The 57,671-nt window shown below is 71.3% G+C and carries 45 protein-coding genes, 1 other RNA gene and 5 pseudogenes (1 of these 51 running past the window's edge); 14 read left to right on the top strand and 37 right to left on the bottom strand.

Annotated features, from left to right (window positions below; all coding sequences use genetic code 11):
- Window positions 1-417 precede the first annotated feature (417 nt).
- Window positions 418-2,544 carry a DNA gyrase/topoisomerase IV subunit B gene (locus tag ACZZ0J_RS02005; RefSeq protein ID WP_123340520.1) on the bottom strand — a complete coding sequence of 709 codons (2,127 nt, stop codon included), beginning with the start codon at window positions 2,542-2,544 and terminating at the stop codon, window positions 418-420.
- A gap of 168 nt (window positions 2,545-2,712) precedes the next feature.
- On the opposite strand from ACZZ0J_RS02005, the gene ACZZ0J_RS02000 reads away from it, so the two are divergent.
- The gene (locus ACZZ0J_RS02000) at window positions 2,713-2,937 is read left to right on the top strand and encodes a DUF7455 domain-containing protein (RefSeq protein ID WP_071255055.1); all 225 of its coding nucleotides are present in this window, start codon (window positions 2,713-2,715) and stop codon (window positions 2,935-2,937) included.
- A 79-nt stretch (window positions 2,938-3,016) separates the two neighbouring features.
- Here the strand turns inward: ACZZ0J_RS02000 and ACZZ0J_RS01995 are convergent, their stop codons facing one another.
- From ACZZ0J_RS01995 to ACZZ0J_RS01970, 6 genes are all read right to left on the bottom strand, one after another.
- Window positions 3,017-3,466, bottom strand: a complete 450-nt coding sequence (locus ACZZ0J_RS01995; RefSeq protein ID WP_463434485.1) for a hypothetical protein — start codon at window positions 3,464-3,466, stop codon at window positions 3,017-3,019.
- A 126-nt stretch (window positions 3,467-3,592) separates the two neighbouring features.
- Entirely contained in the window at window positions 3,593-4,366 is a 774-nt protein-coding gene (locus ACZZ0J_RS01990) for a type 1 glutamine amidotransferase (RefSeq protein WP_463434483.1), read from the bottom strand.
- A complete protein-coding gene (locus tag ACZZ0J_RS01985; RefSeq protein ID WP_463434481.1) occupies window positions 4,363-5,622 on the bottom strand; it encodes a MurT ligase domain-containing protein in 1,260 nt (419 codons plus the stop codon). The genes ACZZ0J_RS01990 and ACZZ0J_RS01985 overlap by 4 nt, the downstream gene beginning before the upstream one ends.
- Window positions 5,598-6,878, bottom strand: coding sequence for an RNA polymerase sigma factor (locus tag ACZZ0J_RS01980; protein WP_463434479.1), 1,281 nt, complete (start codon window positions 6,876-6,878; stop codon window positions 5,598-5,600). The genes ACZZ0J_RS01985 and ACZZ0J_RS01980 overlap by 25 nt, the downstream gene beginning before the upstream one ends.
- 193 nt (window positions 6,879-7,071) lie before the next feature.
- Window positions 7,072-8,391, bottom strand: coding sequence for an MFS transporter (locus ACZZ0J_RS01975; RefSeq protein WP_123938178.1), 1,320 nt, complete (start codon window positions 8,389-8,391; stop codon window positions 7,072-7,074).
- Window positions 8,392-8,547: 156 nt separating this feature from the next.
- A complete protein-coding gene (locus ACZZ0J_RS01970) occupies window positions 8,548-9,477 on the bottom strand; it encodes a proteasome assembly chaperone family protein (RefSeq protein ID WP_194647982.1) in 930 nt (309 codons plus the stop codon).
- Window positions 9,478-9,552: 75 nt separating this feature from the next.
- Here ACZZ0J_RS01970 and ACZZ0J_RS01965 point away from each other — a divergent pair, with 75 nt between their 5' ends.
- The 3 genes from ACZZ0J_RS01965 (at window position 9,553) to sucB (ending at window position 14,131) form a co-directional block, all read left to right on the top strand.
- The gene (locus ACZZ0J_RS01965; RefSeq protein ID WP_463434474.1) at window positions 9,553-11,031 is read left to right on the top strand and encodes a leucyl aminopeptidase; all 1,479 of its coding nucleotides are present in this window, start codon (window positions 9,553-9,555) and stop codon (window positions 11,029-11,031) included.
- Window positions 11,032-11,185: 154 nt separating this feature from the next.
- Window positions 11,186-12,559, top strand: coding sequence for a dihydrolipoyl dehydrogenase (gene lpdA / locus ACZZ0J_RS01960; RefSeq protein WP_463434472.1), 1,374 nt, complete (start codon window positions 11,186-11,188; stop codon window positions 12,557-12,559).
- A 72-nt stretch (window positions 12,560-12,631) separates the two neighbouring features.
- Window positions 12,632-14,131, top strand: a complete 1,500-nt coding sequence (sucB, locus tag ACZZ0J_RS01955; RefSeq protein ID WP_463434470.1) for a 2-oxoglutarate dehydrogenase, E2 component, dihydrolipoamide succinyltransferase — start codon at window positions 12,632-12,634, stop codon at window positions 14,129-14,131.
- Between the two features lie 96 nt (window positions 14,132-14,227).
- On the opposite strand, the gene ACZZ0J_RS01950 is transcribed toward sucB, so the two are convergent.
- The gene (locus ACZZ0J_RS01950; RefSeq protein WP_463434468.1) at window positions 14,228-15,058 is read right to left on the bottom strand and encodes a hypothetical protein; all 831 of its coding nucleotides are present in this window, start codon (window positions 15,056-15,058) and stop codon (window positions 14,228-14,230) included.
- 127 nt (window positions 15,059-15,185) lie between these two features.
- Between ACZZ0J_RS01950 and ACZZ0J_RS01945 the strand changes: the two genes are divergently transcribed.
- A complete protein-coding gene (locus tag ACZZ0J_RS01945; RefSeq protein ID WP_111087017.1) occupies window positions 15,186-15,899 on the top strand; it encodes a DUF4191 domain-containing protein in 714 nt (237 codons plus the stop codon).
- Window positions 15,900-16,093: 194 nt separating this feature from the next.
- Here ACZZ0J_RS01945 and ACZZ0J_RS01940 read toward each other — a convergent pair whose 3' ends face one another.
- Window positions 16,094-16,549: an RDD family protein gene (locus tag ACZZ0J_RS01940; protein WP_123292673.1), complete on the bottom strand. Its 456-nt coding sequence runs from the start codon at window positions 16,547-16,549 to the stop codon at window positions 16,094-16,096.
- A 142-nt stretch (window positions 16,550-16,691) separates the two neighbouring features.
- On the opposite strand from ACZZ0J_RS01940, the gene glnA (ACZZ0J_RS01935) reads away from it, so the two are divergent.
- Window positions 16,692-18,116: a type I glutamate--ammonia ligase gene (glnA, locus tag ACZZ0J_RS01935; protein WP_463434464.1), complete on the top strand. Its 1,425-nt coding sequence runs from the start codon at window positions 16,692-16,694 to the stop codon at window positions 18,114-18,116.
- Between the two features lie 358 nt (window positions 18,117-18,474).
- On the opposite strand, the gene ACZZ0J_RS01930 is transcribed toward glnA (ACZZ0J_RS01935), so the two are convergent.
- From ACZZ0J_RS01930 to ACZZ0J_RS01900, 7 genes and pseudogenes are all read right to left on the bottom strand, one after another.
- On the bottom strand, window positions 18,475-19,902 hold the full coding sequence (locus ACZZ0J_RS01930) for a UDP-glucose dehydrogenase family protein (protein ID WP_463434462.1): 1,428 nt from the start codon (window positions 19,900-19,902) through the stop codon (window positions 18,475-18,477).
- Window positions 19,899-20,936, bottom strand: a complete 1,038-nt coding sequence (locus tag ACZZ0J_RS01925; protein WP_463434460.1) for a glycoside hydrolase family 26 protein — start codon at window positions 20,934-20,936, stop codon at window positions 19,899-19,901. The genes ACZZ0J_RS01930 and ACZZ0J_RS01925 overlap by 4 nt, the downstream gene beginning before the upstream one ends.
- Before the next feature lie 516 nt (window positions 20,937-21,452).
- Complete coding sequence (locus ACZZ0J_RS01920; RefSeq protein ID WP_463434458.1) at window positions 21,453-22,637, bottom strand: glycosyltransferase; 1,185 nt, start codon at window positions 22,635-22,637, stop codon at window positions 21,453-21,455.
- Between the two features lie 47 nt (window positions 22,638-22,684).
- Window positions 22,685-22,834: pseudogene (locus ACZZ0J_RS01915) on the bottom strand (glycosyl transferase family 2); the annotation flags it as partial.
- Window positions 22,835-23,556: 722 nt separating this feature from the next.
- Window positions 23,557-26,507: pseudogene (locus ACZZ0J_RS01910) on the bottom strand (bifunctional [glutamine synthetase] adenylyltransferase/[glutamine synthetase]-adenylyl-L-tyrosine phosphorylase).
- 13 nt (window positions 26,508-26,520) lie between these two features.
- Complete coding sequence (gene glnA, locus ACZZ0J_RS01905; protein ID WP_111087010.1) at window positions 26,521-27,858, bottom strand: type I glutamate--ammonia ligase; 1,338 nt, start codon at window positions 27,856-27,858, stop codon at window positions 26,521-26,523.
- 109 nt (window positions 27,859-27,967) lie between these two features.
- The gene (locus tag ACZZ0J_RS01900) at window positions 27,968-28,147 is read right to left on the bottom strand and encodes an SPOR domain-containing protein (protein WP_111087009.1); all 180 of its coding nucleotides are present in this window, start codon (window positions 28,145-28,147) and stop codon (window positions 27,968-27,970) included.
- Window positions 28,148-28,202: 55 nt separating this feature from the next.
- Between ACZZ0J_RS01900 and map the strand changes: the two are divergent.
- The 3 genes and pseudogenes from map to rnpB all read left to right on the top strand — a co-directional run bounded on the left by map (window position 28,203) and on the right by rnpB (window position 30,495).
- Window positions 28,203-29,128: pseudogene (gene map / locus ACZZ0J_RS01895) on the top strand (type I methionyl aminopeptidase).
- Window positions 29,125-29,874 (top strand): polyphosphate--glucose phosphotransferase, encoded by a 750-nt coding sequence (ppgK, locus tag ACZZ0J_RS01890; protein WP_111087008.1) that lies wholly within the window; start codon window positions 29,125-29,127, stop codon window positions 29,872-29,874. The pseudogene map and the gene ppgK overlap by 4 nt, the downstream one beginning before the upstream one ends.
- Before the next feature lie 260 nt (window positions 29,875-30,134).
- Window positions 30,135-30,495: RNase P RNA component class A (rnpB, locus tag ACZZ0J_RS01885), an RNA gene on the top strand.
- A 213-nt stretch (window positions 30,496-30,708) separates the two neighbouring features.
- Here rnpB and ACZZ0J_RS01880 read toward each other — a convergent pair.
- From ACZZ0J_RS01880 to ACZZ0J_RS01830, 11 genes are all read right to left on the bottom strand, one after another.
- The gene (locus ACZZ0J_RS01880; RefSeq protein ID WP_123340505.1) at window positions 30,709-31,443 is read right to left on the bottom strand and encodes a zinc ribbon domain-containing protein; all 735 of its coding nucleotides are present in this window, start codon (window positions 31,441-31,443) and stop codon (window positions 30,709-30,711) included.
- 2 nt (window positions 31,444-31,445) lie between these two features.
- The gene (locus tag ACZZ0J_RS01875; RefSeq protein WP_463434452.1) at window positions 31,446-32,291 is read right to left on the bottom strand and encodes a Nif3-like dinuclear metal center hexameric protein; all 846 of its coding nucleotides are present in this window, start codon (window positions 32,289-32,291) and stop codon (window positions 31,446-31,448) included.
- Between the two features lie 71 nt (window positions 32,292-32,362).
- Complete coding sequence (locus tag ACZZ0J_RS01870) at window positions 32,363-33,322, bottom strand: hypothetical protein (protein WP_463434450.1); 960 nt, start codon at window positions 33,320-33,322, stop codon at window positions 32,363-32,365.
- 216 nt (window positions 33,323-33,538) lie between these two features.
- Window positions 33,539-34,156 (bottom strand): RBBP9/YdeN family alpha/beta hydrolase, encoded by a 618-nt coding sequence (locus ACZZ0J_RS01865; RefSeq protein WP_463434448.1) that lies wholly within the window; start codon window positions 34,154-34,156, stop codon window positions 33,539-33,541.
- Between the two features lie 29 nt (window positions 34,157-34,185).
- On the bottom strand, window positions 34,186-35,145 hold the full coding sequence (locus ACZZ0J_RS01860; RefSeq protein ID WP_123340501.1) for a helix-turn-helix transcriptional regulator: 960 nt from the start codon (window positions 35,143-35,145) through the stop codon (window positions 34,186-34,188).
- A 113-nt stretch (window positions 35,146-35,258) separates the two neighbouring features.
- Complete coding sequence (locus ACZZ0J_RS01855) at window positions 35,259-35,672, bottom strand: ATP-binding protein (RefSeq protein WP_111085614.1); 414 nt, start codon at window positions 35,670-35,672, stop codon at window positions 35,259-35,261.
- On the bottom strand, window positions 35,672-36,007 hold the full coding sequence (locus ACZZ0J_RS01850; RefSeq protein ID WP_123340500.1) for an STAS domain-containing protein: 336 nt from the start codon (window positions 36,005-36,007) through the stop codon (window positions 35,672-35,674). The genes ACZZ0J_RS01855 and ACZZ0J_RS01850 overlap by 1 nt, the downstream gene beginning before the upstream one ends.
- Window positions 36,008-36,067: 60 nt before the next feature.
- Window positions 36,068-37,276 carry a multidrug effflux MFS transporter gene (locus tag ACZZ0J_RS01845; RefSeq protein WP_463434444.1) on the bottom strand — a complete coding sequence of 403 codons (1,209 nt, stop codon included), beginning with the start codon at window positions 37,274-37,276 and terminating at the stop codon, window positions 36,068-36,070.
- Window positions 37,277-37,389: 113 nt separating this feature from the next.
- Window positions 37,390-40,047, bottom strand: a complete 2,658-nt coding sequence (locus ACZZ0J_RS01840; protein WP_463434442.1) for a phosphoenolpyruvate carboxylase — start codon at window positions 40,045-40,047, stop codon at window positions 37,390-37,392.
- 260 nt (window positions 40,048-40,307) lie between these two features.
- Entirely contained in the window at window positions 40,308-40,601 is a 294-nt protein-coding gene (locus ACZZ0J_RS01835) for a DUF2470 domain-containing protein (RefSeq protein WP_214547084.1), read from the bottom strand.
- A complete protein-coding gene (locus ACZZ0J_RS01830) occupies window positions 40,598-41,281 on the bottom strand; it encodes a biliverdin-producing heme oxygenase (protein WP_463434439.1) in 684 nt (227 codons plus the stop codon). Before ACZZ0J_RS01830 ends, ACZZ0J_RS01835 begins: the two co-directional genes overlap by 4 nt.
- Before the next feature lie 58 nt (window positions 41,282-41,339).
- Between ACZZ0J_RS01830 and ACZZ0J_RS01825 the strand changes: the two genes are divergently transcribed.
- Together ACZZ0J_RS01825 and ACZZ0J_RS01820 are read left to right on the top strand one after the other, a co-directional pair.
- A complete protein-coding gene (locus ACZZ0J_RS01825) occupies window positions 41,340-42,185 on the top strand; it encodes a siderophore-interacting protein (protein WP_463434437.1) in 846 nt (281 codons plus the stop codon).
- 539 nt (window positions 42,186-42,724) lie between these two features.
- On the top strand, window positions 42,725-43,072 hold the full coding sequence (locus ACZZ0J_RS01820) for a GIY-YIG nuclease family protein (RefSeq protein ID WP_463434435.1): 348 nt from the start codon (window positions 42,725-42,727) through the stop codon (window positions 43,070-43,072).
- A gap of 63 nt (window positions 43,073-43,135) precedes the next feature.
- On the opposite strand, the gene ACZZ0J_RS01815 is transcribed toward ACZZ0J_RS01820, so the two are convergent.
- From ACZZ0J_RS01815 to ACZZ0J_RS01800, 4 genes and pseudogenes are all read right to left on the bottom strand, one after another.
- Complete coding sequence (locus tag ACZZ0J_RS01815; protein WP_463434433.1) at window positions 43,136-44,686, bottom strand: GMC family oxidoreductase; 1,551 nt, start codon at window positions 44,684-44,686, stop codon at window positions 43,136-43,138.
- Between the two features lie 781 nt (window positions 44,687-45,467).
- A pseudogene (locus tag ACZZ0J_RS01810) lies at window positions 45,468-46,136 on the bottom strand (alpha/beta fold hydrolase); the annotation flags it as partial.
- A 76-nt stretch (window positions 46,137-46,212) separates the two neighbouring features.
- Window positions 46,213-47,181: a hypothetical protein gene (locus ACZZ0J_RS01805; protein WP_463434431.1), complete on the bottom strand. Its 969-nt coding sequence runs from the start codon at window positions 47,179-47,181 to the stop codon at window positions 46,213-46,215.
- A 49-nt stretch (window positions 47,182-47,230) separates the two neighbouring features.
- A complete protein-coding gene (locus ACZZ0J_RS01800) occupies window positions 47,231-47,482 on the bottom strand; it encodes a DUF4287 domain-containing protein (protein ID WP_463434429.1) in 252 nt (83 codons plus the stop codon).
- 131 nt (window positions 47,483-47,613) lie between these two features.
- Between ACZZ0J_RS01800 and ACZZ0J_RS01795 the strand changes: the two genes are divergently transcribed.
- The 3 genes and pseudogenes from ACZZ0J_RS01795 to ACZZ0J_RS01785 all read left to right on the top strand — a co-directional run bounded on the left by ACZZ0J_RS01795 (window position 47,614) and on the right by ACZZ0J_RS01785 (window position 50,655).
- The gene (locus ACZZ0J_RS01795; protein WP_463434427.1) at window positions 47,614-48,798 is read left to right on the top strand and encodes an amino acid ABC transporter permease; all 1,185 of its coding nucleotides are present in this window, start codon (window positions 47,614-47,616) and stop codon (window positions 48,796-48,798) included.
- Window positions 48,798-49,373 (top strand): annotated as a pseudogene (locus tag ACZZ0J_RS01790) (amino acid ABC transporter ATP-binding protein); the annotation flags it as partial. The gene ACZZ0J_RS01795 and the pseudogene ACZZ0J_RS01790, both read left to right, overlap by 1 nt.
- A gap of 250 nt (window positions 49,374-49,623) precedes the next feature.
- On the top strand, window positions 49,624-50,655 hold the full coding sequence (locus ACZZ0J_RS01785) for a transporter substrate-binding domain-containing protein (protein WP_194648283.1): 1,032 nt from the start codon (window positions 49,624-49,626) through the stop codon (window positions 50,653-50,655).
- A 367-nt stretch (window positions 50,656-51,022) separates the two neighbouring features.
- Here ACZZ0J_RS01785 and ACZZ0J_RS01780 read toward each other — a convergent pair whose 3' ends face one another.
- The 6 genes in view from ACZZ0J_RS01780 to ACZZ0J_RS01755 are tightly spaced (each overlapping or abutting the next) and all read right to left on the bottom strand, a layout consistent with a single transcriptional unit that may run on beyond the window.
- On the bottom strand, window positions 51,023-52,195 hold the full coding sequence (locus ACZZ0J_RS01780) for an LLM class flavin-dependent oxidoreductase (RefSeq protein WP_463434424.1): 1,173 nt from the start codon (window positions 52,193-52,195) through the stop codon (window positions 51,023-51,025).
- Complete coding sequence (locus ACZZ0J_RS01775) at window positions 52,192-53,820, bottom strand: ABC transporter substrate-binding protein (protein ID WP_463434422.1); 1,629 nt, start codon at window positions 53,818-53,820, stop codon at window positions 52,192-52,194. The genes ACZZ0J_RS01780 and ACZZ0J_RS01775 overlap by 4 nt, the downstream gene beginning before the upstream one ends.
- Window positions 53,817-55,454, bottom strand: coding sequence for a dipeptide ABC transporter ATP-binding protein (locus ACZZ0J_RS01770; protein WP_463434420.1), 1,638 nt, complete (start codon window positions 55,452-55,454; stop codon window positions 53,817-53,819). The genes ACZZ0J_RS01775 and ACZZ0J_RS01770 overlap by 4 nt, the downstream gene beginning before the upstream one ends.
- Window positions 55,451-56,344, bottom strand: coding sequence for an ABC transporter permease (locus tag ACZZ0J_RS01765; RefSeq protein ID WP_463434419.1), 894 nt, complete (start codon window positions 56,342-56,344; stop codon window positions 55,451-55,453). Before ACZZ0J_RS01765 ends, ACZZ0J_RS01770 begins: the two co-directional genes overlap by 4 nt.
- Window positions 56,341-57,315, bottom strand: coding sequence for an ABC transporter permease (locus ACZZ0J_RS01760; protein WP_463434417.1), 975 nt, complete (start codon window positions 57,313-57,315; stop codon window positions 56,341-56,343). The genes ACZZ0J_RS01765 and ACZZ0J_RS01760 overlap by 4 nt, the downstream gene beginning before the upstream one ends.
- A protein-coding gene (locus ACZZ0J_RS01755) for an LLM class flavin-dependent oxidoreductase (protein ID WP_463434415.1) crosses the window boundary here: on the bottom strand, window positions 57,312-57,671 show its 3' end. Its footprint extends 690 nt past the window's final position; only the last 360 of its 1,050 coding nucleotides appear in the window; its start codon lies off the right edge, out of view — the gene reads right to left on this strand; the stop codon is at window positions 57,312-57,314. The genes ACZZ0J_RS01760 and ACZZ0J_RS01755 overlap by 4 nt, the downstream gene beginning before the upstream one ends.

The following is a 57,671-nucleotide window of genomic DNA, read 5'->3' as shown; positions in this document are numbered from 1 at the left end:
TCTCTCCGCGAAAGCGACAGTGTCCCGCGAACAGTTCGCGGGACACTGTCGCGTTGGCGGTACGGACCGCGCACGGTGGCGCCACATTGTCGCTCTGGCGGCACCGAGACTCGGTCTGCGCGACATCGTTCGCGGTCCGGCACCCGAGTCCGGTCGCCCACCGCGAGACTCGCTGGCCGGGAGGCGCGGGCCAGCCCCGTCCAGACCGCTCGCTCCGCCGACGCGGAAGCGACAGAAGTCCGCCAACAGTTCGCGGGACACTGTCGCGTTGGCGGTACGGACCGCGCACGGTGGCGGCGCTGGCGGCACCGAGACTCGGGCTGAGCGACCGAACTCGGAGCCCGCAGCCCGAGACGAGTCGCTGAGGCCGAGACTCGGGCCAGCGCCGCCGAGACTCGGGCGGCCGCCGCCGCGCGGCTACGCGTCGATGCGGTCGCGGTCCAGACCCTCGCCGGCCAGGATGAACTCCTTGCGCGGGGCCACGTCGTTGCCCATGAGCAGCTCGAACACCTTCGCCGCGCTCTCGGCATGCGTGATGTTCACCCGCCGCAGGGTCCGGTGCGCGCGGTCCATCGTGGTCTCGGCGAGCTGATCGGCGTCCATCTCACCCAGGCCCTTGTACCGCTGGATCGGCTCCTGGTACTTCTTGCCGGTCTTCTCGAGCTTCTTCAGCACGGTCTGCAGCTCCTGCTCGGAGTACGTGTAGAGCGTGTCGTTGGGCTTGCCGCGGTTCACCACGACCACCCGGTGCAGCGGCGGCACGGCGGCGAACACCCGGCCCTGCTCGATCATCGGTCGCATGTAGCGGAAGAACAGGGTGAGCAGCAGCGTGCGGATGTGGGCACCGTCGACGTCGGCGTCCGACATGATGATGACCTTGCCGTAGCGCGCCTGGTCGATCTCGAACGTCCGGCCGGAGCCGGCGCCGATGACCTGGATGATCGACGCGCACTCGACGTTCGACAGCATGTCCGACACGGACGCCTTCTGCACGTTGAGGATCTTGCCGCGGATCGGCAGCAGCGCCTGGTACTCGCTGTTGCGTGCGAGCTTCGCGGTCCCCAGGGCCGAGTCGCCCTCGACGATGAAGAGCTCGGTGCCCTCGGTCTCCTGCGACCGGCAGTCCGCGAGCTTCGTCGGCAACGAGGAGTTCTCGAGCGCGTTCTTCCGGCGCTGCGTCTCCTTGTGGGCGCGGGCCGAGATGCGGGTCTTCATCTCCGCGACGACCTTCTCGAGCAGGGTCGCCGCCTGGGCCTTCTCGGTGCGCTGCGTCGACGTCAGGATCTCGGTGATGCGCTTCGACACGACCTGGTCGACGATCTTGCGGACCGCCGGCGTGCCGAGGATCTCCTTCGTCTGCCCCTCGAACTGCGGCTCGGGCAGTCGGACGGTCAGCACGGCGGTCATGCCGGCGAGCACGTCGTCCTTGTCGAGCTTGTCCTGCCCGACCTTGAGCTTGCGGGCGTTCGCCTCGACCTGCGCGCGGACGGCCTTGACCAGACCGGACTCGAAGCCGGCCTGGTGCGTGCCGCCCTTCGGCGTGGCGATGATGTTGACGAAGCTGCGGAACACCGTCTCGTAGCCGTCGCCCCACCGCAGCGCGAGGTCCACCTCGCAGGAGCGCTCGACCGAGGTGGAGACCATGTGGCCCTTGTCATCGAGCATCGGGACGGTCTCGGTGAAGGTCCCGGTGCCCTGCACGCGCCAGACGTCGGTGACGGCGGTGTCGGCCGCGAGGTGCTCGACGAACTCGCCGATGCCGCCCTCGTAGCGGAAGCGCTCGACGACCGGGCCGGCCTCGACGGCGGTCCCCGTCGCCTCGGCACGCGCAGCGGCGGCCTCGATCGAGGACACGCGCTCGTCGGTGATCGTGATGCCGAGCCCGGGCACCAGGAACGCCGTCTGCCGTGCCCGGGTGACCAGGTCGTCGGTGCTGAACCGCGCATCGGCGGTGAAGATCTGTCGGTCCGCCCAGTACCGGATCCGGGAACCCGTGACGCCCTTCTTCACCTTGCCGACCACCCGCAGCTCACTGCCCGAGGTGAACGGGCTGAACGGGGCGTCCGGACCGATGCCCTCGGCGTCGTCGAACGTGCCGGGCTCGCCGCGGTGGAACGACATGGCGTAGGTCTTGCCGCCGCGGTCGACCTCGACGTCGAGGCGCTCGGACAGGGCGTTGACCACCGAGGCGCCGACGCCGTGCAGACCGCCGGAGGCAGCGTAGGAGCCGGAGCCGAACTTGCCGCCGGCGTGCAGCTTGGTGAACACGACCTCGACCCCGGTCAGACCGGTCTTCGGTTCGACGTCCACCGGGATGCCCCGGGCGGTGTCGCGGACCTCGACCGAACCGTCGGCGTGCAGCACGACACCGATCTCGTCGCCGTGCCCCGCCAGGGCTTCGTCGACGGAGTTGTCGATGATCTCCCACAGGCAGTGCATGAGCCCGCGGGAGTCGGTCGAGCCGATGTACATCCCCGGACGCTTCCGGACCGCCTCGAGCCCTTCGAGGACGGAGAGATGGCGTGCGGAGTAGTCGGAGCTCACCGTCCGATGCTACCGAGCGGTACCGACACCCTCGGCGCGGACACTCGCACTGGGGACAACCGATCCGCGCTCAGCGAAACAGCGCTGCACAATGCATCGTTCTCAGGCATCACGTGTTGAAATGGTGCAACCACCCGGCACCACCTGCGATCCGTGAGGAGCACAGCAATGACCCAGACCGTGCAGGACCCCTCCATCGACGAAGTCAGCAACCACCAGCTGACCGCCGCCGACCGTTGCGACAGCTGCGGAGCGCAGGCCTACATCCGAGCCACCATGTCGAGCGGCGAGCTCTTCTTCTGCGCGCACCACGGCGCAGAGTTCAAGGACAAGCTCGCGGCGACCGCGATCGAGTGGCACGACGAGAGCAGCCGACTCTACGAGTCGAAGTAGCACGCGAAGGCGCGACCACAGCAAGACGGGAGGCCCGGTGCCAGCTGGCACCGGGCCTCCCGTCTGTCTGTTGCCCGTTCTAGAACTCGCGGTTCAGCGCCCAGGCGGCGCCGCGGTAGCTGTTCGGTCCCCAGACACCGTCGATGGGGCCGCCGTAGCGGCCATGGGCGGCCGCCCATCGCTGCAGTGCTGCGACGATCTCCGGGCTCTCCCAACCATGGGTGGTGGCGGCTCGGAAGTACCCGCCCTTGGCGAGTTGACCTGAGACCCCAGTCCATGAGTTCCATCCCATCACGCCGTCGATCGGACCGGTGTAGCTCGCCATGCTCGCCAGACACTGCAGGCGCTTGTAGAAGACCGGCCCGGGGACACCGTCAGCCTCCGTCGTGGTCTGCGGCACTGCACTGCAGGCCGGGTCGATCCGCGTCATCGCAGCCTCTGCGGGAGCTGTCTGGACGACGGTACCCGCAGTGGTCAGCGTCACGACGAGCGCCCCGACCAGGGTGAGGACGAGTTTGCTGTGGTGCATGGAAACCTCCTTGTTCGGCTTCCAACATGTCACATCCGGAACGCGCCGTGTCATGGTTGGCAACTGTTGCCACGGAGGTGCACACGAAGAAGGCCGGGCCCCATCGGGACCCGGCCTTCGTGAGCGTCACGCGATGCGCTTGAACGCCTTGTCGACGTAGCGGTCGACCGTCGCGCGTGCCTCGCGTGCGTAGCGGTCGATGGTCGCCGTCTGCTCCGGGTCCGGCGCGTACTCGCGGCCCAGCCGTGCGGTTGCTGCGGCGAGGACACCGTCGGTCAGCTGCGGGTTGAGCGGCAGGATCGGACCCTGCGTGTGCGTGCCGAACGACGTGCTGACGATCGCACCCTCGACCGGGGCTCCCGCCTGGTTGCCACCACCGGACACGACGTCGGCGAACGGGGTGACCCCGGCCGCGAGCTCGATGGTGGTGGCGTGGTCCTCGAAGCCGGCGAGGCGCTTCGGCGCGGCGGGGAGCAGCGGGTACCGGGTCTCGAGGACGAAGTAGTTCACCCGACGTTCGGCGCCGCGGACGGCTCGGGCGTCGAACACGCCGAACCCGACGAGCGGAGCGCCCTCGGTGGGGACGACCTCGTTCGTCGCCAGGTCGAACCCGCCGCCGACCGCGATGACCGGCACGCCGTCGCTCGCGAACGAACGGAGCGGAGCACCGATGCGGGCGACGTCGGCACCGAGCGACCGCATCGCGCTGAGCGGGCCGTTGCCGATGACCACGACGTCGGCCGCCGCGGGCAGGTCGTCGCCGGGCGCGTACTCGACCACTTCGGTGTCGAGGCCGGCGGCAGCAGCGCGGCGCACGAGGGCCGCGACGTTGCCGCGGTCCCCCGAGACACCCATCTGCCGGGGGTAGACGTGCAGGATGGTCAGCCGGTCGGCCGTCATGCGGTCTTCTCCATGTCCGGGTGGCCGAGGGCCTTGCGGGCGATCATCATGATCTCGTAGTTGACGATGAAGTTCTTCGTCCCGCTGGTCGTCGACCCGAGGTGCTCCATGAGCTTGATAGCGGCCTCAACGTCGGGTTCGACCCGGCCGATGCGGACACCGGCGTGCTCGAGAGCGATCGCGATCTGCCAGGCCTTGTCACCGGAGACGACGTCCACGTGGTCGAGCTTCGAGAAGTCGATGTCGTAGATCCAGGAGATGTCCGGCGTGCCCTCGTCGATCGCCATGAGGACCTGCTCGGGGCGGTCCGGCAGCGCGTCGAGGTTGAGCTGGAGACTCGCGGCGTTCTTGAACATCGTGAACTCGGCGGACTCGCCGGCGATCGGCAGTCGCTCCCCGCGGCCGTACGCCGGCTTCATCGTGCCGAAGGCCTTCGTTACGGCGTCGGCGCGGAACTGCGTGCCGAGTGCCGCGCTGGCCGTGGCGGTGGCAGCAGCAGCGTCGACCGCGTAGTGCAGGCCGCGTGCGGGCAGGCGCACCGCGATGTCGGCACCGTCGAAGCGGATCGTCGCACCGTCACCCGTGTTCACGACGACCTCTGATTCGGCGGCGTTCGGCTGGGCGTCCTGCCGGTCGAAGTCGTCGGCGTTCTGCAGGCCGTTCGGCGCCGCGGCGACGACCTCGGCACTCGCACCGAAGCGCAGCACCCGCTGGTCGGCCCGCGCGGCGTAGGCATCGAGGAACTGGTCGTCGCGGTTCGTGATGACGTTCGCCGTGGACAGTGCCGCGGTGTCGAGCATCATGTCGGCAACGCGTTCGGTCTCGAAGAACCGGTACAGCTGGTCGACCTGCACGTTGAGCATCGTCACCGTGGACGGCGACAGGATGCCGGCGAGCTCGACCGCGAAGGCCTCGTCCACCTCGAGGATGCCGATGTCCGCCTTCAGGCGACCGGTCAGCGACACCTCGGACAGCAGCGCCGACGCGATGCCCTGCGGCAGGTTCGCCCCGGACGGGTTCGTGAAGACGCGGAGCCCGTGCGCACGGACGATGTCCGAGATCATGTGCGTGGTCGTCGACTTGCCGTTCGACCCGAGCACGAAGACGACGCCGTTCGGGAACTGCTTCGTCACGTGCTGGAGGAAGTCCGGCACCAGCTTGAGCACGATGTACCCGGGGTAGGCGGATCCCCCGCCCCGCGCTCGGGCGAGGGCGCGGAGGATCCGCCCGATCAGGATCGGGATGAAGAACCGCATCGGCCTACTTCGAGGTAGTCGCGCAGCGACTGCGACCGCGACGGGTGGCGGAGCTTCGCCATCGTCTTGGACTCGATCTGACGGATGCGCTCACGCGTCACGCCGAACGTGTCACCGATCTGGTCGAGGGTCTTCGGCTGGCCGTCACCGAGGCCGAAGCGCATGCGGATGACGCCCGCTTCGCGCTCGGACAGGGAGTCGAGCAGGCTCTCGAGCTGCTTCTGCAGCATGGTGAAGCCCACCGCGTCGGCCGGCACGACCGCCTCGGTGTCCTCGATGAGGTCACCGAACTCGGAGTCGCCGTCCTCGCCCAGGGGCGTGTGCAGGGAGATCGGCTCGCGACCGTACTTCTGCACCTCGACGACCTTCTCCGGGGTCATGTCGAGCTCGCGGGCGAGCTCTTCCGGAGTGGGTTCGCGACCGAGGTCCTGCAGCATCTGCCGCTGGACACGCGCGAGCTTGTTGATGACCTCGACCATGTGCACCGGGATGCGGATGGTGCGGGCCTGGTCGGCCATGGCGCGGGTGATCGCCTGACGGATCCACCAGGTGGCGTACGTCGAGAACTTGAAGCCCTTGGTGTAGTCGAACTTCTCGACCGCACGGATCAGGCCCAGGTTGCCTTCCTGGATGAGGTCCAGGAACTGCATGCCACGGCCGGTGTAGCGCTTGGCGAGCGACACCACGAGGCGCAGGTTCGCGCCGAGCAGGTGCGACTTCGCGCGCTGACCGTCGCGGGCGACCCAGCGCAGCTCGCGCTCGGCCGGCTTCGTCAGCCCGGTCGAGTGCTGCAGCTTGTCCTCGGCGAACAGACCGGCCTCGATGCGCATCGCGAGCTCGACCTCCTGCTCGGCGTTGAGCAGGGCGACCTTGCCGATCTGCTTGAGGTAGTCCTTCACCGGGTCGGCGGTCGCACCCGTGATGGTCGTCGAGTAGACCGGGGCTTCGTCGTCGTCGGTCTGGGAGATGACGAGCGCGCCGGCGGCGACCGCTGCGGCGGCGTCGGGCTTGATCGCCTTGTCGTCGGTGTCCTCGACGTCCTCGGTCGGCTCGTCGGTGGCTTCGTTCGCCTCGTCGACGGGGTCGACCTTCTTCGCCTTCGGGGCGGCCTTCTTGGCCGGGGCCTTCTTGGCGGGGGCCTTGGTGGCGCGCTTCTTCGGCGCGGCGGTTCCCTCGGCGTCCGTGGCGTCCTCTGCCACAGCACCTTCGGGCTGAGTGTCCTTCGTGGGATCGATCGTCGTGCTCCGGGCAGCCATGCGATCACCTCTCTCGTCGTGCCACGTTCGTGGGGTCGTGGCCTCCCTCGCCGCCCAGGGCCCGAGCCGCAGTCCCCCGCGTCGTCGAGTCCTACCGTTCCGGGCAGCACTAAGACCCATGTCAAGTCCCCCGGGTTGATCGGCGCTCCGAAGTGCTCCGACAGGATGGGGGTCCTGAGTGGGTCCGTGATCATTATTGCACGTGCCGCTTCCGCAGGCGCGCAACGAGTGCAACCCAGAGCGGTCCGACGCGTATTCCCTCCTCCGCGTGGAGCACCCGGCGCGTGCGGTGCCGCGCGTGCAGGAGCATCGCGACGCCGAACCCGACCACCAGGTACTGCACCGTGAGGGCCACCCGGAAGTTGTCCCACGCGAACACCGTCTCGCCGGTGACCCGGGACATCACGTCGAGCAGCAGCCCGATCAGGTACATCATCACGAAGGCCGCCAGGAAGCCCCCGACGTTGACGACGCCGTTCGCGGAGCCGAGGGAACCGACCGGGTTGAACGTCCGGGCGAAGTCGAACCCGATCAGCGAACCGGGGCCGCCGATGCCCATCGCCACGACGAGCAGCACGAGCAGCCAGGTCGGCGGGTGACCGGGCCAGAGCAGGATCGCGGTCCACACCACGGCGAGCAGCACGACCACGCCGAGCACGAGGTTCGAGCGGCGCATCGGGAACCGCGCGCACAGCAGCCCGAGCACCGGCCCGGCGACGAAGCCGACGGCGACGATGATGGTCAGGAAGCCGGCGGCCTCGGCGGGGCTGTACCCGAGCCCGCGGAGCATGGGGACGCCCCACAGCAGCGAGAACACCGTGCCGGACGACTGCGTCACGTAGTGGGACCAGAACCCGAGCTGCGTGCCCGGTCGACGCAACGCGTGCCCGAACGTCCGGAACGCGGCGCCCCACGAGTGCGGCAGTGGGATCGTTCCGGTCCGCACGACCACGGGGCCGTTGCGGACGAAGACGAACGCCAGGACGAGCCCGACGGCACTCGCGGCGGCGGCGACCCCGAACGCGGGCGTCCACCCCGCGGCGTGCAGGAGCACGGCGAACGGGAACGCCGACAGGATCTGGCCGATCTGCCCGAGGTTGCCCGTCCACTGCGAGATCTGCGGCAGGATCCGACCGCTGAACCACATCGGCACCAGGCGGATCACCGAGATGAACGTCATCGCGTCGCCGGCGCCCACGAGCACCCGGCCCGCGATCGCCGGGCCGATCGTCGGCGAGAAGGCCACGACGGCCTGGCCGACCACGAGCAGCGCGGCGCCGAGCAGGACGAGCTTGCGCGGCCCCACCCGGTCGAGCGCGACGCCCACCGGGATCTGGAGTCCGGCGTACACGGCGATCTGCACGACCGCGAGCGTGGACAACACCGCCGCCGAGACGGCGAACCGGTCCTGCGCGTCCACCCCGGACACCCCGAGCGAGGACCGCTGCACGACCGCCAGGACGTAGGCGAGCACCGCGATGCCCCAGATCAGGTACGCGCGACGGGAGTTCACCCCGACAGGCTACCGATCCGGCGGAGCCGGATACGCGACGTGTGTCGCCGACGCTAGTGGTGTCCTGGTCGCGACCGGACGACCGACGGGAGGAACGGTGCGGGCCCGCCCCGGGCCTCCAGACCGCCGTTCCGGACCGTTCAGGGCCCGACCCGGCTACTCGCCGCCGTCACCCTGGGTGCGACGATCCGCCAGGAAGCGCTCGAGCTCGGCCGCGATCGCGTCCGCGGTCGGCACCTCGCCGTCGACGTCCGTGAGCGGCGACGCGACCGGGTTGCCCTCCATGTACGTGTCGTGCCGCTCCTCGAGCACACCGACGAGTCGCTGCAGCTCGGCGTTGCCGGCGACCTGCTCCTCGACCCGGGTGAGGAACTCGCGACCCGCTTCGCGCAGGGCGTCCGTCGGGAAGATGAGGCCGGTGGCCGCGGCGATGCCGGACAGGGCCGCGACGGCCGCGTCCGGGAACTCGGTGTCCGACAGGTAGTGCGGGACGAGCAGGACGAGCCCGGTGACCTGCGCGCCGGTGGATGCGAGCCGGTGCTCGACGAGGTGCAGGACGTTCGCCGGCGCCTGGGTCTCGGGCTTCCAGACGCTCATCTGCTCGACGAGGTCGGCGCGGGTGCCGGAGACGGTCAGGCTGATCGGGCGGGTGTGCGGGACCGGCATCGGGATCGACTGCACCCAGGTGGTGTCCGCGACCTGGAGCTGGGCGGCCAGGCCGGTGACGGCGTCCACGAACCGGTTCCACTGGAAGTCCGGCTCGTACCCGGACAGGAACAGGAACGGCTGGCCGATCTCGTCGCGCACGAGGTGCAGCGCCAGCCGGGGCGGCTCGACGGCGGCGATGTGGTCGTGCTCGAAGGTGATGACGGGCCGGCGAGCACGCCAGTCGAGCAGCACGTCGGGGTCGAACTCGGCGACGAGCTGGGTGTCGAGGTCCTCGAGCACCGACGTCGTGACCTGGGCAACGGCCGAACCGGCGTCCGCGAAGCCGGTGAGCCCGGCGACCAGGTGCAGCCCGGCCGGGACGGTCGGGGCGGCCTCGTCGAACGTGTAGAGCTCCTCGGGGTGGTTCACCGTCCCCATGCTAGGCGGGGTCACCGACGCCCCCGCGCGGGACGGCCACGCCAACAGCGAACAGTGCGTGGATAGGGTTGGAGCATGGTCCGACCGACGCTCTCCACCGACTCCTCCGCCCCCTCCTCGATCTCCGCCGACGTCCTCGTGGTCGGTGTCCGGCCCGGTGCCGACGGTGCCCCCGCGACGATCGCCCAGCCGGCCACGACGCCGTTCTCGGCGCTCGACGACCTCGACCTCGCGGCGATCGGCGCGACGGGCGCCAAGGACCAGCTCGTGCGCATCCCGGCCGTCGGCGTCGACGCCGCGAGCATCGCGCTCATCGGGCTCGGCACCGGGACCGACGCCGCCGCCTACCGCTCGGCTGCCGGCAGCGCCGTCCGCCAACTGCCGCACGCCGCGTCGATCGCCCTCGCGCTGCCGACCGACACCGACGTGCTCGTCGAGGCCGCACTCGAAGGTGCTGCACTCGGCGCCTACGCCTTCACGCGGCACAAGGGGGCCGGCACGACCGGGCCGACGCGTGGCGACCAGCGCGTGACGGTCCTCGCGCCGTCCGCGGCGACGGACGCCGCGGTCCGTCCGGCGATCGTGGCCGATGCCGCCTCGCTGGTCCGCGACCTCGTGAACACCGCCGCCGGCGACCTCGGGCCCGCCGACGTCGCCGACGTCGCCCGCGCCCAGGCCGAGGGGCTGCCCCTGACGGTCGAGGTGCTCGACGAGCAGGCACTCGAGGAGCAGGGCTTCGGTGGCATCCTCGGGGTCGGCCGTGGTTCGGCTCGTCCGCCGCGCCTGGTCGTCGTCCGCTACGCGCCGGAGTCCGCCACGAAGCACCTCGCCCTCGTCGGCAAGGGCATCACGTTCGACTCGGGCGGGCTCTCGCTCAAGCCGGCGGCGTCGATGCTCGGCATGAAGACCGACATGACCGGCGCCGCGACGGTGCTCGCCGCGACCGTCGCCGCCGCACGCCTGGGCCTCGACGTGCGCGTCACCGCCTGGCTCGCACTCGCCGAGAACATGCCGTCGGGCACGGCGACCCGCCCGGGTGACGTCCTCACGCTCAAGAACGGCAAGACCGTCGAGGTCACGAACACCGACGCCGAGGGCCGCCTGGTGCTCGGTGACGGCATGGCCGCCGCCTCGCTCGAGCAGCCCGACGCGATCGTCGACGTCGCCACCCTGACCGGCGCGCAGGTCGTCGCGCTCGGCGACCGCACCACCGGCCTGATGGGCAGCGACGACCTCGTCGCGAAGGTCCGCACCGTGGCCGAGGGCGTGTCGGAGCCGATCTGGCCGATGCCCCTGCCCGAGGAACTCGACGCCCGGCTCGCCAGCGACGTCGCCGACATGGTCAACGCCACGGTCGGCAACCCGGCCGGCGGCATGCTGCTCGCCGGCAAGTTCCTGGAGCGCTTCGTCGGCGAGGGCATCCCGTGGGCGCACCTCGACATCGCCGGTCCGTCCGAGCACAAGGGCGGCGGCTACGGGTGGCTCGGCAAGGGCGCGACGGGTGTGATGGTCCGCACGCTCATCGCGCTCGCAGAAGACCTCCAGTCCGAGTAGTAGGTTTGGTACCGGTGGGACGGGGCATCGACGCGCCTCCCACCGGTACTGCACGGGACGGGACCGGAACCACGCGGTCCGACCGTCGGACGCCGCCCCCGCGGTGTCCACGTAGGGCCCGATCGGCCCGACACGCACGAGGGAGTTGCACCAGGTGACGGAACAGACTTACGACGTCGTGGTCCTCGGTGGCGGGAGCGGTGGCTACGCCGCTGCGCTCCGGGCCGCCGAACTCGGCATGAGCGTCGCGCTCATCGAGGGCGACAAGCTCGGAGGGACGTGCCTGCACCGTGGCTGCATCCCCACCAAGGCGCTGCTGCACGCGGCCGAGGTCGCCGACGCGACCCGCGACGCCGAGAAGTACGGCGTGATCGCGGAGTTCGCCGGTGTCGAGGTCCCGAAGGTCATCGAGTACCAGCAGGGCGTCATCACCTCGAAGTACAAGGGCCTGCAGGGCCTCATCAAGGCCCGCGGCATCACCGTCGTCGAGGGCTGGGGTCGACTCACCTCGCAGAACACCGTGCAGGTCGGCGACCAGAACATCGTCGGCAAGAACGTCGTGCTCGCGACCGGCTCCTACTCGAAGTCCCTGCCCGGGCTCGAGATCGGCGGCCGCGTCATCACCTCCGAGACCGCACTGCGCATGGACTACGTGCCGAACAAGGTCGTCATCCTGGGCGGCGGCGTCATCGGCGTCGAGTTCGCCAGCGTCTGGAAGTCCTTCGGCGCCGAGGTCACCATCGTCGAGGCGCTCCCCCACCTCGTCCCGGCCGAGGACGAGTCCATGTCGAAGCAGCTCGAGCGCGCCTTCCGCAAGCGCGGCATCGAGTTCTCGCTCGGTGTCCGGTTCCAGGGCGTCGAGCAGCACGAGAACGGCGTCGTCGTGACGCTCGAGGACGGCAAGACCTTCGACGGCGACGTCCTGCTGGTCGCCGTCGGACGTGGCCCGGTCACGCAGAACGTCGGCTTCGACGAGGTCGGCGTCGCCATGGACCGCGGCTTCGTCACCACGAACGAGCGCCTCGCCACCAACCTGCCGAACGTCTACGCGGTCGGCGACATCGTCCCCGGACTGCAGCTCGCGCACCGCGGCTTCCAGCAGGGCATCTTCGTCGCCGAGGAGATCGCCGGGCTCAACCCGGTGATCATCGAGGACAAGAACATCCCGAAGATCACGTACTCCGACCCCGAGGTCGCCTCCGTCGGCCTGTCGCAGGCCAAGGCCGAGGCCGAGTACGGCGCCGACAAGGTGGACTCGTACGAGTACAACCTGGCCGGCAACGGCAAGAGCCACATCATCGGCACGTCCGGTTCGGTCAAGGTCGTCCGCGTCGGCGACGGCCCCGTGGTCGGCGTGAGCATGATCGGCGCCCGCGTCGGTGAGCTCATCGGTGAAGCGCAGCTCGCCGTGAACTGGGAGGCGTACCCGGAGGACATCGCTCCGCTCGTGCACGCGCACCCGACGCAGAACGAGGCCCTGGGCGAGGCGTTCATGCACCTCGCGGGCAAGCCGCTGCACGCGCTGTGACCCGCACGAGTCCGCGCCCTGTGACAATGACATCAACAACAACTGCAACCCCCGCGAAGAGGAGTCCACCCGATGAGCGAATCCGTCAGCCTCCCGGCGCTCGGCGAGAGCGTCACCGAGGGCACGGTGACCCGATGGCTGAAGAACGTCGGTGACCGGGTCGAGGTCGACGAGCCGCTGCTCGAGGTCTCGACCGACAAGGTCGACACCGAGATCCCGTCGCCCGTCGCCGGCGTCATCGAGGAGATCCTCGTGCAGGAGGACGAGACCGTCGAGGTCGGTACCGCGCTGGTGAAGATCGGCGACGGTTCGTCCGACTCCGGTTCCGCCGACTCCGGTTCGTCCGACGAGTCCTCGAACGAGGCCGCTGCCGAGGCAGAGGCCCCCGAGGACGAGCCGAGCACCGAGCAGGAGTCCGAGACCCCCGCCCCGGAGCCCACCGAGCCCGAGCCGGCCCCCGCCGGACAGACGCAGCCCGCGGCCCCGCAGGCCCCGTCCGCACCGCCTGCCGCCACTCCGGTCCCGCAGGCCGCTCCCGTTCCGCCGCCCGCCGCCGCACCCCCGGCCGCTGTCCCGGCGCCGGCCGCTGCCGCACCCGCACCGGCCGCGCCGAGTGCGACCACCGCCGCTGCGGTGCCGAACCCGACGCAGGACGGCGCAGCCTCCGGCTACGTCACGCCGCTCGTCCGCAAGCTCGCGAACGAGCAGGGCGTCGACCTGTCCACCGTCACCGGTTCCGGTGTCGGCGGTCGCATCCGGAAGGAGGACGTGCTCGCTGCCGTCGCGAAGGCGCCGGCCGCCGCTGGTGCAGCTGCACCCGCCGCCGCGTCCGGTCCGTTCGTCGCCGAGGTCTCGCCGCTGCGCGGCACCCGCGAGAAGATGACCCGCCTGCGCAAGGTCGTGGCCGAGCGCGCCGTGCAGTCGATGACCTCGACCGCACAGCTCACGAGCGTCGTCGAGGTGGACGTCACGAAGGTGGCGCAGTTCCGCGACGCCCACAAGTCGGAGTTCCTCGAGAAGACCGGTTCGAAGCTCTCCTTCATGCCGTTCTTCGCCCTCGCGGCATCCGAGGCGCTCAAGGCCCACCCGAAGATCAACTCGACCGTGGAAGGCGACGAGATCGTCTACCCGGAGTCCGAGAACGTCTCCATCGCGGTGGACACCGAGCGCGGCCTGCTGACCCCGGTCATCAAGGACGCGGCCTCGCTCGACCTGGCGCAGTTCTCGAAGTCCATCGCGGACCTGGCGGAGCGCACCCGGAACAACCAGCTCAAGCCCGACGAGCTCGCGGGCGGTACGTTCACGCTGACGAACACCGGTTCGCGTGGTGCGTTGTTCGACACCCCCGTGGTGTTCCTGCCGCAGTCGGCGATCCTCGGTACCGGCATCGTCACGAAGCGTCCCGCGGTCGTGAAGGTCGACGGCCAGGAAGCGATCGCGATCCGTTCGTTCGTCTACCTCGCGCTGTCGTACGACCACCGGATCATCGACGGTGCGGACGCCTCGCGCTACCTGGTCGCGGTCAAGAACCGCCTGGAAGAGGGCAACTTCGCCCCCAACCTCGGGTACTGACGCCAGCACCACGGCCGACGGCCCCGGTTCCCCTCGTGGGGAGCCGGGGCCGTTCCCGTTCCCGTTCCCGCTCCGGTTCTTCGGCGTCCGGGGGCGTCATCCACCACCAGCCGGACCGGCACCGGCGTCCGTTCCGGTACCGAGCACGAACACCGCGGCGACGACCGTACCGATCGCGACGACGACACCGACCACGGCGCGGCGGAGCGGCAACCGCCGACCGGCACCGAGCGGGATGCCGAGCTCGACGACCTCGCGCAGTCGAGCCGCCGGGCCCGTGGGGTCGAGCGGCGGGTCTGCCTCGACGAACACCAGGTCGGCCGGCGGTGTGGTCCACCGGAACGGCCGCGGAGGCGCCGCACCCCGGACCGCCTCGAGCGCCGCGCACACGGTGCTGCGGTCGCCGTCGAGCGCCGCGAGGAGGGCAGCGTCCACGTCGTCGCGACTCGGATCGCGCGGGTCGACACGGTCCCAGACGACCCGCGCGGCGAGCACGAGGACCCGTGCAGCATCGTCACCGGGCAGCTCCGTCCCGTCGCGGACGGCTCCGGCCGGGCGGTCGCACAGCACCACGGCACCCGCGTCGTCCACCAGGACGTCGTCGATCCGGGCGACGCCGAGCCGCACCGCACCGTCCACCGCCGCGACGAGGAGCTCGAGCAGCGGCACGCAGAGCGTCACCGCGACCCCGGTCGTCGGGGTGCCGAGGCGGTCCAGCGCCACCGGGAGCGGCGTCCCGCGTGGGCGGTCGAGCAGGGTCACGAGCCCGCCCGCCTCGGTGCGGCCCACCGCCTCGACGGGGACCAGGTGGCGGTGCCCGGTGGTGCACCGGTCCGCGATCCAGGCCGCCACGGCAGCGTCGTCGGCCGGCGCGACCCAACGGTCGATGCGGGCGTCGTCGACGCTCTGGTCGGTGCTCGTGTCCATGGTGACGAGCGTGGCGGAGGCGGCTCGGGCCTCCTGTCCGTCCTGTCCGGTCTGTGGACAACGCGTGTTCGCGCACAGCCGGACCGACTGCGGTCTCCCCGGACCGCGGAGGCCGTATCCTGTCAGCATGGCACGCAGCACTTCCACAGACACGAAGGCGAAGGAGCCGGGGCGTCTCAAGCAGATGTTCCAGGTCTTCCAGATGACCCGACGGGCCGACCCGTCGTCCGTCTGGTGGTTCGCCCTCGCATTCGTCGGCCCCGTCGTCCTCGGCATCGTGCTGGCGCTGGTGCTCCCGGGCCAGAACTGGCTCGCGATGATCCTGTGGATCGTCGCCGGTGTCCTGATGGGCGTGCTGCTCTTCCTCATCGTCCTCGGCCGGCTGGCCGAGCGGGCGGCGTATTCGCAGATCGAGGGCCAGCCCGGCGCCGTCGGTGCGGTGCTCTCCAACTCGCTGCGTCGACAGTGGCGCTCCAGCGAGATGCCCGTCGCCGTGCACGGACGCTCGCAGTCCGCGGTCTACCGCGCGGTGGGCCGTCCCGGCGTCGTCCTCATCACCGAGGGCCAGCGCGGCAACCTGAAGCGTCAGGTCGACGAAGAACGTCGCAAGGTGCAGCGCATCGTCCCGAACGTCGCGGTCCACGTGGTCAGCGTCGGTGACGGCGACGACACCCTCACCCTGCACAAGCTCCCCCGTGCCATGAACAAGTTCAAGAAGTCGCTCAACCGCAACGAGGTCCTGGCCGTCGCGAACCGCCTCGACTCGCTCACGCAGAGCCCCGCCGCCGCGATCCCGAAGGGCATGGACCCGATGCGTGCTCGTGCCGGACGTCCGCGCTGATCCGTCCCCGAACCACCACGCAGAACGCCCCCGACCGTGCCAGGTCGGGGCGTTCTGCGTGCGCTGGGGCCGGCGGTGGCCGCGGGTGGTGCGAGGTTGTTCACTCGGTGCGAGGAAGGAACGACGCACGGAGTGATCAACCTCGCACCGTGCGGTACGGCGCGCGCGGGCGCCGGCGAGGGCGCGGGCCGGGGTCAGCGGCGGACGAGCACCGTGCCGGCGATGCGGTCGTGCGCGCCACGGCTGTCCCGGTCGATGATGAGCGCCGGCACCACCAGGCAGAGCAGGACGGTCCGGACGACCGGACGCCACACCCCCACGTAGCCCCCGCGCATCGGCACGACGCGCAGCCCGACGCAGATGTGCCCGAACGATCCGGACAGCAGGCAGATGAACAGCACCTGGAGCGCGGCGAAGATCGCCAGCTGCACCCACGAGTGCGCGATGTCCCCGGAACCGTTCACCGGCGACCAGACCCCGGTCACGTAGGCGATGAGGTCGGCGAGGGCGCCGTCGATGAGCAGGGCGACGATCCGCCGTCCGATCCGCCCGACGCTGCGGGGTCCTTCCTCCGGCAGACCGAGGTCCTTGCCCGGCCAGCCGTCGGGGTGCTCGGAGGGCGCGGACGGACTGGAGGAGCTGCGGGCCATGCCCCCAAGCGTAGGCGACCGGCCGCCCGTAACACGCCCGAAACAATTCAGTCACGTCCGGGAAACCCCGTGTCAATAGCCTCGTCGGAGGTGCCTTGATCGGTACCTCCGACATCACCCAACCCATTGGAGATCGGCCCCCATGTTCAGCGATTCCTCCGAGGTCCTGGCCTTCATCAAGGACACCGACGTCAAGTTCCTCGACATCCGATTCACGGACCTGCCGGGTGTGCAGCAGCACTTCAACATCCCCGCCTCGACCGTCGACGAGGACTTCTTCTCGGTCGGCCAGCTCTTCGACGGCTCCTCGATCCGCGGGTTCGCGTCGATCCACGAGTCCGACATGCAGCTGATCCCCGATGTGACCACCGCCTACGTGGACCAGTTCCGCGCCGAGCGCACGCTCATCATGATCTTCGACATCTACAACCCGCGGAACGGCGAGATCTACGGCCGCGACCCGCGCCAGGTGGCGAAGAAGGCCGAGAAGTACCTCGCGTCGACGGGCATCGCGGACACCGCGTTCTTCGCCCCCGAGGCCGAGTTCTACATCTTCGACGACGTCCGCTACTCGGTCACCCAGAACGAGTCGTTCTACGCGGTCGACTCCGAAGAGGGCGCCTGGAACACCGGTCGTGACGAAGAGGGCGGCAACCTCGCCAACAAGACCCTGTACAAGGGCGGCTACTTCCCCGTGTCGCCGGTCGACAAGACCGCCGACCTGCGCGACGACATCACCCTCAAGCTGATCGACGCGGGCTTCGAGCTCGAGCGCTCGCACCACGAGGTGGGCACCGGCGGCCAGCAGGAGATCAACTACAAGTTCGACACGATGGTCCACGCTGCGGACGACATCCTGAAGTTCAAGTACATCGTCAAGAACACGGCGGACCAGTGGGGCAAGGTCGCCACGTTCATGCCGAAGCCGCTCTTCGGCGACAACGGCTCGGGCATGCACACCCACCAGTCGCTCTGGTCGGACGGCAAGCCGCTCTTCTACGACGAGAACGGCTACGGCGGCCTGTCCGACCTCGCCCGTTGGTACATCGGCGGTCTGCTGAAGCACGCTCCGGCACTGCTCGCCTTCACCAACCCGTCGATCAACTCGTACCACCGCCTGGTCAAGGGCTTCGAGGCGCCGGTCAACCTGGTGTACTCGGCCGGCAACCGTTCGGCTGCGATCCGCATCCCGATCACGGGCACCAACCCGAAGGCCAAGCGCATCGAGTTCCGCGCGCCGGACGCCTCGGGCAACCCGTACCTCGCCTTCGCCGCGCAGCTGATGGCGGGCCTCGACGGCATCCAGAACCGCATCGAGCCGCACGAGCCCGTCGACAAGGACCTCTACGAGCTCCCGCCGGAAGAGGCGAAGAACATCCCGCAGGTCCCCGGCTCCCTCGACGAGGCGCTCGACTTCCTCGAGGCGGACCACGAGTTCCTCACGAAGGGCAACGTCTTCACCGAGGACCTCATCCAGACCTGGATCGACTACAAGCGCGAGAACGAGATCCTCCCGCTGGCGCAGCGCCCGCACCCGTTCGAGTACGAGCTGTACTTCGGCGTCTGATCGTCGCTGACACACGAGGGCCCCGCACCGTCAGGTGCGGGCCCTCGTGTGTTCCGCGACAGCGACTGTGTGCCGCGAACCATCCGCAGGAATGTGTCGCTTCGGCGGGTCGGGCAGTTGCGGCGACTGCCTGGAGGCCCGGTGCCGGTCCGCCGGACCGGCACCGGGCCTCCCGGCTGGTCGCGACGCACGTTCCTTCCCATCGCACCCGGACTGGGAAGCCGAATCGGGCGTACCTGGTGGAAAGTTCCGACCAGGTACGCCCGATTCGGCAAGGCACGCCCGTTTCGGCACCGCACCGTGCACACGGGAACGGGGCCCGTGCCGCCCGGCACGGACCCCGCTTCGCGAACGGTGACTAGCGAGCCGTGGCCAACGAGTCGTTCGTCCCCGCTGCGACGCTCACGGGTGCACCCGTGACCGGCGTGGGCCGCCCCAGGGAACGGACGGTCCACCCCGCTTTGACCCAGTCGTGGACCGGGAGGCAGTTGCGCGCGTCGATCACGACGCGGCGACCGACGAGGTCACCGAGGGCGACCGGGTCGGCGGTGATGATCTCGTCCCACTCGGTGAGCACCAGGACGACGTCGGCGCCCTCGATCGCTTCCGTCATCGACGCGGCGTAGCTCAGCGTCGGGAACGAGCGCTTCGCCGGCTCCATCGCCTCGGGGTCCCAGAGGGTGACCTGGGCGCCGCGCAGGTGGAGCGCAGCGGCCACGTTGAGCGCCGGGGAGTCCCGCACGTCGTCGGTCAGGGGCTTGAACGCGGCACCGATCACGGCCACGCGACGGTTCAGCACCGATCCCCCGGCCGAGTCGATCGCCATGTCGATGACCCGCTGACGCTGGCCCATGTTGATCTCGTCGACCTGTTGCATGAGGCCGACGACCTGGCCCGCCCCGATCTCGTTCGCGCGGTACATGAGCGCTCGGATGTCCTTCGGCAGGCACCCGCCGCCGAACCCGAGGCCGGCGTTCAGGAACTTCCGGCCGATGCGGGCGTCGTGCCCGAGGGCATCCGCCAGCGTCGACACGTCGGCGCCGGTGATCGCGCACATCTCCGAGATCGCGTTGATGAACGAGATCTTCGTGGCGAGGAACGCGTTGGCGCTCACCTTGACGAGCTCCGCGGTGGCGAGGTCGGTGGTGATGACCGGGGTGCCCTCGCTGATCGGCGCGGCGTAGACCTCGCGGATGACGGCGTCGGCAGCCTCGGACGCGCCGCCCCAGACCAGGCGGTCCGGGTGCAGGGTGTCCTCGACGGCCTTGCCCTCGCGGAGGAACTCCGGGTTCCAGATGAGCTCGGCGTCGATCCCCGAGGGCGTGAACTCGCGGACGATGCCCCGCAGTCGCGCCGCGGTGCCGACCGGGACCGTCGACTTGCCGACGATGAGTCCCGGGTGGGTGAGGTTCTCGGCGACGCCGCGGGTGGCGCTCTCGACGTACGCCAGGTTGGCGGCGTGCGAGCCCGCCTTCTGCGGGGTGCCGACGCAGACGAAGTGGACGTCGGCTGCGGCGACGGCCGAGGCGATGTCAGCGGTGAACCGGAGCTTGCCGCTCGCGACGTGCTTCGTGATGAGCTCGGGCAGGCCGGGCTCGAAGAACGGGACCTCGCCGGCGGACAACGCGGCGAGCTTCGCCGGGTCGACGTCCACGCCGATGGTCTCGAAGCCCATCTCGGCCATGGCGGCCGCGTGGGTGGCACCGAGGTAGCCGGTGCCGATGACGCTGATGACGGGTGCGGGACGGGTGTCGGCCTGGTCGGGCGACTTCTTGGACGCGGTCATGGCGTGACCTCCTGCAGGTCGTAGTCGATGTCGTTGCGCTTGATGCCCTCGGCGAATGCCTGCAGGGAGTCGGCTCGCGAGTTGAGTCGCCAGTCGTTGGTGGAGCGGACGCCGTCCACGACCGTGGTCGCGGTCTCGCTGAAGTACGAGAACCCGATGATGTCGGCGTTGGCGGGGTCGGCCAGGGCGTCGAAGAGCGAGTTGATCCACTTCGACTTCTGGCCGCCCGAGACGGTGGTGCCGCTCTCGGTGGCGCCGATCTCACTGAGCAGGATCTTCTTGCCCGGTGCGACCTCGCGCAGCTGCTGCACGGTGGCGGCGAAGGTGTTCGCGAAGGTCGGGTCCTCGGAGGCCGTGCGGTAGTACCCGCTCATGCCGACCCAGTCGACGTAGTCGGCACCCGGGTAGTAGTTCTGCATGTACTCGAGCGTCTGGTACTTCGCGTTGCCGAGCTTGTCGATGCGGCTCGGCGCCCAGTTCCAGATGACGTAGTCGTTCGCGCCGTTCGCCTGGAAGACGTCGTGCACGTGCTGCCACATCTTCACGTACGACTGCTTCGCGTTCTGCTGGGCGTCACCTTCGGACCAGTTGTACCAAGAACCGTTCATCTCGTGGTCGAGACGGATGACCATCGGCTGCCCGTTGGCCTTCAGCGCCTTGGCGTACTTCGTCAGGTACGCATCGAAGTCACCGTCGGTGATGTCCTGGTTCGTGTAGCCGGCGACGTACTTCTGGTCGTTGCCGGTCTGCGCGGGGGCGGTCTCCCAGGTCATGAGCGGCACGCGGCCGTTGGCCCACGAGCGCTGGATCGCACTCGCGTTGAACGCCTGGTCGAAGCCCTGGAAGAACCCGGTCATGTTCGACGCGGTGCCGACCTGCCGGGAGACCTCGTCGTACTCGGCCCAGTTGAACGGGGACTGCGCCGTGTACAGGCCGTACCAGCGCGACTGCTGCCCGAGGATCTCGGCCTTGGTCGGCACGGCGACGGGCGTGGTGCCCGGGTCGGTCGAGGGGCCGGGGTTGGGGTTGGTCACCCCACCGTTGCCGCCACCCGAACCGGTGCCCGATCCACCGGCGGAGCCGCTGCCCGACCCGTTGTCGGACGCGACCGACCCGGACCCGGTACCGGAGCCCGAGGCGCCGGCCCCGTTCGCACCGGAACCCGACGCGTTGACGGAGGACGAGCCTCCCGAGCCCTTCGCGGCACCGAGCTGGGACTGGAGCGACGCGATCTGCGCCTTGAGCTCCGTGATCTGGTCGCCACGCGACCCGGCCTGGGCGGTGCGGGAGTCGAGCTTTCCTCGAGCGCCCAGATGCGGTCCTGGGCGGCGTCCAGCTGCGTCTGCAGTTCGGCGGCGGACACCTTCTTGGCCTTCGGGGCGGTGACCCCGAGGGCCTGGTGCACGGCGGTGGAGACGGGGCCGGCCGGGGAGACCCAGACCGACCAGGTGATGAGTGCGAGGGCGAGGACGATGGCGGTCGTGCCGACGGCCGTCCAGCGGGCGTGCTTGCTCGACTGCGCCCACCAGGTACTGGAGGAGCGGATGATGTCAGACAATGAGGAAGGCCTCCAGGACGAAGATCGCGATGCCGATGCAGTACGGGATCGCGGCGTACGGGTTGTACCGGCGGGCCTTCACGGGGGCGGTCCGTGGGGCTGCGGGCTGCACTGCTGCTGCGGCAGCGGCCTCGCGCCGGGTCGCGAGCACGGTCGTGGTGGAGTTGGTGGTGGCGTCGGCCCCGAAGAGCTCGTCGAACGCGCGGTCCACGGCCACCTGGTCGCTGCCGAGCGGCACGCGTCCGTCGACGGCCCGAGCGCGGTCCGCGGCGTCGATCGGGCTGACCGGGGTCTCGGTGCCGAAGGACGACGGCTGCGCGGCGTCGGACGGGTCCTCCTGCATCGGACCGCCGGCGTAGGCACCGGCGCGGGTCCCCCAGCCGGACGCGTGCGCCAGGCGGAAGAAGCCGATGAGCCGGATCGGCATGAGGAAGAACGTCGACACGATGATGAACATCGGCAGGCGGAAGAAGTCACTCGGCTTCTCGGCCAGGTGACGCATCTGCCGGATGGCCATGCTGAGCACCGACGAGACGACCATCAGCGCGGCGACGTAGACGAAGCCCGTCGAGAAGCCGTACTGCGACAGGATGCCCTGGTACAGGTTCTCGCCCTGCCCGGTGAAGGCCCGGTAGATCCAGCCGGCGATCACGCCGAAGAGCATGAACGGCAAGATGATGTCGGTGATGAAGAACGCCGCCAGCACCGGGGCGTGACCGAGCATCCACGGCAGCATGCGCAGCGTGTTGTACTGCGAGCCACGGGCCCAGCGGAGCTGCTGCTTGAACAGCTTCTTCACCTGCAGCGGGGCGTCCGTGTAGACCAGCGAGGTGTACTGGTAGACGGTCCGGTACCCCTCCTTGAGCGTGAGGTTCGTGAGCGTGCGGTCATCGGAGACCTCGAGGAACACACCCATGAACTTCTCGTGCATGAACTTGTCCATGACGCGCATCAGGATGTTCCGCCGGAAGGCGATCGTGCGCCCGGGCAGGCAGCCGATCTGCCCGAGGACGCTCTGCGCGGGCATCGAGTAGAGCGCCCGCGAGTTCTCGAGCCAGTCGGCCCAGCGCGTGATCCAGCTGCGCTCGGGTTCGAGGATGCGCTGCCGGGTCGTGACACCGCCGACGGACTCGTCGGCGAACGGCTTGAGAAGCTCCTCGAGCGCGCCGGGGTCCACACGGTGTCCGAGTCGACGAGCACCGTGATGTCGCCGTTGGACATCTCGGTGCCGACCTTGACGGCGTTGCGCTTGCCCGGGATGGGCGTGTGCGTCCAGCGGACGAGCGGGGCGAACTCGTCGCAGACGGCTTCGAGCGCCTCGTTGCGGGCGCCGTTGATGACGACGATGATCTCGCCGGGTCGCTGCTCGACCATGCGACCGATGACGTCGCGGAACAGGTCGAGCGGTTCGTCCACGACGGGGACGACGACGCTGGTGGTACCGACGAAGGTGCCGGTGAACGGGCGGTAGCGGGCGGAGATGACGACCTTGACCAACCAGAGCAACCAGATCACCGCGGAGTACACGGCGAACAGGTAGAACTCGGGGTGGCCTTCGACCATCTGCCTGATCTGCAGAATGAAGGTGAACACTGATCCCTGCTTCAACGTTCGAGGTGGAGATTCCGCGACGTTGGGGAATCAGGGTCGGTTCGGGTGACCCCATTGACGCAGAAACCTGAACCCCGGCGCAACGCGACCCCCGTCCGGGGGCGTTACGAGCGCGTTACGGGGTACACACTTGTCCCCATCTCCACCGGGACCGGTGGTCCCCCCTCGTGCTGACAGCACTCCTGCGGACCACCTGCCCGACATCGGCCGCCGGTACACACGTGGACCGGGGCCGGGAGGCGCGGGTCGACTCCGACGGAAAGCCCCGGTCAGCAGGTGGTCACGTGGCGTGTCGGGGGGCACCGGAAATGAGCGCCTGGAGGTCCGGTGGGAGTTCGGTCACGACGTGGTAACAGTACCGGCGCGGTCCGAACAGGGGTACGGCCGTCGTCGCAACGGGGGACACTGCGCGACACGGAGATTTAACCTCCGACGACTGCTCGGTTCCGTGCCGTGCGCGCGACCTCGGGCGTGTCGCCGCTGGGTCAGGCGCCGTAGAACTCGCGCTCGAAGACCTGTCGTGCACGTCGGGTCACGCCGAGGTAGTCCTCTTCGAGCTCGCTCGCCGAGCCGGGCGGGTACTCCATCAGCCGCGCGACACCCTCGAGCTGGACGCGGTCGACGGGCAGGACGTCGGTCGTCTTCCCCGACCAGAGCACCAGCGCACTGCGCGTCCGCGAGGCGAAGCGCCAGGCCGCGCCGAGCCGCTCGCCGTCCTCGGCACTGACGAACCCGGCGGCCACGGCACCGTCGAGTGCCTCGAGCGTCGAGGTCGTGCGGAGCGCGGGGAACTCGAGTGCGTGCTGCAGCTGCAGGAGCTGGACGAACCACTCGACGTCGCTGAGCGAGCCGCGCCCGAGCTTCAGGTGGCGAGCCGGATCAGCACCGCGGGGCAGCCGCTCGGACTCGACACGGGCCTTGATGCGCCGGACCTCGCGCACCTCGTTCTCGTCGATCCGCTCCGGGTAGCGCGTGCGGTCCGCCAGGTGCTCGAAGTCCCGGAGCAGCTGGGCGTCGCCGACGGCACCGCGGGCACGGAGCAGCGCCTGCGCCTCCCACGTCAGCGACCACCGGGCGTAGTAGGCGCCGTAGGACTCCAGCGTGCGCGCCACCGGGCCGTTCTTGCCCTCGGGGCGCAGGTCGATGTCGAGGTCGAGCGGGTGGACGGTGTCCTCGGTGAGCCGGTTCAGCTCGCGCACGATGGTCTGCGCCGTCCGGGAGGCCGCCTCGGTCGCCAGGTCCGGCGCGCGGTACACGTAGAGGACGTCGGCGTCGGAGCCGAAGCCGAGCTCCCGTCCGCCGTAGCGGCCCATCGCGATGATCCCGAACTCGAAGTCCGGCGGGGCGTCACGTCGGGCGAGTGCGAGGGCCCCGGCGAGGGTCGCCTCGGTCACGTCGCTGAGTGCAGCGCCCAGGGCGTCCACGTCGAGGTGCCCGAGCACCGCGGCCATGCCGAGGCGCAGCGTCTCGCGGCGGCGCGCCGAGCGCAGCAGGCTCGCCGCACCGTCGACGTCGTTGCCGTGCCGCGCCGTCGTCGCGGTCATCTCGGCGAGCAACGAGTCCATCGGGCGGGCCCGCAGGAGCGACTCGGGCTCGTCGAGCCAGGCGACGGCCTCGGGGAACCGCTCGAGCAGACCGGACAGGAACGCCGACTCCGACAGCACGGTGGTCAGCGAGTGCGCAGCCCCGGACGAGTCGCGGAGCATCCGGAGGAACCAGCTCGACTCCCCCAGCGTGTCGCTGAGCCGCCGGAACGCCAGCAGGGCCCGGTCCGGCGCCGGCCCCTCGGCCATCCACCGCAGGAGCACCGGCAGCAGGTTCCGCTGGATCGCTGCGCGTCGGCTCGTGCCCTGGGTGAGCGCCCGGATGTGCCGCAGCGCACCGGGCGGGTCGACGAACCCGACGCCTGCGAGCCGGTCGACGACCTGGTCGTCGGTCAGCACGATCTCGCCCTCGGTCGTGGCGACGGCGGACAGCAGCGGACGGTAGAACAGCCGCTCGTGCAGGCCGCGGACCTCGAGCTTGACCGCGCGCCACCGGGTCTCGAGGGCTGCGGCCGAGGTGGCCAGACCACTCGACCGGGCGAGGACGCGCAGCTCCTCTTCATCGGTCGGCATCAGGTGCGTCCGCTGCAGTCGGCGGAGCTGGATGCGGTGCTCGAGGACTCGGAGCAGTGCGTAGTCCGGACCGAAGTGGGCGGCCTCGGCCCGTCCGACGTACCCGGCGGCGGTCAGGGCGTCCATCGCCTCGAGGGTGGAACGGACGCGCACGGACTCGTCGTCACGTCCGTGCACGAGCTGCAGGAGCTGCACCGTGAACTCGACGTCGCGCAGGCCGCCCGGACCGAGCTTCAGCTGCCGGTCGACCTCGCCGTCGGGGATGTGGTCGGTGACGCGCTCGCGCATCCGCTGCACCGACTCGACGAACCCGGGCGCGCCGACGAGCTCCAGACGAACGGTGCGACGGCCTCGGCGTAGCGCGCACCCAGGTCGGCCGAGCCGGCGATCGGCCGGGCCTTGAGGAGCGCCTGGAACTCCCACGACTTCGCCCAGCGCTCGTAGTACGCGACGTGCGAGTCGAGCGTGCGGACGAGGGCGCCGTCCTTGCCCTCCGGTCGCAGGTTCGCGTCGACCTCCCACAGACCGGGTTCGGCGGCCAGGTCGGTGATCGCGTGGGTCGCGGCGATCGCGATCCGCGTCGAGATGAGGACGGCACGGTCGGTGCCGATGTCGTCGGTGGCCTCGGTGACGAAGATGACGTCGACGTCGCTGACGTAGTTGAGCTCGCGCGCGCCGGCCTTGCCCATCGCGATCACCGCGAGCGGGGTCGCGGCGACGTCGGCCGCCGGGAACGGCACCTCGCGCCGGGCGACGTCGACCGCGGCGTCGAGCGCTGCGCCGGCCAGGTCGGCCAGTCCGGCAGCGACGGCCGGGAACGCCTCGGTCGGCGACGAGTGCAGCACGTCGTACAGGGCGATCTGCGCGAGGTGCCGGCGGTACCGCACCCGCAGGCACAGCCGTGCGTCCTCGCCGGTGGCACCGTCGATCGCCTCGAGCAGGGATGCCGTGTACCGCTCCTGCGACCAGGGTGCGACGACGGGCTCGAGCAGCAGTGCGAGTTCGGCAGGGCGACGGTGCAGGAACTCACCGAGGCCGACCGAGGCGCCGAGCAGGCGGATCAGCCGCTCCGTCGCGGCCTCGTCCGCCAGGACGGGGCGGAGCTCGTCCGGAGCGCGCTCCAACAGCCGTTCCAGCAGCCGCAGCGCACCGTCGGGATCCGCGGTGATGCCCCAGAGCGCCGGGGTGCCGCTGACCGGCAGCGGCACGACGGAGCCGAACCGCGCCTCCAGGTCGGCGATCCGCTCCAGGCTCTCCGACAGCTCGGCGAAGCCCAGGCGGGCCAACTCGGAACGCGACGACGTCGTCCGACCGGTCATGTGGTGCGCTCGCTCAGAGGGCGCCGAGGTTGGTGTCGAGCTCGAACGGTGTGACCTGGTCGCGGTAGCGCTTCCACTCCTGGCGCTTGTTGAGGAGCACGAAGTTGAACACGTGCTCGCCGAGCGTCTCGGCGACGAGCTCGGAGTCCTCCATCAGGCTGAGGGCGTGGTCGAGGCTCGACGGCAGCTGGCTGTACCCGAGGGCACGACGCTCGGCGTCGGTGAGGCTCCAGACGTCGTGCTCGGCCTCGGCCGGCAGCTCGTACTCTTCCTCGATGCCCTTGAGCCCCGCCGCGAGCAGCAGCGAGTACGCCAGGTACGGGTTCGCCGCCGAGTCGATGCCGCGGTACTCGATGCGCGAGGACTGCCCCTTGTTGGGCTTGTACAGCGGCACGCGCACGAGCGCCGAACGGTTGTTGTGGCCCCACGTCACGAAGGACGGGGCCTCGTCGCCACCCCAGAGGCGCTTGTACGAGTTCACGAACTGGTTCGTGACCGCGGTGATCTCCGGTGCGTGCTTGAGCACACCGGCGATGAAGTGCTTGGCGGTCCGGGACAGCTGGTACTCGCCGCCGGCCTCGTAGAACGCGTTCTGGTCGCCCTCGAAGAGCGAGACGTGCGTGTGCATGCCCGAGCCCGGCTGCCCGGAGATCGGCTTCGGCATGAACGTCGCGTAGACGCCCTGCTCGATCGCGACCTCCTTCACGACCGTGCGGAAGGTCATGATGTTGTCCGCCATCGTCAGTGCGTCGGCGTAGCGGAGGTCGATCTCGTTCTGGCCCGGGCCGGCCTCGTGGTGGCTGAACTCCACCGAGATGCCGAGGTCCTCGAGCATCCGGACGGAGCGACGACGGAAGTCGTGCGCGCTGCCGCCGGGGACGTTGTCGAAGTAGCCGGCCTGGTCGACGGGCTGCGGCCCGCCGTCCTTCCACTCACGGCTCTTGAGCAGGTAGAACTCGATCTCGGGGTGCGTGTAGAACGTGAAGCCACGCTCGCTCGCCCGGGCCAGCGTGCGCTTCAGCACGTTGCGGGGGTCGGCGACGGCGGGCTGGCCGTCCGGCGTCGTGATGTCGCAGAACATCCGCGCGGTCGGGTCGACCTCGCCGCGCCACGGCAGGATCTGGAACGTCGAGGGGTCCGGGTGCGCGAGCACGTCGGCCTCGTACGAGCGGGACAGGCCCTCGATCGCGGAGCCGTCGAACCCGATGCCCTCGGCGAAGGCACCCTCGACCTCGGCCGGGGCGATCGCCACCGACTTCAGCGTCCCGATGACGTCCGTGAACCAGAGTCGGATGAACTTGATGCCGCGCTCCTCGATGGTGCGGAGCACGAAGTCCGTCTGCTTGTCCATGCACGACCTTTCCGTGTATCGGGTGGCCGCGGGCGGGCCTCGTCCCAGGCTAGTGGTCCCGCGGCGTGCGCGGGGCCGTGCGACGCGTCAGTGGTCCGTCACCGTGCCGTCACTGGTCGTCGGCGTCCCACTTCTCGTTGTTCGCCGCGATCCGGTCGAGCGCGTGCTGCGCTTCCTCGCGCGTGTCGAACGGGCCGATGCGGTCGCGCTGCGGGGACTGCGGACCCTGCTCGACCTGGCCGGTCTTGTCGTTGAACCACCACTGGGACTCGATGCGTTCGTCGCTCATGCCCGCCACCGTACCCGCGCGGCGGGGTCGTCGCCCGCCGACTAGAGTGGTCGGCATGCCCCGGGACCAACACGGACACCTGACCGCCGGCCGCGTCTCCCCGCTCCGGACCGTCCCGAAGGACATCGAACGCCCGGAGTACGTCGGCAAGGTCGAACCGCACGAGCACGGCCTCGGCGACACGTACTCCCCGACGAGGTCGAGCGCATCCGCACCGCTGGCCGCATCGCGTCCCAGGCCATCGACGCCGTCGGCGCAGCGATCCGTCCGGGCGTGACCACCGACGAACTCGACCGCATCGGCCACGAGTTCGTCGTCGCACACGGCGCCTACCTGTCGACGCTCGGGTACCGCGGGTACCCGAAGTCGCTGTGCTCTAGCCTCAACGAGGTCATCTGCCACGGCATCCCCGACGACACCGTCCTGCAGGAGGGTGACCTCGTCAACATCGACATCACCGCCTACAAGGACGGGATGCACGGCGACACGAACCGCACGTTCATCGTCGGGCAGGCGTCGCAGGAGGTCGAGGACCTCGTGACCCGCACGCGGCTCGCCCTCGAGCGCGGCGTCAAGGCCGTCGCCCCCGGCCGGCAGGTGAACGTCATCGGCCGCGCCATCGAGGCGTACGCGAAGCGCTTCGGCTACGGCGTCGTCCGCGACTACACCGGCCACGGAGTCGGTCGTGCCTTCCACTCCGGTCTGATCATCCCGCACTACGACGCGCCGCAGTACGACGACGTCATCGAGCAGGGCATGGTGTTCACCATCGAGCCCATGCTGACCCTCGGCGGAATCGAGGCCGACATCTGGTCCGACGACTGGACGGTCTCGACGCGCGACAAGTCGTGGACCGCGCAGTTCGAGCACACCCTCGTCGTCACCGAACGCGGCGCGGAGCTCCTCACCGTCTCCCTGACCGGACACCCCTTCCTGACCGGGCACTCCGGCAGGCAACCGAAAGGCACGACAACCTCATGACCTCCCTCGCAGTCGGCGTCGACATCGGTGGTACGGGCATCAAGGGCGCGATCGTAGACGTCGCGTCCGGTGAACTGACCACGGACCGCATCAAGAAGGCCACACCGGAAGGCGGGAAGCCCCACGACATCACCGCCGTCGTCGCCTCGATCCTCGACGAGCTCGCACCGGCGGCCGACGTCCCCGTGGGCGTGTGCTTCCCCGCGATCGTGCGAGACGGCAAGACCATGTCGGCCGCGAACGTCTCGAAGAAGTGGATCGGCTTCGAGGCCGAGGCACTGTTCGAGAAGGAGCTCGGCCGCGCCATCCACTTCGTGAACGACGCCGACGCCGCCGGGTTCGCCGAGCAGCAGTTCGGTGCGGCGAAGGGCAAGGACGGCCTGGTGATCGTCACGACACTCGGCACCGGGATCGGCAGCGCGCTCATCAACGACGGTGTGCTCATCGTGAACTCGGAGCTCGGACACCTGGAGATCGACGGGCACGACGCCGAGTCGCGCGCGTCCTTCGCTGCCAAGGAGCGCGACGACCTGTCGTGGAAGCACTGGGCGAAGCGTCTGCAGACCTACTACTCGACGCTCGAGGCCCTGCTCTCCCCCGAGCTCTTCGTCGTCGGCGGCGGCGTGTCGAAGCAGTACGAGGAGTTCCTGCCGCTGCTCGACCTGCAGGCGGAGATCATCCCGGCGACGCTGCGCAACAACGCCGGCATCATCGGTGCCGCGACCCTGGCTGCCCGCAGCGCCTGACCCGCAGGTCCCTCGGACCGTCGACCCCGCTCACACCGGCCTGCACCGTGCACCGGGCGGCGTCGGTGCGATTCGACGCGCCCGGCCGCTGGCGCCGACGTTCCACGACTCGCCGTCTGCGGTTCGCCGAGGTTCCACGGAGACCCCTCGTGCGCGCCGACATGCCGAGATTTCGGAACCTCGGGGGCGGGGGCGGGCCGGGACCGGGCCGGGGCCGGGCCGAGGCACGGGCGCGGGGCCGGTAGACTCGGACCTGCGAATGGGTCGGTGAGACGGTCGCGTCACTCCTCCGGGAGTGCCGAGGAACGTCCGGGCTCCACAGAGCAGGGCGGTGGGTAACACCCACCCGGAGCAATCCGCGAGACAGTGCCACAGAAAACAGACCGCCGGCGGCAACGTCGGTAAGGGTGAAACGGTGGTGTAAGAGACCACCAGGGGTCCGGGTGACCGGATCCGCTCGGTAAACCTCGCCCGGAGCAAGGTCAGACAGAGGACGCTGAGGCTGCTCGCCGAGTCCTCGGGTAGACCGCTGGAGGCCGACGGCAACGTCGGTCCGAGAGAGATGGCCGTCACCGCCGTGCAAGCGGCGGGACAGAACCCGGCGTACGGCCGGCCCATTCGCCCCACTTCCACGAGACCCGTGCTCGACGCACGGTGCGGCGCTCGCGATCCCGTGCGAGGTTGCACGCTCGGTGCAGCGCCACAACGCCGCACCGAGCGTGCAACCTCGCACCAGGCGACGGACCCCGCACCGTGCGCCCCCGCACCGTGCACCACAGACGGGAGGCGCGGTGCCAGCTGGCACCGCGCCTGCCGTCGGCAGCGTGCGAGCGCCTACAGCCCCGACTCGGCCGTGCGCACCAGGATCGCGTCGCTGTCCGGGCAGAGCACGACGTCGTCCGGCGCGGCACGGCGGATGTCCTGCAGGTCAGAGTTGTTCAGCGCCACGCCCGACGCCGTCGACACCCCGCCCTGCAGCAGCGACGCGCCGAAGCCGTAACGGGCACGCTGCCGGTCGTAGAGCGCGAGCAGCTCGGCCGGCACCTTCGCGGCGACGTCGGCTCGGGCTTGCTCGGCAGAGGCACGGTCGGACGACAGGCGCGCGATCTCGGCGTCACGTTCGGCGACCAGGCCGGAGCGCGCGGCTTCGACGTCGGCGAGCTGCGCCTCGATGTCGCCGACCCGGGCGCGCAGGCCGTCGAGGTTCTCCATGACCTCGAGCTCGGCGGTCTCGAGGCCACCGATGCGGCGCTGCAGCGACTCGAGCTCGTTCTGCAGCCCGGTCGCGTCCTTCGAGTTCGACACGTTCTGCAGCATCGTGGTGTCGCGCTCGACGCGGGCCTGCGCGGTGGCGGTGTCGGACTCCAGGCGAGCGAGCTCGCGTTCGGCGTCCTCGACCAGGCCGGTGGCGGCGACGAGTTCGCTGCGCAGTCCGGCGGCCTTGGTGCCGAGTCCGGTGAGCTGGTCGCCCTTCTGCAGCGACGTGATGCGGTGCGCGATGCGGGTGACGTCGTTGTCGAGTCGTTGGACGTCGAGGAGGATGACCTGGTCCTCGGGTGCTGCCTTCATGGTCAGACTCCTTCAGTGGGGGTGGTGGGTTCGGCCGCCGGCAGGACCGCGAAGTCCCACGGGTCGGTGCGGAGGTCGCTCACGGTGACGTGGACGCCCGCGGCCTGGCGCAGTTGCGCGGCCGCGACGTCGAGCCAGAGCCACTCGGCGGCCCAGTGCGAGGTGTCGATGAGGGCGGGACCGCCGCCGAGCAGCGCCTGTTCGCGGAACTCGGACGCCGGGTGGTGGCGGAGGTCGCTCGTGATGTACACGTCGGCAGCGAGGACGGCGGGGTGGCCGAGCAGCGAGTCCCCCGCACCGGCGCACAGTGCCACGGTGCGGACGGGCTGGTCGAAGTCGCCGGACACCCGGACCCCGGTCGCGGTGGGCGGCAGCAGGTCGACGAGCTTCCGTGCCAGGGCGCCGAGGGTCGTGCCCTCGGCGAGGACCCCGACGCGGCCGATGCCCGTCGCGGGGTCGGTGCCGGCGTCGAGCGGTCGCTGGTCGGTCAGGCCGATCCGGTCGGCGAGCACGGCCGAGGTCCCGGTGGTGACCACGTCGGCGTTGGTGTGGGCCGCGATCAGGGCGCTGCCACCGCGCACGAGGGTCGCGAGGACGCTGCCCTTGTACGTCGACTCGGCGATCGTCGTGACGCCGCGCAGCAGCAACGGGTGGTGCGTGAGCAGGAGCCCGGCACCGAGCTCGACCGCTTCACGCGCGGTCGCGGGGACGGCGTCGACGGCCAGGTGGACGTGCTCGACGGTGGCGTCCGGATCCCCGGCGACCAGTCCGACGGCGTCCCACGACTCGGCTCCTGCGGCGGGCCACAGGTCTTCGATCACGGCCTGGAGTTCGCGGAGCGTCGGCATCCGGTCAGTCTACCGAGCCGACCGCGTCGGCACCGGCAGCCGGTCCGCGCGGGGTGATCCGGGCCTCCCGGTCAGCGGCGACCGAGCGCACGGAGCAGGCCGGCGACGAGTCGCGACCACCAGCCGGGCCGGGCCGGCTCGTCGGTGCCGGTTTCGGTGTCGACGCTCGCCGGGGCTGCCGTCTCGACGACGGGCACGGCGATCGCGTCCGGCAGCACGACGGGCGTGCTCGCGGTCGTGCCCTGGTGAGCGGTGAGGGCGGCCGCGAACGCGGCACGGTCGATGACCGTCGGCCCGGTGGCGGGCTGGACGAGCGGGGTGGGTCGCGTGTTCGCGGAGACCGGCGACACGGCCGGGAGGCCCAGCACCGGTCGCACGGGCTCGTCGCGTTCCGGGGCGACCAGCGCCACGGCCGGGGTCGCGGTGACGACGTCGGCTCCGGGTGCGGCTGCTGCCGTCGGTGCGAGGCGGAGCACGGCGACCGCGGGAGCGGGGGCGACGCCGGTCACGACGGCGACCGGAGCGGTCGCGGCACGGCGGGCGGCTGCACGGTCGCGACGGTCGGACTCGGCGGCGGCGTCCTCGAGCAGGTCCGCGAAGACGGTCCGGGCGAAGGCGCGGGCCGCGGTGACCTCGGGGTCGTCCGCGCCGTCGACGGTGGCCTCCCAGGCGGCGAGGCGGGCGAGGTCCTCGTCGCGGCGACGGACCTCGTCCTCGAGCAGCACGATCCGCTCGATGGTGCTGCGACCGGTGGACGACGAAACCTCGATCGCGAGGTCCTCGATGCGCAGGGCGAGGCGCTCCGGCGGTTCCGGGAACGACGGTGCGCAGACGGCGGCGTGCCGGGCGCGGTCGCGGCGGAACGCGGGGGCTGCAGGCGCGGTGCTGACGTCAGGCGCAGTGCCGGTTTCGGGCGCGGCGACTGCTGCAGCCGCGATGCTGGGGTCCGGCGTCTGGACGGCGGTGGCGTCAGCCACGGCGCCGGGGCGCTGCACCGGGCCGGTGACGGGCGGGACCACGAGGTCCGCCACGTACGGCGTGCGCGTCGCCGGGGCGTCGCGGAGCCACTCCTCGACCTCGCGACCGAACGGGTCGACGAGGGGGTGCGTGCACCGGACTGGGTCTCCATGTCCGAAGGATAAATATCGCGCGCGCCGAAACTCGGGACATCCGCGGTGTGTCGCAGCAATCCCTGCCATATCGCGCCGAACGTGAACGGCGTGTCGCCCGTCGCCCCGGGGGTCGGGTCAGAGGGTCTGCTCGAACGCGCCGAGGAGCTCCCGACCTGCGGGCCACGCGCCGACACCGCTGGCGACGTTGACGTGGCCGAGCGGGCCGACCCGGAGCACCGCGGCCCCCATCGTCTCCGCGAACACCAGAGCACGGTCGGCGGTGCAGTACGGGTCGTCGTCGCTCACCACCAGGCGGGTCGGAACGCGGGCCGCTGCGGTGCCGGCCGGGATCGGGCGGGGCGCGGGGAACCCGGAGGCAGCGGCGGGGAAGCCCGGTGCCGCGGGGTCCGGCGGCGCGACGAGGAAGGCGCCGGCGACGGTGGGACCGGCGGCGTCCGCGACGGCTGCGGCGTCTGCGGCGGCTGCGGCGTCTGCGGCGTCTGCGGCTGCGGCGAGCCAGTCGGCGACGGCGAGCACGCCCAGGCTGTGCGCCACGAGCACCGGCGGTTCGGCGCACGACGCGACCGCGCGGGAGATGGCGTCTCGCCAGTCCCCCGGGTCCGGCTCACCCCAGGACGCCGGTGCGATGCGGACGGCGTCCTCGCCGCGCTCCCGCTGCCAGACGGACTGCCAGTGCTCCGCGTCGGAGTTCCAGATCCCGGGCACGATCACCCACGGTCGAGGTCTGCTCACTCGGGCAGCGTAGCGAACCCCGGACAGGGCTAGCGCTGCAGGGTGTCGCGCGGGTACTCGGAGAAGCGCGCTGCGTACGCCGCCGAGAACCGGCCGAGGTGTGCGAAGCCCCACCGCATCGCCACGCTCGCCACGGTCAGGTCGCCCGTCGACGCACGGCGGAGCTCCTCGCGCACCCGGTCGAGACGGATCCCGCGGAGCATCGCGTTCGGGGCGGTGCCGACCTGCCGCTGGAACGCCTGCTGCAGACCGCGGACGCTCAGTCCGACGTGCTCGGCGACGTCGGTGGTCGAGATCGGCGTGTGCGCGAAGGCGTGCATGTACTCGACGGCCTCGCGGACGCGACCCGTGGCGCCCTGCGGCAGGGGGACGTCCGGGGCCAGCAGCTTGTGCGGGAAGGTCCGGAGCAGGGACTGGGCGGTGTCCCGGGCGACCTCTGCAAGGGCGAGCGAACTGACCGACGCCCGACCGAGCACGACCGCCGCGGCACGCTGGACCTGCGCGTTCCAGCCCCGGAGTTCGGCCGTGCGTGGCGTCGCCGTGTGGTCGAAGACGAGCGGACCCGGCTGCGCACCGTGGACCTCGGCCGCGACGCGCTCCAGGGCGGTGCGGTCGAACTGCACCAGGCTCTGCCGGACGTCCTGCAGGTCGAAGGCGAACGGCCGGCCGGTCGGGAACATCATCGGGCTGGCGGGCGTGAACGCGACCTCTTGCCGGCCGATGTCGACGCGCCCGCCGCCGTCCGTGGTCCACATGACGACGTACTCGTCGCGGACGTCCAGCTCACCCTGCATGCGGGCGTCGAATCGGGTCGATCGGAACGACATCACGTCGTCGCCGACGACGCGGAACCGGTACGCGAACGGTCGCTCCGTGCGGGTCGCGGTGAAGCCCACACTGGCGTAGGCGTCCTCGTACATGTGCACGGCAGCGTCGAGATCGGCCCCCGACGTCTCGAAGCTGATCCTGGGATCCGGTTCGGCTGTCATCGCGCGAATCGTGACACGGCAGCCAGGAACCCCGGGAATCCCCCGCGGCTCCTTGCGGATTGTGGCCCACGGAGTGCGCGAGACGGACGAAGAGAACGGTCGCGTGGTGACGGTCAGTGACGGGCGCGCAGGACCGTCCACCGGTTCTCGTCGGCGATCCGCTCGTACCGCAGGTCGTCCACGACCATCCGGACCAGGGCGAGGCCGCGGCCGCTCTCGGCGAGTCCGTCGGGCAACTCGGCCGACTCGGTGTCCACGGTGGCAGCGACGCCGTCGTCGGAGAGCAGTGCCGCGAACCGGTCCGCTCCGATCTCGAGGCGCAGGCGGCAGGAGACTCCCTCCGGGCGTGTCCCGTGCTCGATCACGTTCGAGGTCAGTTCGACGATCGCGAGCTCGAGGGCCATCCGGTCCTCGACGGAGACCGAGGGTTCGTGCTGCCACACGCCCGCCAGGAACTCGTGCACGGCGGACACGTCGTCCGGCGGGCACGACAACGCGAGCGTGTGCTCGGCGGCCGAGGCGGTCATCACCAGTCGGTGACCGCAGCGTCCCCGTCGGGGTACGTGCGGAGGATCTTGTCGATGTTGGAGAGCTGCAGGACCATCTGCACCTGCTCGGACGGCGCCGCGATGCGGAGGTCGCCGCCCGCCTGCCGCGCGGTCTTCAGGCTGCCGACCAGCGCGCCGAGCCCGGACGAGTCCATGAACTCGACACCGGAGAGCTCGACCACGACGCGGGCACGTCCGTCGTCGACGACCTTCGTGACCGCCTCGCGGAACGCGGGGGCGGACACCATGTTGAGGCGCCCGCTGCACTCGAGTACCGCGGTGTCGGGCTGCGCTTCGTGTACGACGATGTCCATGCCGGGTGGTCTCCTCTGATCGGTGCGCCTTGCAACCAGCAACCTACCGGCTCCGCCGTGTCAGGTCCCGCTGCGGTCCCGACGCGTCGCGGTGACCTGCACCACGACGGCTGCGGCCATGAGTGCCGCCATGACCCCGCCCATCGCCAGTGCGGTCCCGCCGAGCGCGCCGGCGAGCGGTGTCCCGAGGCCGCCGATCCCGAACGTCAGGCCGCCCTGCAGGGCCGCGGCCGTCCCCGGGTGCGCCGCCCCGACGTGCTGCGTCCGGGTCATCGCGGCGGGCAGCACGAAGCCCCACGCACCCGTGACGACCGCGAGCGCGCACCAGACCGGCACCGGACCGAGGTCGAGCAGCGCCGAGACGAGGACCGCCGCCGCACCCGCGGTGCCGACGAGCAGTCCGACGGTGAGCAGGGAGTCCTCGGAGAACCGTCCGACGACCCGGCCGAACACCAGCGTGGTGACGATCATCATCGAGGCGTTCGTGGCGAAGACCAGCGTGTACATGCCCTCGGAGAAGCCGAACTGGGTCTGGAACACGAACGAGCTGGTCGCGATGTACGCGAAGAACCCCACGGTGGACAGCACCCCGCTCAGCACGTAGGCCCGGAACCGCGGGATCGCCAGCAGTTCGCGGATGCGTCGACCGTTCGCGGCGAAGCCCACGCCCCCGCGTCGCTCCGGCGGCAGGGTCTCGCGGAACCGCAGCACCACCATCGCGAAGAACAGCGCGCCGAGCACCGCGAGCACGACGAACATGATCCGCCACGTGCCGAACGTCAGCACGGCGCCACCGGCCAGGGGTGCCACGACAGGGCCGATCGCGTTGATCGCGGCGAGCGTGCCGAAGACCTTCGCCATCCGCGTCCCGCTCGCCACGTCCGACACCATCGCCCGGCCGGCGACCGCTCCGGCCGCTCCGCCGAGCCCCTGCGCGATGCGGGCGAGGACGAGCGTGACGACGTCCGGCGCGAGGGCGCACCCGACCGAGGCGAGCGCGAACACCGCCGTGCCGACGACGAGCATCGGCCGCCGGCCGACCCCGTCGCTGACGGGGCCGACGAGCAACTGCCCGACCGCGAAGGCGACGAGGAACGCCGTGAGCGACAACTGCACGGCACCGGGGGACGTGCCGAGGTCGTGGGCGATCTGCGGGAGCGCCGGGATGTACATGTCCGTGGCGAACGGCGACACCCCGATGATGAGGGCCAGCGGCACGATCGGCGGCAGGGTGGTCGTGGTCGGCTTCCGGGTGCGCTCCGTCGTCACGACCGACACGCTACGCGCACCCGAATCGATTCGACGGGGGTACGGCGTGCGCGCAGGCGGACAGGAGGCCCGTGGCGGCACCGCCACGGGCCTCCTGTCCGCCTCGGCCGGCGTCAGCCGGTGTTCTGCAGGCCGGCGGCGATCCCGTTCACGGTGAGCAGGAGCAGACGGTGGTCGGCGTCGGTCGGGTCGGTGCTGCCCGTCGTCCGGATGGACCGGAGCGCGCGGAGCTGCAGGTGCGACAGCGCGTCGACGTAGGGGCTGCGCAGGCGCACGGCCCGGGCCAGGACCGGACGGTCCTCGAGCACGTCGCTGCCGCCCGAGATCCGGAGCACCCAGTCACGGGTCCGCGTCATCTCGTCGAGCACCTTGGCGGCGAGGTCGTCGCGGTCGGCGAGCTCGAGGTACCGGCGGGCGATGTGCTCGTCGGTCTTCGCGAGCGACATCTCGACGTTCTTGATCATCGCGCCGAACAGCGGCCACTCGGCGTACGCGGCCCGCAGGACGTCGACGTCGCCGACCGCCTCGAGCGCGGAGCCGAGCCCGTACCAGCCGGCCAGGTTGATCCGCGCCTGGGTCCACGAGAACACCCACGGGATCGCCCGGAGGTCCTCGAGCGACTCGACCGACAGCCCTCGGCGGGCCGGGCGGGAGCCGAGCGGGAGCAGCCCGATCTCCTCCATCGGGGTGACCCGAGCGAACCACGGAGCGAACCCGTCCGCCTTGACCAGCTCGTAGAACGCGACGCGCGACACGTCGTCCAGCTGCTGCGCGAGGTCGGCGAACCGGGTGGCAGCAGCGGCCGTGCGCGCCTCGTTGGACGGCGACGACGCGAACAGGGTGGCCGAGGCCATCTGCTCGAGGTGACGGGCCGCGATGTCCTGGTCGCCGTACTGCGCGAAGATGACCTCGCCCTGCTCGGTGAGCTTCAGGCGACCGTCGATCGATCCCGGCGGCTGCGCGAGGACGGCCTCGTTGGCCGGCCCGCCGCCGCGGCCGAGCGAACCGCCGCGGCCGTGGAACAGGGTGAGCTCGACCTCGTTGTCCCGTGCCCAGTCGGCGATGCGGGCCTGGGCGTCGTAGAGCGCCAGGTTCGCGGAGACCGGACCGACGTCCTTCGACGAGTCCGAGTAGCCGAGCATGACCTCGAGCCGACGGCCGGTCGCGGCGAGACGACGCTGGAACGTCTCGGTGCGGACGGCCTCGTCGAGGATGTCGACGCTGGCGTGCAGGTCGGCGAAGGTCTCGAAGAGCGGGATGACATCGAGCACCGGTGCAGCCTCGGGCGAGCCGAGTGCGGCGACGGCGAGCTCGTGCACGTTCGCCAGGTCCGCCGCCGACTGCGTGAAGGACACGATGTACCGGCTGGCGGCACGGACCCCGTAGCGGTCCTGCAGGTCGGCGATGGTCCGGAAGACCGCGAGGACCTCTTCGGTGGTCTCGCTCAGCGCGCCGCCGGCCCGGATCTCCGCCAGGGCGGTGCGGTGCACCTGCGAGTGCTGCCGGACCTCGAGCTCGGCCAGGTGGAACCCGAAGGTCTCGACCTGCCAGATGAGGTTCTGCAGCTCGCCGTTCGCCGGCCGGATCGCGCCGGCGGCCACGAGCGACGCCTGGATCGTCCGGAGGTCGTCGAGCAGCGCCTCGGGTCCGTCGTACGCGAGCGGCGTCGCGCCCTGGCGGGTGGCGTCGATGCGCGCGGCGGTGAAGAGGAGCGCGCGACGGTGCGTCTCGTTCGGGGCGCGGACACCGATGCGCTCGGCGATGCCCGGGTCGAGCGACTCCTGCGCCGCCACGAGCGCGGTGAGTCCGGCGTCGGCCGGGGTGTCGCTCGCGTCGAGGGTCAGGGCACTGCCGATGCGGGTGGTGGCGCGGGTGAGCCCGATCAGGATGTGCTCGGCCGCGATCTCCGCAGCCTGGCGCGTGATGTCGGCGGTCACGTGCGGGTTGCCGTCGCGGTCACCACCGATCCAGGTGCCGAACCGCACGAACGCGGGCGCCGTCACCGGTGCACGTCCGGCGTCGTCGCCCTGCAGCCGGTCGTCGAGCAGGCGGTAGACCTGCGGGACGATCTCGAACAGCGTCTGGTCGAAGACGCTCATGGCGGTGCGGACCTCGTCGAGCGGGGTCGGGCGGGTCGTGCGGAGCGGCGAGGTGCGCAGGAGCGTCGTGATCTCCTCGAGCAGCCGTCGCTCGTTCTCGGCACGCGCCGTGGCGTTCTTCGAGCGGTCGCGCTCGTCGATGAGGTCCGTGATGCGCCGCACGCCCGTGGTCACCGCACGACGGCGGGCCTCGGTCGGGTGCGCGGTCAGCACCGGGTGGAACCGCAGCGTCCGGAGTCGCTCCGCCGCCTCGGCCTCGCCGACCTCGGCCACGAGTTCCGCGTAGGTCGCCGGGAACGAGTCGCCGGCCAGGCCGCCGTCGTCGCCGCGCTGCCGGAGCACCCGCACGCGGTGGTGCTCCTCGGCCAGGTTCGTGAGGTGGAAGTACGTCGTGAAGGCCTGCGCCACCGCTTCGGCGCGCTCGGCCGACATCGCGGACACGAGGGTCTGCGCGCGGGCAGCACCCTCGGCGTGGTCTCCCTCGTAGGCGTCGATCACGGCCGCACGCAGCGACTCCACGTCACGCAGCAGCTCGTCGCCACCGTTCTCGCGCAGCACCCGGCCGAGCAGGTTGCCGAGGTAGCGCACGTCGGCGCGCAGGTCACTGTCGACCGCGCCGCTGACGTCGTCCCGAGCGCGCTCATGGCGCGCCGATCCGTCGATCGCCGTCATGGGGTCCTTTCGGGGTCGTCCGGGAACACCGTCCCGGCTCCGAGCAGCGTATCGGCCCGCGGCCACCCGTGACGTCGACCGTCCGGACGGACCAGCGGGCAGGGCACCCCGAACGCGTCGGCGCGCAGCGCGGGCATGCAGGAGGGACGCCGGGATCGCGACGCGTGGCGGGAGCACCCCTGCAGTTGCGACGCGGTCCGCGATCCCGGCGGGTCTGTGGTCGGCGCGGATCGGCTCGGATCAGCGCGGATCAGCTCGGTTCAGCTCGGTTCGGCGAGCTGGGCCTGCGCGGCGGAGTGGACCTCGACGATCTGCACCCGCGCCGAACGGCGGTCGGTCAGCGGCGACGTCCAGGGCACGATGACCTGTTCCTCGTCGCCGTCGTCGAGCCGGGCGATCCAGACACCGGCGATCGCGTCGATCTCGGTCATCGTCGCGGCCACGGCGGTCGCGGCCCCGTTCGCACGGACGATCGCCAGGTTGTCGGCCGCGTGGTCGGCGTTCATGTGCCGGAGGACCGCGCGGCGCGCCTCGTCGTCGAACGGCTCGGTCACGCGGTCACCGCCACGTCGCCGACCCCGTCGGTGACCGGACGACGCCGGGCATCGAGCCCCTCGAGCAGGCCGTTGTTGAGCGAGTACGCCAGTTCGACCTCGGCGATGACCCGCTCCTGCTCCTCGGCCGTCCACGGCGCCGCGTCGAGCTGCGCGCGGTAGGTGTCCTTGAAGGCACTCGGGTCCGCGACCTGGTCGAAGATGTAGAACAGGACGCCGTTCGTGTCGAAGCCGAACTGGTCGGAGAGCATCCGCCCGATCATCTGCCCGCCGGACAGGTCGCCGAGGTACCGCGTGTAGTGGTGCGCGACGAAGCCGCCCGGCCACTCGGCCGCGACCTCGTTGAGCCGCCGCACGTACGCCGTCGTGGCGGGGAGCGGGCAGACCAGCTCGGACCAGTCCGGGCCGATCAGGTACTCGAGGTCGGCACGGATCGCCGGCATCCGGGTGAGCTGCGAGGTGACGAACGGCGCCGCCACCGGGTGGTCCGCCATCCGTTCGGCCGCACGTTCGAGGGCGTCGTAGACGAACGAGTACTGTCCGAGCAACGCCGCGTAGTCGGCGACGTCGCACTTCCCGCCGAGCAGGTCGTGCATGAAGCCGTTCCCGGCCGAGGAACCGTGCGAGCGACGCGTGCGCTTGCGCAGCAGCTCGGAGAACGGGATGACGGTCGTGTCCATGAGGTAAGGCTAACCTTAGTTCGACAAACGTCAAGCAGGAGAGAGGACGCTCGTACCGATGAGCTCCAAGCCCAAACGCCCACAGCACGTCTTCGTCGTCGACCGCACCGAGCGACTGTCGCCCCACATGGTGCGCGTCCACCTCGGCGGACCGGCCTTCGACGCCTTCGTGGGCACCGCCGACCCGGACAAGCTGGCCGCCACTGACAAGTACGTCAAGCTCCTGCTCGCCAAGCCGTCGCTCGGCCTCGAACCCCCGTACGACCTCGAGGAACTGCGCGAGACGCTGCCGAAGCAGGACCGACCGGCCTGCCGCACGTACACGGTGCGGGCTGTCGACCACACCGCGAAGACGATCGCCGTCGACTTCGTCGTGCACGGCGACGACGGACTCGCCGGGCCCTGGGCCGCAGCGGCGCAGCCCGGCGACAAGCTCGCGCTGTCCGGTCCCGGCGGTGGCTACGCGCCCGTCGACGACCCGGACGTCACCCACGTCCTGCTCGGCGACGACAGTGCCCTGCCGGCCATCGGCGCCGCGCTGGAGTCGATGTCCGACACCGCCACGGGCGTCGCCCTGGTCGAGGTGGCCGGCCCTGCCGACGAACAGGAGATCGCGCACCCGGCGGGGGTCGACCTGCGGTGGCTGCACCGCGACGCCACCGGCGCCCAACCGGGCACGCTCCTGCTGGAGGCGGCCCGGGCGCTGCCCTGTGCCTCCCGGCCGGTCCAGGTGTTCGCACACGGCGAGCGGACCGCGATGAAGGCGATCCGTCGGCTGCTGCAGGACGACTGGGGGCTGGAGAAGCGCGAGATGTCGCTGTCGGCGTACTGGGCGCTCGGCCGTGGTGAGGACCAGTTCCAAGAGGAGAAGCGCGAACCGGTCGGCGTGATCTTCACCGACTGACGGGTCTCGGCCTGCACGGTTCTTCCCAGAGCTGTTGCGATGGGAAGCGGGAACGGGCGTACCTGGTCATTCCAACCGACCAGGTACGCCCGGTTTCGGTAGGTGCGCACCGGTTCGGCGTGAGTCCGCCTGGTTCGGGCAGGTACGCTCGGTTCTTCCCAGAGCGGATGCGATGGGAAGCGGAAACGGGCGTACCTGATCGTTCCAACCGACCAGGTACGCCCGTTTCAGGCAGGTACGCGCCGGTCCGGCGCGGGTGCGCGGGTGCGCCGGGCGGCCGGGAGGCTCGGGGGCGTCGGTGGGTCGGGCTAGCGTTCCGGCATGGTCACCTCGTCGTGCTGCGTGCCGGGTTGTGCGGGCCCCGCGGCGGACGCCCTCGCGGGCGTACCCTTGTGCGCGACGCACGTCTCGCTGGTGACGGAGTTCGCGGCCGAGCACGTCGGCGTCGAGGACGCCCTGCCGGGGCCGTGCCCGGTGTGCGGAGCCCGCGTCGGGGTGCGGTTCCCAACGGCGTTCGTCTGCGCGCGCTGCGAGTGGCGGTGGGGCGACGTGCCCGACGGCGACCTGGCTCCCCGCGGGTCGACGTCGTGTACTACCTGCGGATGCGCGACGACTTCGGCGACCGGGTGAAGATCGGCACCACGATGAACCCGAGGCAGCGGCTGGCCGCGATCCCGCACCAGGACCTCCTGGCGTTCGAGCGGGGCGACCGGACGCTCGAACGTCGGCGGCACGCCCAGTTCGCGGCCACTCGGTACCCCGGCACCGAGTGGTTCCGGGCGACACCGGACCTGCTCGCGCACGTCGACGCCGTCGCCGCCGGTGTGGACGACCCGTGGGACCTGCACGCCCGGTGGACGAGCGAAGCACTGGCCCTGCGCGGCTGACCGAGCGGGCCGGAGCGCGTCCGCGCCGGCGGCCCGCCCACGTCGGCGGCCCGCCCACGCAGGTCAGGCCGCGCGGAGCATCCGGTCGGCGGTGCGCAGGGACAGCGCCATGATCGTCAGCGCCGGGTTCGCGATGACGGCGCTCGGGAACACCGAGTTGTCGGCGATCCACAGGTTCGGGACGTCCCACGAGCGGCCGTCCGGGTCGACGACCGAGGTCTCGCGGTCCGCGCCCATGCGTGCCGTGCCGATGGTGTGTGCGGTGCGCTCGAGGACCCGGACGTCCCTGCCGCCGGCGGCCTCGACGATGGTCGTCATGGTGCGGATCGCGTGGCGGCGGATCGCGTCCTCGTTCGCGCCCGGGGTGAACGAGACCCGGGCACGAGGCACGCCGTGCTCGTCGACCTCGTCCGCGAGGACCAGCCGGTTGTCGTCGTAGGGCAGGCACTCGGCGTTGATGCCGACACCCGCCGAGTGCGGGTAGTCCTGCAGCGCCCGCACGAGCTCGGCGCCGCGCAGGCCGCCGCCCCGGATGAGCGTGTTGGCGAAGGTCTGCGGCTGCACGCCGAGGCTCTGGATCAGGTACCCGCCGGCGAAGTCCGCGTCGGCGGGGCGGACGAAGTCCTCGGTGATGATCGACGACGGGTAGCCGCGGTAGGAGCGCATCGACTCGTCGAACCGCGCCCAGACCTGGGTGGCGCCGTGCGCGGTGAAGTTCCGGCCGACCTGGTCGTTGCCGTTCGCGAGCCCGGTGTGCAGCAGCAGGCGTGGGGTCTCGATGCCGCCGGCGGCGAGCACGAGGGCACGGCAGCGCTGCCGGTGTTCGCGGCCGCCGTGGGTGTACAGCACGGCGCTGACCTCGCCGGAAGCGTCGAGCTCGATGCCGTGCACGAACGAGTCCGGCCGGATCTCGGCGCCGAACGCCACCGCCGCGGGCAGGTAGGTGGTGTCCATCGAGACCTTCGCGCCGTTGCGGCAGCCCTGGTGGCACGAGCCGCAGGCGACGCAGGCGTGCCGCAGGCCGTGGTGCTCCTGGTGGCGGTCCTCGGTGGTGAGCCCGACGGGGGCGTCGGTCGCGGTGATGCCAGCGGCCGCTGCCCCGCGCATCATCATGTCCGACGAGGCGTTGCGCGCCGGCGGACGCATCCGGTAACGGCGCGACGGGTCCCACGGGTAGTGCTCGGGTCCGGCGACCCCGACGTCGTGCTCGACCTGCTCGATCCAGCCGGTGAGCTCGGCGTGGCTGATCGGCCAGTCCTCGCCGACACCGGACGCGGAGCGGAGCGACAGGTCGTGCGTGCTCGGACGCGGGGTGAACGCGCCCCAGTGCAGCGTCGAACCGCCGACCCCGGTGCCGCTGTTGTTCGGTCCGAACGCCGTCGGTGCGCCGCCGCCGCTCAGCCGCTCGTCCATCCAGTTGATGTCCCCGGGGGCGGCGACCTCGTCGGGCACGTGCTCGCCCGGCTCGGTGTTGCGACCGGCCTCGAGGGCGACGACACGCAGGCCACGTCGGGCCAGGGAGGCCAGCAGGGGCGCTCCGCCGGCTCCGGTGCCGACGACCACCACGTCGACGACGTCGTCCGTGCCGTACGTGCGCTGTCCGTCGAGTCTCATCGTGCTGCTTCCGTCGTCGTGGTGCCGTCGTGGGTGTCGTCGTGCGTGTCGTCGCGGGTGCGCTCGCGGCGGTCGGGGCCGCTGGCTCCCAGGCCTCGCGCTGATCGGCGGCGAGCAACTGGAAGCCCTGCTTGCGGACGCCGTCGCCCTCGTTCGCGAAGCCGTCGAAGTCGATGGCCGCCATCGTCGCGGGGTGCGCGAGCCAGTGCTTCACGAGGTCGACGCTGGCGTCCTCGTACCAGGCGCGCAGCTGCGCTGCGTCCATCTCGGTGTCCAGCACGGCGTCCACCACGGCGTCGCTTCCGGCGTCGGGCACACCGTCGGTGCCGTACCGACCGGCGGCCACGTCCTGCAGGGCGTTGTCGAGCACGCCGTCCTGTGCCGGCCCGGCGAGCACGTCGAGCGCCGCCCGGTACGCCTCGAGGTCGGAGGGCATGCCGTCGACGCGCCATCCGTCACCGAGCCCCGCGGCGAGCTGGTCGTCGACGCGCAGGGCGAGGTCCACCTGACCATCGCCGGGCTGCGGCACGACGATGCGCGCGATCGCACGGAGGGTGTCGAGCTGCCGAGCAGTGAGTGCTCGCGGTTCGGCGGACGGGTCGTCGGGCAGCGCGCGGGCCGCCAACAGGGAACGCATCCGCGCGCTGACCCGCGGCGAGGCGATCACCCGTGCCTGCTCGACGGGCACGACGGGCGCCCCGGTGAACCGGCGGGTCCAGAAGTCGCGGATGCGGTCTGCCACCGCCTCGGGCCGCTCCCACGGCAGCAGGTGGGCAGCACCCTCGACGACGTGGAGCTCCGAGTCGGGCCAGTGCGGCAGCGTCAGGCGCCGCTGTGCCTCGGCGTCGAGGTCGCCGTCCTCGGCACCGGCGAGCACGAGTGCCGGCACGGGGTTCGGGGCCGCGTCGGACCAGTCCTCGCGGCTGCCGCGCGTGAGCCACGCGGTCCACGCGCCGGGGTCGGCGCGCTCGACGTCCTGCACGGCCGTCGTGTGCCGCTCGGGTGCCAGGGTGGACGCGGTGTTCGCGTCGACGAACTCGGCGGCGTGGGCCGCGCTGATCGGGCCGTCCGCCGCCCAGGACAGCATCGCGGCGCGGCGGTCGTCGTCCATCGGCTCGGGCGCCAGCGGCGAGGCCGCGAGCAGCACCACGGCGCGCAACCCGAACAGGCCGTTCGCGCCGGACATCGTGCGGTCCGCGACGACCGTGGCGACCTTGCCGCCCATGGAGTGACCGACCAGCACCCACTCGCTCGCACCGCTGGCGCCGATCGCGCGCTCCACGAGCACGGCCATCTCCTCGACGGTGGTGCCGGACGACGCCGGGCTGCGGCCGAAGCCGGGCAGGTCGATGCCGATGAGTTCGAGGTCATCGCGGATCAGGGCGCGGCGCAGCAGGGCGAACTCCTCGGAGCTCGCCCCCAACGCGTGGAGGCAGAACGCAGGGGTCACTCCTCTTGCCTACCGGTCGCTCCGTGGCGGACCCAGGCGGCGTGTACCCCGTCGGCCGATCTTGTCCCCCGATCGGTCACCGTGCGTACGCGTCCACGAAGAGGTCACCGCGGATCTCCCGCAGGGTGTCGGCGAGCCGGTCGACCGTGCGGCCGGAGATGCCGGACACCTGCAGGTCGTACGGCCCGAGCGCCGGCAGGCGTCCGGTGCGGATGCGCACGACCTCCCAGCCGACGGCACGGACGGCGCGGTCCTTCCTGCGGTCGGTGTCCTGCCGCGGGCCGACGTGCTCGAGGCCGTGACGGCCGGTCGAGTCGTACTCGATCGCGACGCGCAGCTCGGGCAGGATGATGTCCGGCCAGACCTCGACGTGGTCGAAGAACGGTCGGTCGAGGCGGATCGCGGAGTGGTCGTAGGTGAACGCGAACCGGTCGGACAGCGCCGCGCGGAGCTCTGCCTCGACCGCGGACGCCGTCGCCGGGGCGCAGACGCTCGTGAAGGACTCGCCCGAGGGCAGCCGCGGGGTCTCCGGGCAGATCGTGCGGGGCACCGGCTGACTCGGACGTCGCGGCGTGCCCGGCGCCGGTCGACGTGCACGGGTGCGGCTCGAGGCGACGGCACCCGCCGGGGTGCCGCGGGAGGGCGCGGCCGGCAGGGTCTGTCGGCCGGTGGCCCGGACGACCCGCTGCGGCACCGGCACCCGCGACGGCCAGTCGGACGGCAGGACCGGCCAGCGCTGGGGCTGCGCCTGCACCGCGCACTCCGGGCACCACACCGAGCGCCGGCGTTCACGACCCGGTCGGGACCGCTGTTCGGACGGCGTGGCGACGAAGACGTGGCCGACGTCGCACTCCCACGTCAGCAGGACCTCGGCCGCCGGCGGGACCTGGGTCAGGACGACGCCGTGGTTCCAGTCCGGGTGGTACTGCCGGATGAGCACCGGGTACGGCGCCCAGTCGGCGCGGAACTGCCCGACGGCGTACGGCACCGCCTCGCCGCGCGACCACTGTCGGCGGCGCCACCACGCGTCGACGGGTTCGGCCACGTCCACACGCTAGGCACCGCCACCGACACTGCGGGAAACCGGGGTGCACTCAGCCCGCGAGGGCCTGCTTGGCATACGCGACGAGCGCGTTCGCGTGGCCGTGGCCGAGCCCGTGCTCGGTCTTCAGCCAGGTGACGACCTGCATGTGCGGGTGCTCGTCGAGCTGCTCGGCGACCAGGTCGAGCCACTCCTGGACCGCGCGGCCGTAGGTCTTCTCGATGCTCGGGAAGTACGACGCCGGCCCCTTCGCCGTGCTGCCGTCCGCCGGGGGCGCTGGAGCGGTCACGCGGTGCGCTGTCATGGCAGAACAGTACTGCGCACCCGGCGTCACGGAACGTCATGCGCGCGTCGACTGTGACGCAGGGTTCCGTCCCGTAGCGGTGTGTTTCACGGTGCGTTGTCCAGGCACCGCGACCCTTCTACGGTCGCGACATGACCGACACCAGAACGGGACTGCCCCGCGACGCGACCAGCGCCGTCGCCGGCACCGACGGGGTCGACGCGACCGGCGTCGACCACGCGGCCGGAACGCCGGGCGCACCACGGGCCTCCCGGCCGACCGTCGCGAGCGACGCGACCGACGCGACCGACGCGACCGACTCCTCCGTGGGCGCCGCCGGACGCGCCGCGCTCGACCGACCCGTCCTCCCGTTGCGGCACCCGCTGCGCTGGATCGCCGCAGCCGTCGTGCTGGTGGTGCTCCTGAACTTCGTCGAGACGCTGTTCACGAACGAGTCGTGGGGCTGGCCGGCCGTCGGGAAGTGGCTGTTCAGCCCGGCGATCCTGACCGGCCTGCAGCTCACACTCGTCGCGACGGCGCTCAGTGCGGTCATCAGCTTCACCGGCGGCATCGTCGTCGCGATCGCCCGGCTCTCGCGCAACCCGGTGCTGTCCGGGTTGGCGTGGGGCTACGTCTGGCTGTTCCGCTCCGTGCCGCTCATCCTCGTGCTCGTCTTCCTGTACAACCTCGGGTCGCTGTACCCGACGATCGGCATCGGGATCCCGTTCGGGCCGCAGGTCGAGGTCACCACGGCCAACGTCCTCGGCGACCTGGCCATCGGGGTGATCGGCCTGAGCCTGAGTGAGATCGCCTACGCGTCCGAGATCGTCCGCGCCGGCGTGCTCGCCGTCGACCACGGCCAGCACGAGGCAGCGCAGGCCCTCGGGCTCCCCCGACGTCGCCAGTTCGTGCGGGTGATCCTGCCGCAGGCGCTGCGGTCGATCGTGCCGGCGTTCGTGAACCAGGTCGTCGGGCTGCTCAAGGCGTCGTCGCTGCTGTTCTACGTGTCGCTGCTCGACCTGTTCGGGGTCGTGCAGAACCTGTCCAGCACCTACCCGACCGACATCATCCCGCTGCTCGTCGTCGCGACGCTCTGGTACCTCGCGCTCACCAGCGCGGTGTCGGTCGTGCAGTACTACGTCGAGCGGTGGACCGCCCGCGGCTCGGTCCGGGCGTTGCCGCCCACGCCGTTCCAGCGGGTGCGGGCCGCCGTGCGTCGCGGTTCCGGACGTGGGTCGGGACGGCCTGGAGGCCCGGATCGCCTCCGGCAGGCCGCCTCCGCCGCGCGCGGGGTCGCGTCCGGCCCCGCTTCCACCATCGACGACAGGACCATCTGATGAGCGCAGCGATCAGCATCCACGGAGCCGTCAAGGCGTTCGGTGACACGGTTGTCGTCGACGGCGTCGACCTGTCGTTGCCGTCCGGGAGCGTCACCGTGGTGCTCGGCCCCTCCGGGTCCGGCAAGTCCACGCTGCTGCGCGCGATCAACCACCTCGAACCGCTCGACCGCGGCGTCGTCACGGTCGGCGGCGAGACGATCGGCGTCCGGCTCCGGACCGGGCGCGACGGGGTGCCCCGGTACAAGGAACTGCCCGAGCGCCTGATCCTGCGGCAGCGGTCGCGGATCGGCTTCGTGTTCCAGCACTTCAACCTGTTCCCGCACCTGACCGCGCTCGAGAACGTGGCCGAGGGGCCGATCGCCGCCGGGGTCCCCCGTGCCGTGGCGCGCGACCGCGCGGCGGCCCTGCTCGAGCGCGTCGGACTCGGCGACCGTGGCGACACCCGGCCGCGGCAGCTCTCCGGCGGGCAGCAGCAGCGCGTGGCCATCGCGCGGGCCCTGGCGCTCGAGCCGTCGGTCGTCCTGCTCGACGAACCGACCTCGGCGCTCGACCCGGAGCTCGTCGGCGAGGTGCTCGGGGTCATCCGGGGGTTGGCGGACACGGGCACCACGCTCGTCATCGTCACCCACGAGATCGCCTTCGCCCGCGAGGTCGCCGACCACGTCGTGTTCCTCGACCACGGCCGCGTCGTCGAGCAAGGCTCCCCGCCCAGGTGCTCGACGATCCGCAGCACGCTCGCACGCGGGACTTCCTGTCCCGCGTCCGCTGACGCCGTCCCCTCGACGTTCCCTTCTTCCCCTTCCACCCGATCCCAGGAGAACCATGTCCCCCACCACCCCCGCACGCTGGCGGAACCGCGCCGGCGCCCTCGTCCTCGCCACCGGAGTCGTCGTCGCCCTCGCCGGGTGCGCCACGTCGGCGACGGCCGGCTCCGGCTCCGGCTCCGGCTCCGGCGCGTCCGACGGCACGGTCACGATCGGCGCCGCGTCGAACGGTGCCGCCACCGAGACGAAGGTCACCGTCGACGCAGACCAGAAGCTGCACGACGAACTCCCCGCGTCGATCAAGAAGTCCGGCAAGCTCGTCGTCGGCATCGGTGCGCTGCCGGCCGGGTTCCCGCCGCTCGCGTTCACCGGCGACGACCAGAAGACGCTGACCGGCTCCGAGCCCGACCTCGGCAGGCTCGTCGCCGCGAAGCTCGGCCTCGAAGCCCAGGTGCAGAACGCCACGTGGGACAACCTGTTCGTCGGGATCGACGGCGGCAAGTACGACGCCGGGTTCTCGAACATCACGGTGACCGAGCAGCGCAAGGAGAAGTACGACTTCGCCTCGTACCGCCAGGACAACCTCGCGCTGCAGGTGCCGGAGGACTCCTCGTTGACGTTCGACGGCGACCCGTCCGTGCTCGCCGGCAAGACCGTCGCCGTCAGTTCCGGCACCAACCAGGAACTCATCCTGCTCGGCTGGAAGGCCGACCTCGCGAAGCAGGGCAAGACGATCACGATCAAGTACTACCCGGACGGCAACGCCGTGAAGCTGGCGCTCGACTCCGGCAAGATCGACGCGTACTTCGGGCCGAACCCGACGGTCGCGTACCAGAACACGTTGAGCGCGGACGGCGCGAACCCCACGAAGACGGCCGGCACGTTCTCCGGCGCGGGCGGGGACCTGCAGGGGCTCATCGCGGCGACGACGAAGAAGGACAGCGGGCTCGCCGAGCCCATCGCGGACGCCATCGACGAGCTCATCGACGACGGCACCTACGCCAAGTGGCTCAAGGCCTACAACCTGTCGAACGAGGCCGTGGAGCACTCCGAGGTCAACCCCGAGGGGCTGCCGCTCGACGCGAGCTGAGCCGGGCCCGGGCGACTCGGAACGACTCGGAACGACTCCTCGATGTCACACGACGTCGAGGGAGTCGTTCTGTGCGCGCGGTGGTCGGCGCCGATGCGGAACGACATCGTCGACGTCGGACGACGACCATGGTGTCGCTCGTTGCGCGTGCATCGTCCGACATTCCACGAGGTGATCGACGGGTGCATCGTCGGAACATGCACACGCACCGACCGCGCGCACCGAACCCGAACGACATCGTCGACGTCGCACGACGACCACGGTGTCGCTCGTTGCACGCGCCACCGGTTGCACGCGCGCACGAACGACGAGCCCGATGTCGTGCGACATCGAGCTCGTCGTTCCGGATCGACCCGGACCAGTACGGTCAGCGCACCGCGGCACCCACGCCAGCCGCCGCACGCGCAGCACCAGCACCCGCACCCCGCGCAGCCCACTCCGCGGCGAGCAGCTCGTACGAACGCACCCGGGCGTCGTGGTCGTGCGTGATCGTCGTCACCAGGAGCTCGTCCGCGCCGGTCGCCCGCTGCAGGACCTCGAGGCGGTCCGCGACGGCCGCAGCATCGCCGACGAACCGGGTGGCGAGCCGATCGGCGACCGATGCCGCCTCCGCTGCAGCGAGCGGCGCAGCCCGTGCCGCGGACGGCGTCGGGTACTCGATCGCCCCGACGCCGGAGCGGATCGAGTGCACCCACTCCGCGTACCCGAGGGACAGCTCGGCGGCCTCGGCCTCCGTGCGCCCGACGACGACGTCCGCCGACACGATGACGTGCGGTACCTCGAGCACCCCCGGGCGGAACGCGTCGCGGTAGGCCTGCACCGACGCCAGGACCGTGCCGGGCGACGTGTGGTAGTTCGCGCCGTACGGCAGTCCGAGTGCTCCGGCGACCCGGGCGCTCTCGCCGCCGGTCGACCCGTGGATCCACAGTTCGACGGACGCTCCTGCTGCCGGCGGCGCCTCGACGACGGCGCCGTCCCGCGACCAGGTGCCGGCGAACAGCGACCGGATGAGCGACAGCTCGCCCTCGAACCGGTCGACGTCACCGGGGACGCGTCCGAGCATCTCCCCCTGCAGGGCGAACCGGCTGCCCGGTGCGATGCGGAAGTCGAACGGTGCGGGCACGAGCAGTCCGTCGACGACCTCGTCCGAGCGGGGCGCGAGCGACGGCGGCTTGGCGGTACCGGGTGCTGGCGCCCCGGAGCGGCCGAGCCCGAGGTCGATCCGCGGCCCGTACAGCGCAGAGAGGGTGCCGAAGGTCTCGGCGATCTGCAGCCCGCGGACGTTGCCGACGAGCGTCGCCGCGCTGCCGACCCGGATCGTCGACGTGGCCGCGGCGACCGCTCCGATCACGATGGTCGGCGCGCTGCCCGCGACACCGGGGTTGAGGTGGTGCTCGGCGAGCCAGTAGCGGGCGTACCCGGCGCGTTCCGCGGCGACGGCGAGGTCGACGGTGCGGTGGAGCGCCGTGGCTGCGGACGATCCGGCGGTGACCGGCACCAGGTCGAGCACCGAGAGCGGGACGGAGCGAGCGGCGCTCACGAGGCGTCCTTCCACGCGCCGGTCAGCTGGTCGAGCCGCGTGTCGGCGCCGAAGACGATGCCGTGCACGTCCGTCGCCGGCGCGATGATGCTGGTGAGTTCGTGCACCGGGACGAAGTCGACCTGGGACGCGATGCGCTGCTGGATCTCCCCGAAGGTGGCCGACCGGTCGGACGCCGACGACTGCGACAGCTCCTTCGTGAAGAGCGCGTCGAGCGTCGTGTCCGACGCACCGATCGACTGTGCACCCGAACTGGAGAACTTCGACCGCAGGACGTCACCGTCGGCGCGCGAGCTGTTGTCCCACGACAGGTCCCAGTCGCCGCTCGTCAGGTTGGCGAGGTACTGCGGCACGGTCCCGCTCTCGAGGGTGACGCCGACGCCGACCTTCCCGAGCTCCTGCTGGATCAGCTCGAGCGACGTCTGGTTCGGTCCGAAGTTCGTGATCCAGACGAGCTTGAGCTGCAGCTTCGTGCCGTCCTTCGTGCGGATGCCGTCGGAGCCCTTCTCCCACCCGGCGGCGTCGAGCGCCTTCTTCGCCGCGGCGGGGTCGTACGAGATCGTCGACGACGTGTCCGCGTACCCGGGCGTCGTCGACCCGAGGACCGAGTTCGCGACCGTGAACAGGTCGTTGAGCGCGGTGTCGCGGACCGCCTTCGGGTCGACGGCCTGTGCGATCGCCTTCCGGACGACGAGGTCGGACACGATCGGGCGCTTCTGGTTGAACGTCAGGCCGAACACCTGGCCCGGGTTGGCGCGGGTGACGAGGTCGTACTGCGCCTGCAGGGTGTCGACGTCGCTCGGCTGCACGCTGCTGATCGCATCGAGCTGCCCGGACTGCAGGCTGCCGGTGCGGACGCTGGCTTCGGGGACGACCTGGAACGTCACCTCGGACAGGTGCGCTGCCCCGTCGTTCGACCGCGCGGCGGGGCCCCAGTCGTAGTCCTTGCGCTTCGTCAGGACGGTGGAGGTGTTCTTCGTGTACGACGACAGCGTGAACGGTCCGGTTCCGATCACGGCCTTCCCGTCGGCGCGGTCGTCGAACAGGGTCTCGGTGGTCTTCGGGGCGACGATGCCGAGGGCGACCGACGCCGTGGCGTTCGGGAACGCGGCGTTCGGCGCCCCGAAGTCGACCTCGACCGTGTCGTCGTCGACGACCTTCGTCCCCTCGTAGCCGGAGAAGTACGCGGCCGCCGTGCTCGATGCGCCGGCCGAGGCGATGTCGTCGAAGGTGTCCTTGACGGCCGTCGCGTCGAACGCGGTGCCGTCCGAGAACGTGACGCCGGAGCGCAGGTCGAACGTGAACGCGGTGGCGTCGGCGTTCGCCGAGTACTTGGTCGCGAGCCACGGCGTGAGCGAGCCGTCGGACGGGTCCTGCCAGAGCAGCGAGTCGACGAGCTGCCGGGTGATCGCGAACGTGTCGTTGCCCGCGCCGGTGCCCGCCGGGTTGAGCGTGATCGGGTCGTTCGCGATGGCGTACGTGAGCGAGCCGCCGTCGACGGGCTTCGACGACGACGAGGACGTCGACGCGGTGCCGCCCGACGAGCAGCCCGCCATGACCAGGGCCGCCGCGGTGCCGGCCGCGATCGCGGCCACCAGACGGAACGGGGTGCGGTGGGTGGTCATGAGACTCCTTCGGTGGTGGGGACGCGCCGGGACCGTCCCGGGATCGCGTCGAGCAGTGCGCGCGTGTACTCGTGCTGCGGGTCGTGCAGCACCTGCGCCACGTCGCCGTGCTCCACGACGCGGCCGCCGCGCAGGACGGACACCTCGTGCGCGATGCGACGGACGACGGCGAGGTCGTGCGAGATGAACAGGTAGGAGACGCCGAGCGTCGACTGCAGTTCCGCGAGCAGGTCGAGGATCTGCGCCTGGACGGACACGTCGAGGGCGGAGACGGGTTCGTCGAGGACGATGAACGACGGGTCGAGTGCGAGCGCCCGGGCGATCGCCACACGCTGCCGCTGTCCGCCGGAGAGCTCCGCCGGTCGACGACCGAGCACGGACGACGGCAGTGCGACGAGGTCGAGCAGCTCCGCCGCCCGAGCCGCGCGGGACCGCCGGGTGCCGATGCCGAAGGCCGCGAGCGGGTCCGCGATCACCGCTCCCACCGACAGCCGCGGGTGCAGGGCCGCGTACGGGTTCTGCTGCACGATCTGCGCCTGCCGCCGGTACGCCCGCAGCGCGGCACCGCGGGCTCCACCCACGTCGGCACCGTCGAACCGCACGCGGCCGGCGTCCGGGCGTTCGAGTCCGAGCACGAGGCGCGCGGTGGTCGACTTGCCCGAACCGGACTCCCCCACCAGCGCCAGCGTGCGGCCCCGCGGGACGGTCACGTCCACCCCGTCGACGGCGGTCACGCGGTCGAAGGACTTCCGCAGTCCGGTCGCGACGACGAGTGGGTCGGGGCGTCCGGACGGGAGGTCCGTGGCACGTCCCACGGACACGGTCACGTCGTCGAGACTGGGCGCCGCTGCGATCAGTGCGCGCGTGTACGGCTCACGGGGTGCGCCGAGCACCTCGGCCGGGGTGCCCTGCTCGACGATCCGTCCCTCGGACATCACGACGATGCGGTCGGCCCGGTCGGCGGCGACCCCGAGGTCGTGCGTGATGAACAGCACGCTCGTGCCCCGTTCGGCGACGAGCCGGTCCAGGTGGTCGAGGATCGTCCGCTGGACCGTGACGTCGAGCGCGCTCGTCGGTTCGTCCGCGACGAGGAGCTCCGGGTCGCCGATCAGGGCGATCGCGATGAGCACCCGCTGCCGCATGCCGCCGGACAGCTCGTGCGGGTACTGCCGAGCACGGAGTCCGGGTCGGTCGATTCCGGCACGGCGGAGCTCCTCGACGGCGCGTTCCCGAGCCTCGGCACCGGTGGCGAGTCCGTGGATCCGGAGCACCTCGGCGACCTGGGTGCCGATCCGCGTCACGGGGTTGAGCGACACCGTCGGGTCCTGCGGGACGAAGCCGATCCGGACGCCGCGCACGGACCGCACCTGGCGGTCGGTCGCGGTGACCAGGTCGAGGTCCCCGGATCCGTCGGCCACCCCGGAGAGCCGCACCGTGCCTCCCGTCAGGTCCGCCGCTGCGGGCAGGAGCCGGAGGACCGCGTGCGCCGTCGTCGACTTGCCCGAACCGGACTCGCCGACGATGGCGACGCGCTCGCCGCGGCCGACGTCGAGCGAGACGCCGTGCAGGGCGGTGCGCGCGCTGCTGCCCCGGCCGTAGGTGACGGTCAGGTCCTGGATGCTGAGCAGGCTCATCGGACGGCCCTCCGTTCGGTGTCGAGTGCACGGGCGACGCGGTTGCCGGCGAGCACCGTGACGGCGATCACGAGGCCGGGGATGGTCGTGAGCCACCACGAGGACGCGATGAAGTCGCGCCCGGTGGCGACGAGCGAGCCCCACTCGGGTTGCGGCGGCTGCGCGCCGTACCCGAGGAAGCTCAGGCTCGAGACGGCGAGGATCGCCGTGCCGAACTCGAGGGCGGCGAGCACCAGGACGGGCCCGGCCGCGTTGGGCAGCACGTGCACGAGCAGCACGCGCCACCAGCGGTTGCCGTTCGCGCTCGCCGCCTCGACGTACGGCGCGGTGCGGACCCGGACGACCTCGGAGCGCATGATGCGCGCGATCGTGGCGATGCTCGCGACTCCCACCGCCACCGCGACGTTCACGGTGCCGAAGCCGAGCACGGTGACGATCGTCAGCGAGAGCAGCAGGCTCGGGATCGCGAGCAGGACGTCGGCGACGCGCATGAGCACGGCGTCGACGGCCCCGCCGACGAAGCCGGCGACGAGCCCGACGAGCGAGCCGCCGACCAGCCCGATGACGATCGCGAGGACCGCGGCCTGCAGTGTGAGCGCGGTGCCGTGCACGACGCGGGCGTACAGGTCGCGGCCCAGCTGGTCGGTGCCGAACCAGTGCGCGGCGTCGGGAGCGGTGAGCTTCGCGGCCGGGTCGGCGGCGAGCGGGTCGTGGTGGGTGAGTGCTCCGGGCAGGAGCGCGGCGAGCACGACGAGGGCGAGCCAGACGAGCGCGACGGTGAGCGTCGGGCGGGCGATCAGTGCGCGGAGGGCGGGCGCGGTGCCGCCGGGCACGCGGTCGGTGGCGAGCGACGCGGGGCGCCCGATGGCGAGCTGCGTGGTCTCGGTCATGCGGGGACCGCCTTCGGTTCGGTGGCGCTGGAGGGGCTGGTGCGAGCGACGACGACGCGCGGGTCGAGCAGCGGGTACACGAGGTCGACGACCAGGTTCACCACGACGAAGACCGCGGCGGCGAGCAGCACGATGCCCTGCACGACGGGGATGTCCTGCTGCTGCACGGCGGTGGCGGTGACCCGGCCGAGGCCCGGGCGGGAGAACACCGTCTCGGTGACGACGGTGCCGGAGAACAGCTGTCCGACGATGAGTCCCGTCACGGTGAGCGCGGGCAGCGCAGCGTTCTTGAGCGCGTGCCGGAGCTGCACCCGCCACCGCCCGGCACCCTTGGCGTACGCGGTGTCCACGTACGGCTCGCGGAGGGTCTGGACGAGGGACTTCGACAGCAGCTGGGCGATCGTGGCACCGGTCGGCAGCGCCAGGGTGATCGCCGGCAGCACGACCGATGCGGGACCCTCGCCGCCGAACGCCGGGAAGACGTGCAGTCCGAACGAGAACCACTGCACCAGCAGCAGCGCGAACCAGAACCCGGGGACGGCGACGCCGATCAGGGGCAGCTGGAGCAGGAACTGACCGAGGGCCCGGTTCCGGGTCCACGTCGCCAGGACCGCGATCCCGCCGCCGAACACGATCGCGAGCACGAGGCCGGCGACCGCGATCTGGGCGGTCGGCGCGATCGCTTCGCCGATGACGTCGGCGACCGGTCGACCGACGCCGATCGAGCGGCCGAGGTCGCCGGTGAGCAGGGCGCCGAGGTGCTGGACGTACTGCACGAGCACCGGCTGGTCGAGGCCGTACTGGTGCCGGAGCGCGTCGAGCTGCGCCGCCGTGACGTCGGTGGCGTCCGGGCCGACCATGATGCGGGCCGGGTCGCTCGGCAGCACGTAGAGCACGAAGAACGAGATCGTCCACGCCGCCCAGAGCACGAGCACGGCCTGACCGATGCGGGAGAGTACGTAGCGGGTCACGCCGCCACCGCCGTCCGGGCGGGCGTCCACCCGAGCGCCGGTGCGACCTTCGCCACGACGTCCGAGACGATCTGCTCGTACTCGTCACCGGCGAACTCGTAGGGCAGCTCGATCCGGAACTCGTCGACCTCGGCGAGCGTGGCGTCGTGCACGAGCTGCTCGACGATCTGCTCGGCGGGCCCCACCAGGTCGGCGGAGAACAAGGTCCGCCGCGGTCCCTGGGGCGCGGTCTGCCGTGCGAGACGGGATTCGTACCAGGTGCGGTACCGCTCGCGCGAGACCCGGTCGGCCGAGTCGGTCGGCACGACGCACCGGCCCCAGGCCACGCGGGGCGTGCGGCCGGTGGGCAGCGCGGC

This window comes from Curtobacterium sp. AC272 (assembly GCF_979258155.1).
Note: the sequence above shows the minus strand (reverse complement) of the source record. Positions and strands in the feature narration are given on the sequence as shown.

Coding starts and splice junctions, on each gene's coding strand:
- ACZZ0J_RS01785 (WP_194648283.1), top strand. CDS start 49,624: ATGTCCCCCACCACCCCCGCACGCTGGCGGAACCGCGCCGGCGCCCTC.
- ACZZ0J_RS01980 (WP_463434479.1), bottom strand. CDS start 6,878: ATGGCTGCCCGGAGCACGACGATCGATCCCACGAAGGACACTCAGCCC.
- sucB (WP_463434470.1), top strand. CDS start 12,632: ATGAGCGAATCCGTCAGCCTCCCGGCGCTCGGCGAGAGCGTCACCGAG.
- ppgK (WP_111087008.1), top strand. CDS start 29,125: ATGACCTCCCTCGCAGTCGGCGTCGACATCGGTGGTACGGGCATCAAG.
- ACZZ0J_RS01800 (WP_463434429.1), bottom strand. CDS start 47,482: ATGACAGCGCACCGCGTGACCGCTCCAGCGCCCCCGGCGGACGGCAGC.
- ACZZ0J_RS01950 (WP_463434468.1), bottom strand. CDS start 15,058: ATGGACACGAGCACCGACCAGAGCGTCGACGACGCCCGCATCGACCGT.
- ACZZ0J_RS02000 (WP_071255055.1), top strand. CDS start 2,713: ATGACCCAGACCGTGCAGGACCCCTCCATCGACGAAGTCAGCAACCAC.
- glnA (WP_111087010.1), bottom strand. CDS start 27,858: ATGGACAAGCAGACGGACTTCGTGCTCCGCACCATCGAGGAGCGCGGC.
- ACZZ0J_RS01990 (WP_463434483.1), bottom strand. CDS start 4,366: ATGACGGCCGACCGGCTGACCATCCTGCACGTCTACCCCCGGCAGATG.
- ACZZ0J_RS01985 (WP_463434481.1), bottom strand. CDS start 5,622: ATGCGGTTCTTCATCCCGATCCTGATCGGGCGGATCCTCCGCGCCCTC.
- ACZZ0J_RS01965 (WP_463434474.1), top strand. CDS start 9,553: ATGGTCCGACCGACGCTCTCCACCGACTCCTCCGCCCCCTCCTCGATC.
- ACZZ0J_RS01840 (WP_463434442.1), bottom strand. CDS start 40,047: ATGACGGCGATCGACGGATCGGCGCGCCATGAGCGCGCTCGGGACGAC.
- glnA (WP_463434464.1), top strand. CDS start 16,692: ATGTTCAGCGATTCCTCCGAGGTCCTGGCCTTCATCAAGGACACCGAC.
- ACZZ0J_RS01875 (WP_463434452.1), bottom strand. CDS start 32,291: ATGCCGACGCTCCGCGAACTCCAGGCCGTGATCGAAGACCTGTGGCCC.
- ACZZ0J_RS01940 (WP_123292673.1), bottom strand. CDS start 16,549: ATGGCCCGCAGCTCCTCCAGTCCGTCCGCGCCCTCCGAGCACCCCGAC.
- ACZZ0J_RS01775 (WP_463434422.1), bottom strand. CDS start 53,820: ATGACCACCCACCGCACCCCGTTCCGTCTGGTGGCCGCGATCGCGGCC.
- ACZZ0J_RS01855 (WP_111085614.1), bottom strand. CDS start 35,672: ATGACCGCCTCGGCCGCCGAGCACACGCTCGCGTTGTCGTGCCCGCCG.
- ACZZ0J_RS01795 (WP_463434427.1), top strand. CDS start 47,614: ATGACCGACACCAGAACGGGACTGCCCCGCGACGCGACCAGCGCCGTC.
- ACZZ0J_RS01945 (WP_111087017.1), top strand. CDS start 15,186: ATGGCACGCAGCACTTCCACAGACACGAAGGCGAAGGAGCCGGGGCGT.
- ACZZ0J_RS01815 (WP_463434433.1), bottom strand. CDS start 44,686: ATGAGACTCGACGGACAGCGCACGTACGGCACGGACGACGTCGTCGAC.
- ACZZ0J_RS01995 (WP_463434485.1), bottom strand. CDS start 3,466: ATGCACCACAGCAAACTCGTCCTCACCCTGGTCGGGGCGCTCGTCGTG.
- ACZZ0J_RS01930 (WP_463434462.1), bottom strand. CDS start 19,902: ATGACCGCGTCCAAGAAGTCGCCCGACCAGGCCGACACCCGTCCCGCA.
- ACZZ0J_RS01880 (WP_123340505.1), bottom strand. CDS start 31,443: ATGAAGGCAGCACCCGAGGACCAGGTCATCCTCCTCGACGTCCAACGA.
- ACZZ0J_RS01765 (WP_463434419.1), bottom strand. CDS start 56,344: ATGACCGAGACCACGCAGCTCGCCATCGGGCGCCCCGCGTCGCTCGCC.
- ACZZ0J_RS01770 (WP_463434420.1), bottom strand. CDS start 55,454: ATGAGCCTGCTCAGCATCCAGGACCTGACCGTCACCTACGGCCGGGGC.
- ACZZ0J_RS01830 (WP_463434439.1), bottom strand. CDS start 41,281: ATGGACACGACCGTCATCCCGTTCTCCGAGCTGCTGCGCAAGCGCACG.
- ACZZ0J_RS01860 (WP_123340501.1), bottom strand. CDS start 35,145: ATGACAGCCGAACCGGATCCCAGGATCAGCTTCGAGACGTCGGGGGCC.
- ACZZ0J_RS01900 (WP_111087009.1), bottom strand. CDS start 28,147: ATGAGCGACGAACGCATCGAGTCCCAGTGGTGGTTCAACGACAAGACC.
- ACZZ0J_RS01850 (WP_123340500.1), bottom strand. CDS start 36,007: ATGGACATCGTCGTACACGAAGCGCAGCCCGACACCGCGGTACTCGAG.
- ACZZ0J_RS01970 (WP_194647982.1), bottom strand. CDS start 9,477: ATGGGGACGGTGAACCACCCCGAGGAGCTCTACACGTTCGACGAGGCC.
- ACZZ0J_RS01825 (WP_463434437.1), top strand. CDS start 41,340: ATGAGCTCCAAGCCCAAACGCCCACAGCACGTCTTCGTCGTCGACCGC.